At 68.2% G+C, this 56,897-nt stretch carries 56 protein-coding genes (1 of these 56 only partly in view); 47 read left to right on the top strand and 9 right to left on the bottom strand.

Translation table 11 applies throughout. The features are described from left to right. The first annotated feature begins 174 nt into the window (after window positions 1-174). From rplU to proB, 4 genes are all read left to right on the top strand, one after another. Complete coding sequence (gene rplU / locus H7K45_RS26645; protein ID WP_263999093.1) at window positions 175-486, top strand: 50S ribosomal protein L21; 312 nt, start codon at window positions 175-177, stop codon at window positions 484-486. Between the two features lie 16 nt (window positions 487-502). Further along, window positions 503-799 carry a 50S ribosomal protein L27 gene (gene rpmA, locus H7K45_RS26640; RefSeq protein WP_263999091.1) on the top strand — a complete coding sequence of 99 codons (297 nt, stop codon included), beginning with the start codon at window positions 503-505 and terminating at the stop codon, window positions 797-799. A gap of 83 nt (window positions 800-882) precedes the next feature. Continuing rightward, window positions 883-2,331, top strand: coding sequence for a GTPase ObgE (gene obgE, locus H7K45_RS26635; RefSeq protein ID WP_263999090.1), 1,449 nt, complete (start codon window positions 883-885; stop codon window positions 2,329-2,331). Then, entirely contained in the window at window positions 2,328-3,431 is a 1,104-nt protein-coding gene (gene proB / locus H7K45_RS26630; RefSeq protein ID WP_263999089.1) for a glutamate 5-kinase, read from the top strand. Before obgE ends, proB begins: the two co-directional genes overlap by 4 nt. Here the strand turns inward: proB and H7K45_RS26625 are convergent. Next, window positions 3,428-4,057 carry a TetR/AcrR family transcriptional regulator gene (locus H7K45_RS26625; RefSeq protein ID WP_263999088.1) on the bottom strand — a complete coding sequence of 210 codons (630 nt, stop codon included), beginning with the start codon at window positions 4,055-4,057 and terminating at the stop codon, window positions 3,428-3,430. The two genes, proB and H7K45_RS26625, sit on opposite strands and share 4 nt — an antisense overlap. 66 nt (window positions 4,058-4,123) lie before the next feature. On the opposite strand from H7K45_RS26625, the gene H7K45_RS26620 reads away from it, so the two are divergent. Continuing rightward, window positions 4,124-5,386 carry a cytochrome P450 gene (locus tag H7K45_RS26620; protein ID WP_263999086.1) on the top strand — a complete coding sequence of 421 codons (1,263 nt, stop codon included), beginning with the start codon at window positions 4,124-4,126 and terminating at the stop codon, window positions 5,384-5,386. On the opposite strand, the gene H7K45_RS26615 is transcribed toward H7K45_RS26620, so the two are convergent. Further along, window positions 5,383-6,225, bottom strand: coding sequence for an NAD-dependent protein deacetylase (locus tag H7K45_RS26615; protein WP_263999085.1), 843 nt, complete (start codon window positions 6,223-6,225; stop codon window positions 5,383-5,385). The genes H7K45_RS26620 and H7K45_RS26615 overlap by 4 nt on opposite strands. Before the next feature lie 47 nt (window positions 6,226-6,272). Here H7K45_RS26615 and H7K45_RS26610 point away from each other — a divergent pair, with 47 nt between their 5' ends. From H7K45_RS26610 to H7K45_RS26560, 11 genes are all read left to right on the top strand, one after another. Next, window positions 6,273-8,315 (top strand): NAD(+) synthase, encoded by a 2,043-nt coding sequence (locus tag H7K45_RS26610; protein WP_263999084.1) that lies wholly within the window; start codon window positions 6,273-6,275, stop codon window positions 8,313-8,315. Between the two features lie 28 nt (window positions 8,316-8,343). Further along, complete coding sequence (locus tag H7K45_RS26605) at window positions 8,344-9,138, top strand: GntR family transcriptional regulator (RefSeq protein ID WP_263999083.1); 795 nt, start codon at window positions 8,344-8,346, stop codon at window positions 9,136-9,138. A 68-nt stretch (window positions 9,139-9,206) separates the two neighbouring features. Beyond that, window positions 9,207-10,454: a glutamate-5-semialdehyde dehydrogenase gene (locus H7K45_RS26600; protein ID WP_263999082.1), complete on the top strand. Its 1,248-nt coding sequence runs from the start codon at window positions 9,207-9,209 to the stop codon at window positions 10,452-10,454. A gap of 17 nt (window positions 10,455-10,471) precedes the next feature. Beyond that, window positions 10,472-11,368: an AAA family ATPase gene (locus H7K45_RS26595; RefSeq protein WP_263999081.1), complete on the top strand. Its 897-nt coding sequence runs from the start codon at window positions 10,472-10,474 to the stop codon at window positions 11,366-11,368. Then, window positions 11,368-12,816: a vWA domain-containing protein gene (locus H7K45_RS26590; RefSeq protein ID WP_263999080.1), complete on the top strand. Its 1,449-nt coding sequence runs from the start codon at window positions 11,368-11,370 to the stop codon at window positions 12,814-12,816. The genes H7K45_RS26595 and H7K45_RS26590 overlap by 1 nt, the downstream gene beginning before the upstream one ends. A gap of 11 nt (window positions 12,817-12,827) precedes the next feature. Beyond that, window positions 12,828-13,466 carry a nicotinate-nucleotide adenylyltransferase gene (nadD, locus tag H7K45_RS26585; RefSeq protein ID WP_263999079.1) on the top strand — a complete coding sequence of 213 codons (639 nt, stop codon included), beginning with the start codon at window positions 12,828-12,830 and terminating at the stop codon, window positions 13,464-13,466. After that, window positions 13,463-13,831, top strand: a complete 369-nt coding sequence (gene rsfS / locus H7K45_RS26580) for a ribosome silencing factor (protein WP_263999078.1) — start codon at window positions 13,463-13,465, stop codon at window positions 13,829-13,831. Before nadD ends, rsfS begins: the two co-directional genes overlap by 4 nt. Continuing rightward, on the top strand, window positions 13,828-14,508 hold the full coding sequence (gene gpgP / locus H7K45_RS26575; RefSeq protein ID WP_263999077.1) for a glucosyl-3-phosphoglycerate phosphatase: 681 nt from the start codon (window positions 13,828-13,830) through the stop codon (window positions 14,506-14,508). Before rsfS ends, gpgP begins: the two co-directional genes overlap by 4 nt. After that, window positions 14,498-15,241, top strand: coding sequence for a diglucosylglycerate octanoyltransferase (gene octT / locus H7K45_RS26570; protein ID WP_263999076.1), 744 nt, complete (start codon window positions 14,498-14,500; stop codon window positions 15,239-15,241). The genes gpgP and octT overlap by 11 nt, the downstream gene beginning before the upstream one ends. Before the next feature lie 2 nt (window positions 15,242-15,243). After that, entirely contained in the window at window positions 15,244-16,080 is an 837-nt protein-coding gene (locus H7K45_RS26565; RefSeq protein ID WP_263999075.1) for a DegV family protein, read from the top strand. 9 nt (window positions 16,081-16,089) lie between these two features. After that, window positions 16,090-16,710: a maleylpyruvate isomerase family mycothiol-dependent enzyme gene (locus H7K45_RS26560; protein ID WP_263999074.1), complete on the top strand. Its 621-nt coding sequence runs from the start codon at window positions 16,090-16,092 to the stop codon at window positions 16,708-16,710. On the opposite strand, the gene H7K45_RS26555 is transcribed toward H7K45_RS26560, so the two are convergent. Then, window positions 16,685-17,734 (bottom strand): NAD(P)H-dependent amine dehydrogenase family protein, encoded by a 1,050-nt coding sequence (locus H7K45_RS26555; RefSeq protein WP_263999073.1) that lies wholly within the window; start codon window positions 17,732-17,734, stop codon window positions 16,685-16,687. The two genes, H7K45_RS26560 and H7K45_RS26555, sit on opposite strands and share 26 nt — an antisense overlap. Before the next feature lie 94 nt (window positions 17,735-17,828). Here H7K45_RS26555 and H7K45_RS26550 point away from each other — a divergent pair, with 94 nt between their 5' ends. From H7K45_RS26550 to holA, 5 genes are all read left to right on the top strand, one after another. Next, on the top strand, window positions 17,829-18,857 hold the full coding sequence (locus H7K45_RS26550; protein WP_263999072.1) for an acetamidase/formamidase family protein: 1,029 nt from the start codon (window positions 17,829-17,831) through the stop codon (window positions 18,855-18,857). After that, on the top strand, window positions 18,854-19,258 hold the full coding sequence (locus tag H7K45_RS26545) for a RidA family protein (protein ID WP_263999071.1): 405 nt from the start codon (window positions 18,854-18,856) through the stop codon (window positions 19,256-19,258). The genes H7K45_RS26550 and H7K45_RS26545 overlap by 4 nt, the downstream gene beginning before the upstream one ends. Window positions 19,259-19,344: 86 nt before the next feature. Further along, window positions 19,345-20,172 (top strand): ComEA family DNA-binding protein, encoded by an 828-nt coding sequence (locus H7K45_RS26540; RefSeq protein ID WP_263999070.1) that lies wholly within the window; start codon window positions 19,345-19,347, stop codon window positions 20,170-20,172. Further along, entirely contained in the window at window positions 20,169-21,662 is a 1,494-nt protein-coding gene (locus tag H7K45_RS26535) for a ComEC/Rec2 family competence protein (RefSeq protein ID WP_263999069.1), read from the top strand. The genes H7K45_RS26540 and H7K45_RS26535 overlap by 4 nt, the downstream gene beginning before the upstream one ends. A gap of 21 nt (window positions 21,663-21,683) precedes the next feature. After that, the gene (holA, locus tag H7K45_RS26530) at window positions 21,684-22,628 is read left to right on the top strand and encodes a DNA polymerase III subunit delta (protein ID WP_263999334.1); all 945 of its coding nucleotides are present in this window, start codon (window positions 21,684-21,686) and stop codon (window positions 22,626-22,628) included. A gap of 1 nt (window position 22,629) precedes the next feature. On the opposite strand, the gene rpsT is transcribed toward holA, so the two are convergent. Beyond that, window positions 22,630-22,890 (bottom strand): 30S ribosomal protein S20, encoded by a 261-nt coding sequence (gene rpsT / locus H7K45_RS26525; RefSeq protein ID WP_263999068.1) that lies wholly within the window; start codon window positions 22,888-22,890, stop codon window positions 22,630-22,632. A gap of 150 nt (window positions 22,891-23,040) precedes the next feature. On the opposite strand from rpsT, the gene H7K45_RS26520 reads away from it, so the two are divergent. From H7K45_RS26520 to H7K45_RS26510, 3 genes are read left to right on the top strand one after another with little or no spacing between them, the layout of a single operon-like run. Then, complete coding sequence (locus H7K45_RS26520; RefSeq protein WP_263999067.1) at window positions 23,041-24,759, top strand: circularly permuted type 2 ATP-grasp protein; 1,719 nt, start codon at window positions 23,041-23,043, stop codon at window positions 24,757-24,759. After that, the gene (locus H7K45_RS26515; RefSeq protein WP_263999066.1) at window positions 24,759-25,736 is read left to right on the top strand and encodes an alpha-E domain-containing protein; all 978 of its coding nucleotides are present in this window, start codon (window positions 24,759-24,761) and stop codon (window positions 25,734-25,736) included. The genes H7K45_RS26520 and H7K45_RS26515 overlap by 1 nt, the downstream gene beginning before the upstream one ends. Window positions 25,737-25,769: 33 nt before the next feature. Further along, on the top strand, window positions 25,770-26,609 hold the full coding sequence (locus H7K45_RS26510; RefSeq protein ID WP_263999065.1) for a transglutaminase family protein: 840 nt from the start codon (window positions 25,770-25,772) through the stop codon (window positions 26,607-26,609). Here the strand turns inward: H7K45_RS26510 and H7K45_RS26505 are convergent. After that, window positions 26,593-27,435 carry a ribonuclease Z gene (locus H7K45_RS26505; protein WP_263999064.1) on the bottom strand — a complete coding sequence of 281 codons (843 nt, stop codon included), beginning with the start codon at window positions 27,433-27,435 and terminating at the stop codon, window positions 26,593-26,595. The genes H7K45_RS26510 and H7K45_RS26505 overlap by 17 nt on opposite strands. 225 nt (window positions 27,436-27,660) lie before the next feature. Between H7K45_RS26505 and glnT the strand changes: the two genes are divergently transcribed. From glnT to H7K45_RS26490, 3 genes are read left to right on the top strand one after another with little or no spacing between them, the layout of a single operon-like run. After that, window positions 27,661-29,019: a type III glutamate--ammonia ligase gene (gene glnT / locus H7K45_RS26500; protein WP_263999333.1), complete on the top strand. Its 1,359-nt coding sequence runs from the start codon at window positions 27,661-27,663 to the stop codon at window positions 29,017-29,019. Between the two features lie 4 nt (window positions 29,020-29,023). Further along, window positions 29,024-29,767 carry a creatininase family protein gene (locus H7K45_RS26495; protein WP_263999063.1) on the top strand — a complete coding sequence of 248 codons (744 nt, stop codon included), beginning with the start codon at window positions 29,024-29,026 and terminating at the stop codon, window positions 29,765-29,767. Between the two features lie 2 nt (window positions 29,768-29,769). Next, window positions 29,770-30,453, top strand: a complete 684-nt coding sequence (locus H7K45_RS26490; protein ID WP_263999062.1) for a TetR/AcrR family transcriptional regulator — start codon at window positions 29,770-29,772, stop codon at window positions 30,451-30,453. 4 nt (window positions 30,454-30,457) lie between these two features. Here H7K45_RS26490 and H7K45_RS26485 read toward each other — a convergent pair whose 3' ends face one another. Then, entirely contained in the window at window positions 30,458-31,471 is a 1,014-nt protein-coding gene (locus H7K45_RS26485) for an aldo/keto reductase (RefSeq protein WP_263999061.1), read from the bottom strand. Window positions 31,472-31,588: 117 nt separating this feature from the next. Here H7K45_RS26485 and H7K45_RS26480 point away from each other — a divergent pair, with 117 nt between their 5' ends. Then, complete coding sequence (locus H7K45_RS26480) at window positions 31,589-32,017, top strand: CBS domain-containing protein (RefSeq protein WP_263999332.1); 429 nt, start codon at window positions 31,589-31,591, stop codon at window positions 32,015-32,017. A gap of 13 nt (window positions 32,018-32,030) precedes the next feature. Continuing rightward, window positions 32,031-32,630, top strand: coding sequence for a GNAT family N-acetyltransferase (locus tag H7K45_RS26475; RefSeq protein ID WP_263999060.1), 600 nt, complete (start codon window positions 32,031-32,033; stop codon window positions 32,628-32,630). Here H7K45_RS26475 and H7K45_RS26470 read toward each other — a convergent pair. Next, on the bottom strand, window positions 32,627-33,244 hold the full coding sequence (locus H7K45_RS26470) for a type II toxin-antitoxin system PemK/MazF family toxin (RefSeq protein ID WP_372512648.1): 618 nt from the start codon (window positions 33,242-33,244) through the stop codon (window positions 32,627-32,629). The genes H7K45_RS26475 and H7K45_RS26470 overlap by 4 nt on opposite strands. Before the next feature lie 105 nt (window positions 33,245-33,349). On the opposite strand from H7K45_RS26470, the gene lepA reads away from it, so the two are divergent. The 3 genes from lepA to H7K45_RS26455 are packed head-to-tail and all read left to right on the top strand — an operon-like array spanning window position 33,350 to window position 36,615. Beyond that, a complete protein-coding gene (gene lepA / locus H7K45_RS26465; protein ID WP_263999331.1) occupies window positions 33,350-35,209 on the top strand; it encodes a translation elongation factor 4 in 1,860 nt (619 codons plus the stop codon). A gap of 3 nt (window positions 35,210-35,212) precedes the next feature. Beyond that, window positions 35,213-35,911, top strand: coding sequence for a sensor domain-containing protein (locus H7K45_RS26460; protein ID WP_263999058.1), 699 nt, complete (start codon window positions 35,213-35,215; stop codon window positions 35,909-35,911). Beyond that, window positions 35,908-36,615, top strand: coding sequence for a sensor domain-containing protein (locus H7K45_RS26455; RefSeq protein WP_372512647.1), 708 nt, complete (start codon window positions 35,908-35,910; stop codon window positions 36,613-36,615). Before H7K45_RS26460 ends, H7K45_RS26455 begins: the two co-directional genes overlap by 4 nt. On the opposite strand, the gene H7K45_RS26450 is transcribed toward H7K45_RS26455, so the two are convergent. Then, window positions 36,612-38,006 carry an LLM class flavin-dependent oxidoreductase gene (locus tag H7K45_RS26450; RefSeq protein ID WP_263999056.1) on the bottom strand — a complete coding sequence of 465 codons (1,395 nt, stop codon included), beginning with the start codon at window positions 38,004-38,006 and terminating at the stop codon, window positions 36,612-36,614. The two genes, H7K45_RS26455 and H7K45_RS26450, sit on opposite strands and share 4 nt — an antisense overlap. Before the next feature lie 169 nt (window positions 38,007-38,175). Here H7K45_RS26450 and H7K45_RS26445 point away from each other — a divergent pair, with 169 nt between their 5' ends. The 9 genes from H7K45_RS26445 to H7K45_RS26405 all read left to right on the top strand — a co-directional run bounded on the left by H7K45_RS26445 (window position 38,176) and on the right by H7K45_RS26405 (window position 50,009). After that, window positions 38,176-39,528 carry a sugar ABC transporter substrate-binding protein gene (locus H7K45_RS26445; RefSeq protein WP_263999055.1) on the top strand — a complete coding sequence of 451 codons (1,353 nt, stop codon included), beginning with the start codon at window positions 38,176-38,178 and terminating at the stop codon, window positions 39,526-39,528. A gap of 1 nt (window position 39,529) precedes the next feature. Next, a complete protein-coding gene (locus H7K45_RS26440; protein WP_263999054.1) occupies window positions 39,530-41,128 on the top strand; it encodes a sugar ABC transporter ATP-binding protein in 1,599 nt (532 codons plus the stop codon). 4 nt (window positions 41,129-41,132) lie between these two features. After that, window positions 41,133-42,164: an ABC transporter permease gene (locus H7K45_RS26435; RefSeq protein ID WP_263999053.1), complete on the top strand. Its 1,032-nt coding sequence runs from the start codon at window positions 41,133-41,135 to the stop codon at window positions 42,162-42,164. Between the two features lie 161 nt (window positions 42,165-42,325). After that, window positions 42,326-43,987, top strand: coding sequence for an ABC transporter substrate-binding protein (locus H7K45_RS26430; protein ID WP_263999052.1), 1,662 nt, complete (start codon window positions 42,326-42,328; stop codon window positions 43,985-43,987). An 11-nt stretch (window positions 43,988-43,998) separates the two neighbouring features. Beyond that, window positions 43,999-44,919, top strand: coding sequence for an ABC transporter permease (locus H7K45_RS26425; RefSeq protein WP_263999051.1), 921 nt, complete (start codon window positions 43,999-44,001; stop codon window positions 44,917-44,919). After that, on the top strand, window positions 44,916-45,791 hold the full coding sequence (locus H7K45_RS26420) for an ABC transporter permease (RefSeq protein ID WP_263999050.1): 876 nt from the start codon (window positions 44,916-44,918) through the stop codon (window positions 45,789-45,791). The genes H7K45_RS26425 and H7K45_RS26420 overlap by 4 nt, the downstream gene beginning before the upstream one ends. Beyond that, window positions 45,788-47,428 carry a dipeptide ABC transporter ATP-binding protein gene (locus H7K45_RS26415; RefSeq protein ID WP_263999049.1) on the top strand — a complete coding sequence of 547 codons (1,641 nt, stop codon included), beginning with the start codon at window positions 45,788-45,790 and terminating at the stop codon, window positions 47,426-47,428. Before H7K45_RS26420 ends, H7K45_RS26415 begins: the two co-directional genes overlap by 4 nt. After that, window positions 47,425-48,795: an LLM class flavin-dependent oxidoreductase gene (locus H7K45_RS26410; protein ID WP_263999048.1), complete on the top strand. Its 1,371-nt coding sequence runs from the start codon at window positions 47,425-47,427 to the stop codon at window positions 48,793-48,795. Before H7K45_RS26415 ends, H7K45_RS26410 begins: the two co-directional genes overlap by 4 nt. Next, window positions 48,792-50,009 carry an acyl-CoA dehydrogenase family protein gene (locus H7K45_RS26405; protein WP_263999047.1) on the top strand — a complete coding sequence of 406 codons (1,218 nt, stop codon included), beginning with the start codon at window positions 48,792-48,794 and terminating at the stop codon, window positions 50,007-50,009. The genes H7K45_RS26410 and H7K45_RS26405 overlap by 4 nt, the downstream gene beginning before the upstream one ends. On the opposite strand, the gene H7K45_RS26400 is transcribed toward H7K45_RS26405, so the two are convergent. After that, a complete protein-coding gene (locus tag H7K45_RS26400) occupies window positions 50,000-51,016 on the bottom strand; it encodes an isopenicillin N synthase family dioxygenase (protein WP_263999046.1) in 1,017 nt (338 codons plus the stop codon). The two genes, H7K45_RS26405 and H7K45_RS26400, sit on opposite strands and share 10 nt — an antisense overlap. Window positions 51,017-51,309: 293 nt before the next feature. Between H7K45_RS26400 and H7K45_RS26395 the strand changes: the two genes are divergently transcribed. The 6 genes from H7K45_RS26395 to H7K45_RS26370 form a co-directional block, all read left to right on the top strand. Then, window positions 51,310-52,299, top strand: a complete 990-nt coding sequence (locus H7K45_RS26395; protein WP_263999045.1) for a methionine ABC transporter ATP-binding protein — start codon at window positions 51,310-51,312, stop codon at window positions 52,297-52,299. Continuing rightward, window positions 52,292-52,993 carry a methionine ABC transporter permease gene (locus H7K45_RS26390; protein ID WP_263999044.1) on the top strand — a complete coding sequence of 234 codons (702 nt, stop codon included), beginning with the start codon at window positions 52,292-52,294 and terminating at the stop codon, window positions 52,991-52,993. Before H7K45_RS26395 ends, H7K45_RS26390 begins: the two co-directional genes overlap by 8 nt. A 55-nt stretch (window positions 52,994-53,048) precedes the next feature. Then, complete coding sequence (locus tag H7K45_RS26385) at window positions 53,049-53,945, top strand: MetQ/NlpA family ABC transporter substrate-binding protein (RefSeq protein WP_263999043.1); 897 nt, start codon at window positions 53,049-53,051, stop codon at window positions 53,943-53,945. Between the two features lie 65 nt (window positions 53,946-54,010). Beyond that, entirely contained in the window at window positions 54,011-55,318 is a 1,308-nt protein-coding gene (locus H7K45_RS26380; RefSeq protein WP_263999042.1) for an NtaA/DmoA family FMN-dependent monooxygenase, read from the top strand. Continuing rightward, complete coding sequence (locus H7K45_RS26375) at window positions 55,315-56,715, top strand: LLM class flavin-dependent oxidoreductase (RefSeq protein WP_263999041.1); 1,401 nt, start codon at window positions 55,315-55,317, stop codon at window positions 56,713-56,715. Before H7K45_RS26380 ends, H7K45_RS26375 begins: the two co-directional genes overlap by 4 nt. Before the next feature lie 133 nt (window positions 56,716-56,848). Then, window positions 56,849-56,897, top strand: partial view of an APC family permease gene (locus H7K45_RS26370; RefSeq protein ID WP_263999040.1) — the beginning only. Its footprint extends 1,454 nt past the window's final position; the window shows 49 of its 1,503 coding nt (coding positions 1-49); the start codon lies at window positions 56,849-56,851; its stop codon lies off the right edge, out of view.

Here is a 56,897-nt window from a genome sequence, read left to right as displayed (position 1 = left end):
GAGGTCGCGGTTTGACCCCTTACCCGCTGGTCACGTACCCTTGCACAGTTGTCTGCAGGCTTGGTAGCGACCGAGCCGGTGACACGCGGGGCTCACGACCCCCGCACCCCAGACCCGCGCACGCAGCCCCCGGGTGGCGCGCGCCCGCAAGCGAAGTAGAGGATGACGCAAACGATGGCGACCTACGCAATCGTCAAGACCGGCGGCAAGCAGTACAAGGTCGCGGTCGGTGACATAGTCAAGGTGGAGAAGCTGGAGCTCGAAGCCGGCGATTCCGTGTCGCTGCCGGTGGCGCTCGTCGTCGACGGTGCGACCGTCACCACCGCGGCGACGGACCTGGAGAAGGTCGCCGTCACCGCCGAGGTGCTCGAGCACACCAAGGGTCCGAAGATTCGCATCCACAAGTTCAAGAACAAGACCGGTTACCACAAGCGCCAGGGCCACCGTCAGAAGCTGACGGTCGTCAAGGTCACCGGAATCGCATAGGTAGAGGAGCGAACTCATGGCACACAAGAAGGGCGCTTCCAGCTCTCGCAACGGTCGCGACTCCAATTCACAGCGCCTCGGCGTGAAGCGTTTTGGTGGCCAGGTCGTCAAGGCGGGCGAGATCATCGTGCGTCAGCGCGGCACTCACTTCCACCCCGGCGTGAACGTCGGCCGTGGCGGCGACGACACCCTGTTCGCGACCGCCCCCGGCGCCGTGCAATTCGGTGAGAAGCGCGGTCGCAAGACCGTCAACATCATTCGGACCGTTCGCGTTGGGTCCGAGGCTGCCGCCGGAGCGGCTCCGGAGGCTTAACTCCCGGTCGAGATCGACGTTTTGCAGCGCGGCTCTCGCACAAGCTCCGCAAAACGTAGCTTTCGACATGGAAAGGACCTCCCATGCCCCGTTTCGTCGACCGCGTGGTCATTCACGCGCGAGCTGGCAACGGCGGTAGAGGCTGCGCCTCGGTACACCGCGAGAAGTTCAAGCCCCTCGGCGGGCCCGACGGTGGCAACGGCGGAAACGGTGGCAGCATCGTGTTCGTCGTCGACCCGCAGGTTCACACGCTGCTGGACTTCCACTTCCATCCGCACGTCGACGCCCCGTCCGGCAAGCAGGGCATGGGGAACAACCGCGACGGCGCCAACGGCGACGATCTCGAGTTGCACGTTCCCGACGGCACCGTCGTCGTCGACGAGGACGGCAAGCTGCTCGCCGACCTGACCGGCGAGGGCACCCGCTTCGAGGCGGCGGCCGGCGGTCGCGGCGGACTCGGCAACGCCGCACTGGCGTCGCGGGCCCGCAAGGCCCCCGGGTTCGCGCTTCTCGGCGAGAAGGGCCAGGCCCGCGATCTGGTTCTCGAACTCAAGACGGTGGCCGACGTCGGCCTCGTCGGCTTCCCGTCGGCAGGCAAGTCCTCACTGGTGTCGGTGATCTCAGCGGCCAAGCCCAAGATCGCCGACTACCCCTTCACCACACTGGTGCCGAACCTCGGCGTCGTGTCGGCGGGGGAGAACACCTTTACCGTCGCCGACGTGCCCGGCCTCATTCCCGGCGCATCCGACGGCCGCGGCCTCGGCCTGGACTTCCTGCGGCACGTCGAGCGGTGTGCCGTGCTGGTCCACGTCGTCGACTGCGCGACGATGGAACCCGGCCGCGACCCGATTTCCGACATCGACGCGCTGGAAGCCGAACTCGCGGCCTACACCCCGACGCTGCAGGGCGACACGACTCTCGGCGACCTCGCCGAGCGCCCGCGGGCGGTGGTGCTCAACAAGATCGACGTCCCCGACGCGCGCGAACTGGCCGACTTCGTTCGCGACGAGGTGGCGCAGAAGTATGGCTGGCCCGTCTTCGAGGTGTCGACCTTGACGCGGGACGGGTTGCGTCCCTTGACGTTCGCGCTGTGGGACATGGTCAAGGCCTACCGCGACGCACAGCCGGTGGTCGCACCCAAGCGCCCCGTCATCCGGCCGATCCCGGTGGACGAGAGCGGTTTCACCGTCAGCTCCGACGGTCACGGCGGTTACGTGGTGCGCGGCACCCGGCCCGAGCGGTGGATCGCCCAAACCGACTTCACCAATGACGAAGCCGTTGGCTACCTGGGTGACCGGCTCGCCCGCCTTGGCGTCGAGGACGAACTGCTCAAGCAGGGCGCGACGCCAGGCTGCGCGGTCACCATCGGCGACATGACCTTCGACTGGGAGCCGCAGACTCCGGCCGGCGTCGACGTCACGATGTCCGGGCGTGGTACCGACCTCCGGCTCGAGCAGGACGACCGGGTGCGCGCCGACGAGCGCAAGCTCGCCCGCAAGCAGCGACGGGAAAGTCGCGAAGAGCAGTCGTGACGAGTTCTCACCGCGAGGCCGTCCGTACGGCCCGTAGCGTCGTCGTCAAGATCGGAACCACGGCGCTGACCAACGCCAAGGGCATGTTCGACGCGACCAGGGTGGCCTCGCTGGTCGACGCCATCGAGGCCCGGATGAGAGCGGGCTCCGACGTCGTCATCGTGTCCTCCGGTGCGATCGCGGCGGGAATCGAACCCCTCGGATTGAGCAAGCGGCCCACCGACCTCGCCACCAAGCAGGCCGCCGCCAGCGTCGGTCAGGTGGCGTTGGTGAACGCCTGGACCGCGGCGTTCGACAGGTATGATCGCACCGTCGGTCAGGTGCTGTTGACCGCCCACGACATCGCCATGCGGGTGCAACACACCAACGCTCAGCGCACGCTCGACCGGCTGCGCGCGTTGCACGCGGTGGCCATCGTCAACGAGAACGACACCGTCGCCACCAACGAGATTCGCTTCGGCGACAACGACCGGCTCTCGGCTTTGGTCGCCCACCTCGTCGGTGCCGACGCGCTGGTGCTGCTGTCCGACATCGACGGGTTGTACGACTCCGATCCTCGAAAGGGCAACGCGCGCTTCATCTCCGAGGTCAGCGGCGCCGAGGACCTCGACGGCGTCACCGCCGGTGGGGGCAGCCGATTGGGCACCGGCGGCATGGCCTCCAAGCTGTCCTCGGCGCTGCTGGCGGCCGACGCCGGAGTGCCCGTTCTGCTGGCTGCGGCCGCCGACGCCGCGTCGGCGTTGACCGACGCGTCGGTGGGGACGGTGTTCGCGCCACGCCCAGAGCGCATGACCTCGCGACGGTTCTGGGTGCGCTACGCCGCGGAGTCGACGGGTGCCCTGATACTCGACGACGGCGCGGTCCGCGCCGTCGTCGAACGGCGCCGGTCGCTGCTGCCGGCTGGCATCACCGAGGTCTCGGGTCGATTCCACGGTGGCGACGTCGTCGAACTTCGCGCGTTGGACGGGACCGTCGTCGCCCGTGGTGTCGTGGGTTACGACGCTGCCGAACTGGCCACGATGACCGGCCGGTCGACCTCGGACCTGCCTGCCGACATGCGCCGCCCCGCGGTGCACGCCGACGACCTCGTCGCGGTTTAGGGCGCCTCCAGATACAGTGCGCCCCAGACGATCTGGGTGAGGGTGGCGGCCAGTTCACCGTCGCCGGACTCCGGCGCCTCCGGAAGGTTCTGCTGGCAGGTCCGCTCGACCATCCAGGTCAGGCTGGTGGCTGCCATCGGTGCCGAGAGCTCCTGGCGGATCGAGCCGTCGCGCTGTCCCTCGGCGATCACCGCGGTCAGCCGTGTCGCGATCGTCGCGAGGATCTCCCGGTAGGTGGTGCCCACTGCCGCGTCGTAGCCGGCCATCTCGTTGAGCGCCACGAGCAACGGTTGATGGTGGCGGTAGGTGGACACCAGCGCCGTCATTGCGGCGAGCACGTCGGCGGGGTCGCGCCGTCCCGAGACGCTCCACCAGCGTTCCGCGGCGGTGGCGAGGTCGTCGAACACCTGCCCCGCAAGTCGGCGCAGCAGGTGACCCTTGTCCTCGAAGTAGACGTAGAAGCTGGCTCGGGAGATGCCCGCCTCGGTGGCCAGTCGGTCGACGCTGAGTTCGGTGAAGCTGGCCCCGTCGGCCATCAAGCGTTCGGTGGCGTCGAGCAGCTGGCGCTCGATCTGACCGCGCCGTTCCTGCCGGTTGGCCTGCGGTCTACGCGTCACGGACGGCACCCAAGCAGCGTAGACGCCGCGCACACATCTTGACTAGACATACTGTCTAGACATATCGTCACCGCCATGACTGTGTCGCCGCTCACACCCGTCCGCCCGTACGACCCAATCGACCTGTCGTCTCGGGCGTTCTGGTCGACCACCGCCGCCGACCGTGAGAAGGCCTTCGCCCAACTGCGGCGCGACCGGCCCGTCAGCTGGCACCCACCCGTCGAGGACGCGCTGATGCACGACCCCGAGGACCGCGGCTACTGGGCGGTGACCCGGCACGCCGACATCGTCGCCGTCAGCAAGGACAGCGAGACGTTCCTCTCGGGCAAGGGCGTGCTGTTCGAGAACGTGCCCGAGGAGCTGCTCGAGGCGTCACAGTCGTTCCTGGCCATGGATGCCCCGCGGCACACCAAGATTCGCAAGGTCGTGCACGCCGCCTTCACCCCGCGGCAGGTGCGTCGCATCGAGGACTCGATCAAGGCCAACGCCGCCGACATCGTCGCCGAGCTGCGCTCCGCGGGCAGCGGAGCGGACTTCGTCGACCTGTGCGCCAAGGAGCTGCCGATCCGGACCCTCTCGGACATGGTCGGCATCCCCGAATCCGAGCGGGCCCAAGTGGCCGACGCCGCCGACGCCATGGTGTCGTGGGGCGATCCGCACTATCTCGACGGGCGAAATCCCCTGGAGGTCCTCATCGGAAGCCAGATGTACCTGCACGGGGTGGCCGGTGCCCTGGCCGCCGACCGCCGCGAGAACCCGGGCGACGACCTGATCAGCGCGCTCGTCCACGCCGAGGTCGACGGCGACCGGCTGACCGACGCGGAGATCGCCGCCTTCTTCGTCCTGCTGGCGGTCGCGGGCAACGACACCACCCGCCAGACCGCCAGCCACGCCGTCAAGGCGCTCACCGACTTCGACGACCAGCGCGCCTGGCTGGCAGCCGACTTCGACGACCGCATTCCCGGCGCCGTCGAGGAATTCATTCGATGGGCGACCCCGGTGATGACCTTCCGCCGCACGGCCGCCGTCGACTGCCAGGTCGGCGGTCACGACGTCGCCGCGGGGGAGAAGGTCGTCATGTTCTACGCGTCGGGCAACTTCGACGAGACCGTCTTCGACGCGCCCGAGCGCTTCGACTTGTCGCGTAAGCCCAACCCGCACCTGGGCTTTGGTGGTGGGGGCCGCCACTTCTGCCTCGGTGCGCACGTGGCGAGGGCTCAGCTGCGCGCGCTCTTCGGGGAACTGCTCACCCAGCTGCCGGGCATCTCGGCGGGGGAGCCGTCCTACGTCCCTGGCAACTTCGTCCACGGCGTGCGTGCCCTGCCGGTCACCTTCTAGGGGGCCGGAATCGGGGCCAGTTCGTCGACGAGGAGGACCAGCAGCTCCGAACAGCCCGCGTCGAGCTTCACCGCAGCGAGCTCGTCGCCGCGGGTGGCGCCGCGGTTGATGATCGCGACCGGCTTGCCCGCCGCCGCGGCGTGCCTGACGAAGCGCAATCCGGAGAACACCGTCAGTGACGATCCGGCGACGAGCAGGGCGTCGGCGTCGTCGACCAACGAATATGCCTGCGCCACCCGGTCCTTCGGAACGCTCTCGCCGAAGTAGACGATGTCGGGTTTGAGCATCCCACCGCAGCGAACGCAGTCGACGTATCGGAACGAGGAGGTCTCCTCGATCATCGCGTCGGCGTCGGGGGCCACCGCGATGCCGCCCACCCGTTCGGCGCGTTCGGCGAAGCCCGGGTTGAGCGCTTCGAGTTCGTCGGCCAACTGGGCGCGCGTCATGGTCGACCCGCAGCCGAGGCAGACGACGTCGGCGTACGTGCCATGCAGGTTGACGACGTTCTCACTGCCCGCCTTGGTGTGCAACAGGTCCACGTTCTGGGTGATCAGGCCGGTGACCACGCCGGCGCGTTCCAACGCGGCGAGCGCCCGGTGCCCGGCGTTGGGGAGGGTGGCGTGCATGTGCCGCCACCCGACGTGGTTGCGCGCCCAGTAGCGCTGCCGGAACGCGGGGTCGGAGGTGAACTGCCGAATCGTCATCGGGTTGCTCGGCGGGGAGTCGGGGCCGCGGTAGTCCGGGATGCCAGAATCGGTCGACAGGCCTGCGCCGGTCAGGACTGCCAGGCGCCGACCTGCGAGCAGGCCGACCAGTTCGGGGGCGGTGGAGTCGTTCATCTCCGTCCAGGGTAGGCCGCTCGTGGGCGACCTGGGATGATCGGGTCGTGGACTTCTACTCCGCCTACCGACACGACTACGTGCGTGTCGCCGCCTGCACGCATCACACGGCGCTGGCCGACCCGGCCCTCAATGCCGCATCGGTGCTGGGGCTGGCGCGCGAATGCCACGACGACGGCGTCGGCCTGGCCGTCTTTCCCGAACTGACGTTGTCGGGGTACTCGATCGAGGACATCGTCTTGCAGGACACGCTGCTCGACGCCGTCGAGGCCGCCGTCGTCGACGTCGTGACGGCCTCGGCGGACCTGCTGCCCGTGCTGGCGATCGGTGCCCCGCTGCGCCACCGCAACCGCGTCTACAACACCGCCGTCGTGATCCACCGCGGCGTAGTGCTGGGCGTCGTGCCGAAGTCCTACCTGCCGACCTACCGCGAGTTCTACGAACGGCGACAGATCGCTCCCGGCGACGACCAGAACGGCGTCATCAGGCTCGGCGGCTCCGACGTGCCGTTCGGGCCCGACCTCCTGTTCACCGCGACCGACCTGCCGAACTTCGTGCTGCACGTCGAGATCTGCGAGGACATGTGGGTGCCGGTGCCGCCCAGTGCCGAGGCCGCGCTCGCGGGTGCGACCGTGCTCGCCAACCTGTCCGGCAGTCCCATCACCATCGGCCGCGCCGACGACCGAAAGTTGTTGGCACAGTCGGCGTCGTCGCGGTGTCTGGCGGCCTACGTCTACGCCGCGGCTGGCGAGGGCGAGTCGACGACCGACCTGGCCTGGGACGGGCAGACGATGATCTACGAGAACGGCGTGCTGCTCGCCGAGACCGAGCGCTTCCCCAAGGGCGAACGCAGGTCGGTGGCCGACGTCGACGTCGGTCTGTTGCGTGCCGAGCGGCTGCGGATGGGGACCTTCGACGACAACCGGCGCCACCACGCCGAACGCGTCGACGGGTTCCGGCGCGTCGAGTTCGTCCTCGACCCGCCCTCCGGTGACATCGGGTTGCGCCGCGCCGTCGAGCGCTTTCCCTTCGTCCCGTCGGATCCCGAACGGCTGCAACGGGATTGCTACGAGGCCTACAGCATTCAGGTGTCCGGCCTCGAGCAGCGGATGCGGGCGCTGAAGTACCCCAAGATCGTCATCGGCGTCTCGGGTGGTCTGGACTCCACCCATGCGCTGATCGTCGCGGCCCGGGCCATGGACCGTGAGCAGCGGCCGCGCAGTGACATCTTGGCGTTCACGATGCCCGGCTTCGCCACCGGGGAGCGCACCAAGGGCAACGCGATCGCCTTGTGCGCGGCACTGGGGGTGACGTTCGCGGAGATCGACATTCGCGACACGGCGATACGGATGCTGACCGAGATGGACCACCCCTTCGCCCGCGGCGAGAAGGTCTACGACGTCACCTTCGAGAACGTGCAGGCCGGTCTGCGCACCGACTACCTGTTCCGGCTGGCCAACCAGCGAGGCGGCATCGTGCTCGGCACCGGTGACCTCTCCGAACTCGCGCTCGGGTGGTCCACCTACGGTGTCGGCGACCAGATGTCGCACTACAACGTCAACGGCGGCGTGCCGAAGACGTTGATTCAGCATCTGATTCGCTGGGTCATCTCCTCTGGTCAGTTCGCCGAGGACGTCAACATGGTGCTGCAGTCGGTGGTGGAGACCGAGATCACCCCCGAGCTGGTGCCCGCCGGCGAGGACGAGGAGATTCAGAGCAGCGAGGCCAAGGTGGGACCGTATGTCCTGCAGGATTTCTCGCTGTTCCAGGTGCTGCGCTACGGGTTCGGGCCCGCCAAGGTCGCCTTCCTGGCCTGGCATGCGTGGCACGACGCCGAGGCAGGCCGGTGGCCTACGGGGTACCCCGCCGACGAGAGGCCGGAGTACTCCCTGGCCGAGATTCGGCACTGGCTGGAGGTTTTCGTTCAACGCTTCTACTCCTTCAGCCAGTTCAAGCGCTCGGCGCTGCCCAACGGTCCGAAGGTCTCCGCGGGCGGTGCGCTGTCTCCGCGCGGTGACTGGCGCGCCCCGTCGGACATGTCCGCTCGCATCTGGCTCGAAGAGATCGAGCGCGAGGTCCCGCAGGCCTGACGGCCGCCGATGTGAAAAACTCTCCGCTGTGGACGAACCCGGCAACGCCGCTCGTGTCAGCGTGGACGCCGGGGTTCCGCTGCACCGGCAGCTCTACTTGGTGCTTCACGACGAGATCAGCAGGGGCGCGCTGGCCTCGGGTGAGGCACTGCCGACCGAGCAGACGTTGTGCGACATGTTCGGCGTCTCACGCATCACGGTGCGACGGGCGCTGTCCGATCTGTCCGACGCCGGCCTCGTCGACCGCCGGCACGGCGTCGGATCGTTCGTCAGCGAACGGTCGGCGGAGGCTCACCAGGCCTCCAGCCTGGACAACATGCGGCAGGTCGAAGTCGAGACCGAGGTCGACGTCGTCGAATGGGGCGTGCGGGCCGTGCCCCCCGCCGTCGCCGCCCGATGGGATCACCGCGACACCGCACTGCACGTCCTGCGGGTGCGCCACGAGCGCCTCACCTCCGAACCGCTGATGATCACCGACGCGTGGTTGCCCGCCGAACTCGCCGACGTGGTGACCGAGTCGGCCCTGCGGCGGGTCACGCTCTACGGGCTGATGACCGCCGCCGGGGTGGTCTTGGAACGCCTCGACCACGAGATGACCGCCGAAATCGCCGGTCCCCGAACGGCGTCACTGCTGGCGACCGCCATCGGGTCGCCGCTGATCCGCGTCAACCGGGTGGCGTACGCCGGTGGCGCACCGCACCACGTGCTGTCGGTCGCCCTGTCCCCGGATCGAAGTCGGGTCCTGGTCTCCCAGCGCTCGGCGGACGCCGAGACGGGCACCGCGTTGTCCATCGCGCACGACGTGCTCAGGCCGTCGAACTGAGTCGGCGTGCGCAGCGATTCGCTCGACCCGGCGCGGCGAATCGCGGCCTACCTCGATAAGCTGCACTAATGAGCGTTGAAGCTCCCACGGATCTGCGCAGCCAGGTCCACGACGCGGCCCGGCGGGCGCGCGTCGCGGCCCGCGTCCTCGCGACGCTGACCACCGAGACCAAGAACCGGGCCCTGCACGCGGCGGCCGACGCGGTGCTGGCACACGTGCACGAGGTGCTCGCCGCCAACGCCGCCGACGTCGAGGCCGCCAGGGCCGCGGGAACGCCGGAGTCGATGCTGGATCGGCTGGCCCTGAACCCGCAGCGCGTCGAGGGCATCGCGTCGGGACTTCGACAGGTCGCCGGCCTGCCGGATCCGGTCGGCGAGGTGCTGCGCGGCAGCACCCTGCCCAACGGCCTGCTGATCCGTCAGCAGCGCGTGCCGCTCGGCGTGGTCGGCATGGTCTACGAGGGCAGGCCCAACGTCACCGTCGACGCCTTCGGTCTGACGCTCAAGTCGGGCAACGCGGCACTGCTGCGCGGCAGTTCATCGGCCGCCCAGTCCAACGCGGCGCTCGTCACGGCGCTGCGGATGGCTCTGCTCGGGGAGGGGTTGCCCGAGGATGCCGTCCAGCTGCTGCCCAGCGCCGACCGGGCCAGCGTCACGCACCTCATTCAGGCGCGTGGCTTGGTCGACGTCGTCATCCCCCGCGGGGGCGCCGGACTCATCGACGCCGTGGTGCGCGACGCGACCGTGCCGACCATCGAGACCGGGGTGGGCAACTGCCACGTGTTCGTCCACGAGGCGGCCGACCTCGAGGTCGCCGAGCGCATCGTGCTGAACGCCAAGACCCGACGCACCAGCGTCTGCAACGCCGCCGAGACCCTGCTGGTCGACGAGGCGATCGCGGCGACCGCGCTGCCGCGGCTGGTGGGCGCCCTCACCGACGCCGGCGTCACCGTGCACCTCGACCCCAGCGAGGAGGATCTGCGCGCGGAATTCCTCTCGATGGACATCGCGGTGGCCGTCGTCGACGGTGTGGATGGCGCGATCGCACACGTCAACGAGTACGGCACCGGGCACACCGAGGCCATCGTGACCACCAACTTGGCTGCGGCCCAACGCTTCACCGACCGCGTCGATGCCGCCGCGGTGATGGTCAACGCGTCGACTGCCTTCACCGACGGCGAGCAGTTCGGCTTCGGTGCCGAGATCGGAATCTCCACCCAGAAGCTCCACGCCAGAGGTCCGATGGGACTGCCGGAGTTGACCTCGACCAAGTGGATCGTGTGGGGTTCGCCCGACGGCCACATTCGCCCTGCCTAGCTAGGAGAACACCCAACGTGGCCGTGCCCACCCGTCCGACCCCGCTGTTCACCGACATCGACGACGTCGCCACGCGGCTCGCCGAAACCGGTTACCTGCCCGACACGGCCACGGCGACGGCGGTCTTCCTGGCCGACCGGCTCGGCAAGCCGCTACTGGTCGAGGGGCCGGCCGGCGTCGGCAAGACCGAACTGGCCCGCGCGATCGCGCAGTGCACCGGCTCGGGTCTGGTGCGGTTGCAATGTTACGAAGGCGTCGACGAGGCCCGCGCCCTCTACGAGTGGAACCACGCCAAGCAGATCCTGCGCATTCAATCTGGACAAGGCGGCGGCGCTGGATCCGAAGGCGATTGGGACCAGACCAAGACCGACGTCTTCAGCGAGGAATTCCTGCTGCAGCGACCGCTGCTGACCGCCATCCGACGCACCGACCCGACGGTGCTGCTGATCGACGAGACCGACAAGGCCGACATCGAGATCGAGGGTCTACTGCTGGAGGTGCTGTCCGACTTCGCCGTCACCGTGCCGGAATTGGGCACCATCACGGCCACGCGCACCCCGTTCGTCTTGCTGACCTCGAACGCCACGCGTGAGCTGTCCGAGGCGCTCAAGCGTCGATGCCTGTTCCTGCACATCGACTTTCCCTCACCGGACCTCGAGCGCCGGATCCTGCTGTCGCGCGTGCCGGAGCTTCCGGAAAAGATCGCCGAGGAACTGGTTCGGATCATCGGCGTGCTGCGTGACATGCAGCTCAAGAAGGTGCCGTCGGTCGCGGAGACCATAGACTGGGGCCGCACGGTGCTGGCGCTGGGCATGGACACCATCGACGACGAAATGATCGCCGCCACGCTCGGGGTGGTGCTCAAACATCAGTCCGATCAGATCAAGGCCAGCGGGGAGCTCAGGCTCAACTGATGGCCTACCGTCGCTCCAGCCCGCCGCAACCCCTTGCGCCGCACGGCTTTCCCGGTCATCTGGTCGAGTTCGTCGAGGCGCTGCGCGGAGTCGGCATCGCGGTCGGGCCCTCGGAGACGGTCGACGCGGGCCAGGTGATGACGGTGCTCGGCCTCGGCGACCGCGAGGTGTTGCGCGAGGGCCTGGCATGCGCGGTGCTGCGCCGACCGGAGCACCGCGCGACCTACGACGCGATGTTCAACCTGTGGTTCCCCGCCGCGCTCGGCGCGCGCACCGTGCTCTCCGACGACGACGAGGAAGACCCGAGCCCGCCCGACGGTGCGGCCAGTCCCGACGCCGAGGAACTGCGGGCCGCCCTGGTCGACATGCTGACCCGCAACGAGGATCTGGCCGCCATGGACGACCGGCTCGCGGCGATGGTCGCCCAGATCGTCGAGGCGTTCGGCAAATACAGCTCCAGCCGTGGTCCGTCGTACTCGTCGTATCAGGCGCTCAAGGCGATGGCGCTGGACGAGTTGGAGGGCAAGCTGCTCGCCGGGCTGCTGGCGCCCTACGGTGAGGAACCCACCCCCACCCAGGAGCAGATCGCCAAGGCGATGGCCGCCAAGCGCATCGGGCAGCTTCGCCGCATGGTCGAGGCAGAGACCAAGCGCCGCACCGCCGAGCAACTGGGACGCCAGCACGTCCAGACCTACGGCATCCCCCAGCTGTCGGAGAACGTCGAATTCCTGCGTGCCTCCGGCGAGCAACTCCGCGAGATGCGCCGCGTGGTCGCCCCACTGGCCAGGACGCTGGCGTCGCGGCTGGCTGCGCGCCACCGACGATCCCGCGCGGGTCAGATCGACCTGCGCAAGACGTTGCGCAAGTCCATGTCCACCGGCGGCGTGCCGATCGAGGTGGTCCTCAAGAAGCCGCGGCCCGCACGTCCGGAACTGGTCGTGCTGTGCGACGTGTCCGGGTCGGTGGCCGGTTTCAGCCACTTCACCCTGTTGTTGGTCAACGCGTTGCGTCAGCAGTTCTCCCGGGTCCGCGTCTTCGCCTTCATCGACACCACCGACGAGGTCACCGAGATGTTCGGGCCGGACTCCGACCTCGCCGTCGCCGTGCAGCGCATCACCCGGGAGGCCGGGGTGTTCACCCGCGACGGGCACTCCGACTACGGGCACGCCTTCGTCTCGTTCCTGGACGAATATCCCAGCGTGTTGTCCCCGCGGAGCTCGCTGCTGGTGCTTGGCGACGCGCGCAACAACTACCGCAATCCCGAGGTGGACCTACTGAAGCACATGGTGGCCGCCAGCCGCCACGCCCACTGGCTCAACCCGGAGCCCAGGCACCTGTGGGGCAGCGGCGATTCGGCGGTGCCGCGGTACGAGGGCGTCATCCCCATGCACGAGTGCCGCTCGGCCAAGCAGCTCGCCGCGGTGATCGACCAGCTGCTACCCGTCTAAGCTGCCTAGTCGTGACTCGACGCAGACTTGGGGTGATGGGCGGGACGTTCGATCCCATCCACCACGGTCACCTCGTCGCGGCGAGTGAGGTGGCCGACCTCTTCGACCTCGACGAGGTCCTCTTCGTCCCCACCGGTCAACCGTGGCAGAAGCGCGACCGCTCGGTCACCGCCGCCGAGGACCGCTACCTCATGACCGTCATCGCCACGGCGGCCAATCCGCGGTTCTCGGTCAGTCGGGTCGACATCGACCGCGGTGGCCCGACCTACACCAAGGACACGCTGCGCGACCTGGCGGCGCTCAATCCCGACGCCGACCTGTACTTCATCACCGGGGCCGACGCCCTCGGCTCGATCCTGTCGTGGCGCAACTGGGAGCAGCTGTTCGCCCTCGCACGCTTCGTGGGCGTCAGCCGGCCCGGGTACGAACTCGACGGCGAACACATCGAGGCCGCGATGAAGGAACTACCCGCCGAAGCGCTCAACCTGGTCGAGGTTCCTGCCCTGGCGATCTCGTCGAGCGACTGCCGCAGGAGAGCCGAACTCGGCAGACCCATCTGGTACCTGGTGCCCGACGGCGTCGTCCAATACGTCACCAAGCGCGGTCTCTATCCCGCGACGTCTCATGAATTAGGGGAACAGCACGCATGACGGCCAACGCAGAAGCCATCCAGATGGCCACGATCGCCGCTCGGGCCGCCTCGGCGAAGCTCGCCGACGACGTCGTCGTCATCGACGTCTCCGATCAACTGGTCATCACCGATTGCTTCGTCGTCGCCTCGGCGTCCAACGACCGGCAGGTCAACGCGATCGTCGACGAGGTCGAAGAGAAGATGCGGCAGGCCGGATACAAGCCCGCCCGCCGGGAGGGCACCCGCGAAGGGCGCTGGGTGCTGCTCGACTACATCGACATCGTGGCGCACATCCAGCATCAGGACGAGCGCAACTTCTACGCCCTGGACCGGCTGTGGCGTGACTGCCCGGTGATCCCCGTCGACCTGGACGCCGAGCAATGAGAGTTCGTCGTCTGGTGTTGCTGCGCCACGGGCAGACCGAGTACAACGCGGGCAACCGCATGCAGGGACAGCTCGACACCGACCTGACCGACCTCGGGCGCGAGCAGGCCGCCGCGGCCGCCGAGGTGCTGGCCAAGCGTCAGCCCCTGGCCATCGTGACCTCGGATCTGCGCCGGGCCGCCGACACCGCGGCCGCACTCGCCGAGCGTGCCGGAATGGAGATGTCGCTCGACACCCGGCTTCGCGAGACCCACCTCGGCGACTGGCAGGGTCTGACCCACCTCGAGGTCGACGACGTCGCGCCGGGCGCCCGATTCGCGTGGCGCGACGACGCCAGGTGGGCCCCGCACGGCGGGGAGAGCAGGGTCGACGTCGCCGCGCGCAGCGTGCCGGTGGTCGACGAACTGCTGACCCAGTTGCAGGACTGGGGTTCGGCGGGCGCCGGGGGCGCGTCTGACCGCCCGGTGGTGCTGGTGGCCCACGGCGGGTTGATCGCCGCGCTGACGGCCGCGTTGTTGAACCTGCCGGTCGAGAACTGGCCGGTGCTCGGTGGCATGGGCAATGCCAGCTGGGTGCAGCTGTCGGGGCATTCCGAGGACGACGCGGCGCCACGGGACGTCCGGTGGCGCCTCGACGTGTGGAACGCCTCGGCCCAGGTCGCCAACGATGTCCTCTGACGAGCCGCCCAGGAGGACGTTGCTCGTCTTCTGCGATTCCCTGTCCTACTACGGGCCTGCCGGCGGCCTGCCTGCCGACGATCCGAGGATCTGGCCCAACATCGTTGCGGCTCAACTCGACTGGGATCTCGAGCTGATCGGCCGCATCGGCTGGACGTGCCGCGACGTCTGGTGGGCGGCGATTCAGGACCCGCGCTCGTGGGCGGCTCTGCCGCGTGCCGGCGCGGTGATCTTCGCGACCAGCGGCATGGATTCCCTGCCGTCGCCGTTGCCGACGGCGCTGCGCGAGTCCATCCGCTACGTGCGACCGCCGGTGCTGCGCCGGTGGGTCCGTGACGGTTACGGGTGGCTGCAGCCCCGACTCTCACCCGTGGCCAGGCCGGCGCTGCCGGCGCATCTGAGCGCGGACTACCTCGAGCAGACCCGTGCGGCCATCGACTTCAACCGACCGGGCATCCCCTTCGTGGCGTGCGTCCCGTCGGTCCACGTCGCGCCGACCTACGGCAAGTCCCACCGCTGGCGTCACGCCACCGCCGCCGCCATCACCGCCTGGGGCCGACGGCACGACGTGCCCATCGTCGACCTGAAGGCGGCGGTCGGCGACGAGGTGACGAGCGGGCGGGGTAACCCCGATGGCATCCACTGGAACTTCGAGGCGCATCGCGCGGTAGCCGGCCTGATGCTCGAGGGACTCGCCGAGGCGGGCGTGAGCACCGTGGCCTCGAGGGGCTGAGCGTGCCAGTCGTGGTGGTCACCGACTCGTCGGCCCGGATGGATCGAAACGTGTTGCAGCGTCGGGGGATTCGACAGGTCCCGTTGCACGTGCTGGTCGACGGCGCGGACTTGCTCGACGAGGTCGACGACGTGCCCCACGACGTGCACGACCGGCCGCACGCCACCACCGCAGGCGCCACACCGGCCGATTTGACCGAGGTCTATCGCCAGGCGCTGGCCGACAGCGACGGCGACGGGGTGGTCGCGGTGCACCTGTCCGCCGCCTTGTCGAGCACCTACAGTTCGGCCGTTGGGGCGGCGCGCGAGTTCGGTTCTGGTGTGCGCGTGGTGAATTCGCGATCGGCGGCCGCCGGGGTCGGCTTCGTCGCACTGGCCGCGGCCCGCGCGGCGTGCGACGGCGGGGATCTCGACGCCGTGGAGGCCGCGGCGCGCGCCGCGGTACCGCGGGGTCACGCCTTCATCGTGGTGCACCGGCTCGACAATCTGCGGCGCAGCGGCCGGATCGGCACCGCTGCGTCGTGGCTGGGCACGGCGCTCTCGCTCAAGCCGCTGCTGCGCCTCGACGTCGACGGCCGACTGGTGCTCTCGCAGCGCATCCGCACGGTGTCCAAGGCGCATGCCGCGCTCGTCGACGCCGTCGCCGAAGCGGTGGGCGATCACTCGGCAACCCTGGCCGTGCATCACGTCGACAACCACGACGGCGCCGCGGAGGTGGGGGCGGCACTGACGGCCCGCCTGCCGCAGGTGAATTCGATGTCCGTCACCGACATGGGCCCGGTGCTCTCGGTGCACGTCGGCGGTGGGGCCGTCGGCGTCTGCGTGACGCTGGACGAGTGAGGAGGCCTGATGGCGTATCTGGAACTGACGCGCGCAGAGCGCGAGGACTTCGCGGACCTCCTCGACGGGCTGACTGCGGCCCAATGGGCTGCGGCGTCGCTGTGCGCGGGCTGGACCGTCCGCGACGTCGCGGCGCACTGTGTCAGCTTCGAGGGTGTTCCGCCTGCGGGTCTGGTCGCTCGGTTCGTGAAGGGGCGGCTCCAGACCGACCGCATCAACGCGCTCGCCGTCGAGGCCCTGGCGGATCGCTCGAACGAACGAATCGTGGACGTCTTCCGTGACAACGCCGAGCCCTCCGGGCTGACCGCTGGCTTTGGCGGCCGAATCGCCCTCACCGACAACATGATTCACCAGCAGGACATTCGACGGCCGTTGGGGTTGCCCCGCACGATCCCCGCCGATCGGCTGCGCGTGGCACTGGACTTCGTTCGCTACGCGCCCACGATCCGAGGGGCGTGGCGCGCCCGCGGCGTTCGGCTCGAGGCCACCGATCTCGACTGGTCGCACGGTCGCGGCGACCGGGTGCGCGGTTCCGGCGAGGCGCTGCTGATGGTCATGGCGGGCCGCCCCGACGCGCTCGCCGACCTCGACGGCCCAGGACTGGTCAGGCTCGCCGCACGCGTCCGGTGACCGGGGGCAGATCCTTGAGGGTGACCATTCCCGGGGCAGCGGCGACGACCGCGGGTACCGCATTGGTCACCGGCATGGCGGTGTAGATCATCCCTAGCCCCATGAAACCCGGTTCGTTCCAATCCTTCGGCGGCAGGCAGTGCAGCACCGTGCGCATGTTGGGCGTCCCGAAGACCTGGATGACGTGGCCGTGCTCGAGCGGTTTGGGTGGGGTGACGTGGCTGCCCATCGTCCAGTTGAAGCCGACGCTGACGACGTTGCGCTCGCCGACCCAGCCTCGGTGATAGCCGAAGACCCCGCCGACGGTGCCCGCCGGGATCTGCATGAACCCGAGGTCGGAATCACCGGTGGCGGCGGTGAATTCGACGTCGAAGGTCATCCGGTCGAGCGTGGCGCCGATGGCGTCGGCCATCATCGCCGCCGACTCGGCGAACACCTCGCTCTCCACTCGGACGCTCTCGGCCAGACCCGGGGTCTGCGGGTCCCGGCCGAATCCCATGGCCGACTGCGTGCCCGCCGACTCGTAGGTCGAGCAGTCCACCGATTCGGTGATCCTGATCTGGTCGACGTCCTCGCACGCCCCCGAGAGCACCATGCCGACCATGTTGGTCATGCCGGGGTGCGCCCCGCTGCCGAAGATGGTCGAACTACCCGTGGCGCAGGCCTTCTCGATGCGCTGGCGGTCCTCGGGCGTCTGCTTGCCGCCGGTGATCCACGCCGCGCTGGAGCAGACGTTGACCCCCGCCTCCAGCAGGCGGACGAGATCGTCGACGCTGGGCCACAACGGGTTGTAGCAACAGGCGTCGGGTTTCAGGGCGATCAAGGCGTCCACGTCGTCGGTGGCGGTGACGCCCGTCGGCTCGGTCAGCCCGGCGAGTTCGGCGGCGTCGACGCCCACCTTGTCGGCGCCGTGGGCGTACACCCCGACCAGTTCCATGTCGTCGCGCCCGATGACGGCATGCAGCGAACGCCGCCCGATGTTGCCGGTGGTCCACTGAATCACCCGAAGCGGTGTCGTCGTCATGGGGTGGACACTATTCGCGAAGTGTGCACCGGCGGGGGCGAATCCTCGACATCGTCGCCGCGCCGAGGTGCCGCTGCGCTGGCATGATCGCCGAATGCACCACTTCCTGCCCGCCACGCCGTCGACGGTGCACTGGGGATTCTTCGACCCGCGGCTGCCGCCGACGATCGTCGTCGCGTCCGGTGACCTGATCCAGATCGAGACGCTGACCCATCACGCCGGCGATGCTCCGGACCTGCTGATGGACGACGGCATCGCGGCGGTGTTCGACGCGGTCACCGACCGCGGGCCGGGGCCGCACCTGCTCACCGGGCCGATCGCGGTCGAAGGCGCTCGACCAGGGGACGTCCTGCAAGTGGACATCCTGGAGGCCATTCCCCGGCTGCCGCACGGTTCGAACCTCGCCGCGCACTGGGGCCACCTCTACGACGTGCTCGAGCGCGAGCGGGTCACGATCTACGAATTGGACTGCGACGCCATGCTCGGACGCGCGGTCTTCGGCTACGACTGGACCACGACTCCGCTGGCCGATCAGCCGGGCACGATCGTCACCCCGGACGCCGCGGCCCGTGAACCCGCGCTGCCCGGTGTGGTCGTCCCGCTGCGGCCACACTTCGGCACCATGGGCGTCGCGCCCGCCGAGCCGGTGCGGGTGTCGTCGGTGCCGCCCGGTGATCACGGCGGCAACGTCGACGACTGGCGCATCGGTGCCGGCGGCCGCATGTACTTCCCGGTCCAGGTGGCCGGTGCGCTGCTCTCCGTCGGCGACCCGCACGTCTCCCAAGGCGACGGAGAGGTCAGCGGGACGGCACTCGAGGCCTCGTTGAACGGACTGCTGCGGGTGACCATTCGTCGTGATCTACCCTTCACCGTGCCGGTGCTGGAGACCGCGACCGATCTGCTGGTGCACGGTTTCGGCGACACCCTCGACGACGCGATGAAGGCGGCCGCGATGAGAACACTCGACGTCTTGCAGAAGCACTTCGGCCTGACGGCAGCGGACGCGTATTCGTTCATGTCGGTCGCGGTCGACTTCACGGTGACCCAGGTCGTGGACCAACGCCAGGGCGTGCACGGCCGCATCGACAAACGGTGCTTCCCGAGCTGGCGGACCGCCGGATGACCGGCATCCGTGCGTTCACCTTCAGCCCCGCCGACGGCGTGCCCCCCGGCGTCGCCCCGTTCGCGCACGCCACCGCGGCCGGGCAGACCCTCTACGTCACGGGTCAGATGCCGACCGGTGTGGACGGTGCCGTCGTGGGCTCCGACGTCGCCACCCAGACCGATCAGGTGATCCGAAACCTGGTGCGCGTCACCGAGCTGTGCGGCGGCGGCCTGGCCGACGTCGTCTCGGTCCGTGCCTTCCTGACCGACTGGGACGACTACGACGCGTTCAACGCCGCCTACGCCCCCTGGTTTCCGGACCGGTTGCCGTCACGGACGTGCGTCGGAGTGAGCGGCCTCGCAGTCGGCGCACTGGTCGAGATCGACTGGGTGTGCTGGCGCCAAGACGGGTGGCAGTAGTACACAGACCCCACTTCGTCCACAGCCGTCGGCTGCCGGGGGCTCGACGACATCGGGGCGTCCGGGGGCGCGCATACCGTCGCGGCATGCGCACCGAACGACCGGTCCTGGACGTGGAACGTCGCCTCGCCGGACCACGCACGCCCGACGAGGAGCCCGAGACCGCCTCAGGCGGTGAGGAGTCCGACACGACCCTGTCACGATGGCTGCCCGAGGTCACTGCAGGCACCGCCACCGGCTGGCTGGCGTCGGTGCGGGCCGACCCAGGGCGCGCAGGGGTCGTGGGCTTGAGCATCCTCGGCGCCGTCGCCGTGCTGGTGACGGTGTTCACGCTGACCCGTGACGACGGTCCGGCCGTCACGTCCGCGAAATTGCCTCCGGTGCAGATGGTGTCGTCCACGGCGCCGACCGCACCGCCCGGCGGACCGACTGACGCCAAGGTCACCGTCAGCGTGGTCGGGCTGGTACACCAGCCCGGGCTGGTGACCCTCGGCGCGGGATCCCGCGTCGCCGACGCGCTTGCCGCAGCAGGCGGTGCGGTCGACGGGGCGGACCTGGTAGGGCTCAACATGGCGCGCCGCGTCGGCGACGGGGAGCAGATCGTCGTGGGTCTGTCCTCACCGCCGGGCGCTCCGCCGTCGATGGGCAGCTCGATCACCTCGCCACCCGATGCGGCACCCGACTCTCCGTCGGTGGCTGGCGAGAAGGGCCCGGCGGCAGGTGAACTCGTCGACTTGAATACGGCGACGGTCGAGCAGCTCGACGCCCTTCCCGGCGTCGGCCCCGTCACGGCGGCGGCGATCGTCGCCTGGCGCGACGCCAACGGCTCGTTCGCCGGAGTCGATCAACTCGGGGAGGTCGACGGCATCGGCCCGGCCCGATTGGAGAAGCTGCGGGCGCTGGTTCGGGTGTGACGTTCCCGTCGGTCGCGGACGGGCCCGACGTCCGGTTGGTGCCCGGTGCGCTGACCAGTTGGGCCGTCACCGCGGCCGGCATCGTGTGGGGCACCACGGCGGGGGTGGTGGCCGTGGTGGCCGCCGTCTTGGTCGCGGCGGCGACGCGGTGGCGGTGGCGGATGCCATGGCCCACGGTGGTCGCAGTGGCGGCGGTCGGGGTGGCCTTCGCGGTGGCGGTGGGGCTGCGGGTACAGGACGCCGACGAGCATCCGATCGTGTCGGAGTACGGCACGACCGTGGCGGTGGTCCTCACCCCGACCGAGTCGCCTCGCATGCTGCGGGGCGCGCGAATCATGTTCCGCGCCAAGCTGATCTCACTCGACGGACGACAGATCGGCGGGCGCGTCGTGGTCTTCGCATCGGGTGCTGACTACCGAGAGGTGTCCGCGGGGCGGCCCGCCGCGTTTCGCGCCCACGTCTCGCGACCGATGCGGCGGGACTTGTCGGTGGCGGTGCTGACCGCCACGGGCAGTCCGCGCTGGGGCACCGCCAGCCTGGTGCAGCGGTCGGCCGCCGAGGTGCGGGCCCGGTTCGCCGATGCCGCCCGGTCGGTGCTGCCGGGGGATCAAGCGGCCATGCTGCCCGCGCTGGTGCTGGGGGACACCTCGGCGGTCGACGAGGACGTCGAGGACGACTTCCGCGCCGCCGGACTGACTCATCTGACGGCGGTGTCGGGGGCCAACGTCACCATCGTGTGCGGCGCGGTGTTGCTGTCCGCGGTGGTGGTCGGTCCGCGGATCGCGGTCGGCCTGGCCGCGGTTGCGCTGATCGCGTTCGTCGTGGTGGTGCAGCCGTCAGCCAGTGTGCTGCGGGCCTCGGTGATGGGGTCCATCGCGCTCTTCGCGGTGCTGTCGAGGCGCCGCCGACGGGCCATCCCGTCGTTGTCGGCCTGCGTGCTGGTGCTGTTGGTGGTCTCACCCGAATTGGCAGTCGACCTCGGCTTCGCGCTGTCGGTGTCGGCGACGGCCGCGCTGGTGGTCGTCGCGCCGGTGTGGACCCGCCGTCTGGTCGACCGCGGCTGGCCGACTCCGGTGGCGGCGGCGGTGAGCGTCGCCGTCGCCGCCCAGCTCGTCACCACTCCGCTGGTCGCCGGGATGTCCGGAACCGTCAGCATGGTCTCGGTGCTGGCGAATCTCGTCGTCGCACCGGTCATCGCGCCGATCACGGTGATCGGCACCGCGGCGGCGGTGCTGACGGTGCCGTGGCCCGCGGCGGCGGAGCTGATGATCCGGTTCACCGGTCCGGAGCTGTGGTGGCTGACCCACGTCGGCACCTGGGCGGCGGCGGTTCCCGGTGCGGTGATGACCACGCCGTCGGGCTGGCCGGGGGTGCTGATCACCGCGACCGCCTCAGTGGCCGCGGTGGTGCTCTGGCGGTGGCGACGTGGGCGTGTCGCGGTCGTCGCCGCCGCGGTGTGCCTGGTGGCGTGGAGCGTCGGTGCGGCGTGACACCATCGTGGCGTGAGTTCACTGCACCTGGTCCTGGGGGATGAAGATCTGCTCGTCGACCGTGCGATCGGCGCGGTGCTGCGGGCCGCCCGCAAGCAGGCCGGCACCCAGGACGTCCCCGTCGACCGGATGCGCGCCGGTGAGGTCAGCGTCAACGAGCTCGCCGAGCTCCTCAGCCCCTCCCTGTTCGCCGACGAACGCATCCTGGTGCTCGAGGCGGCGGCCGAGGCCGGCAAGGACGCGGCGGCCCTCATCGCCGACGCCGCGGCGGACCTTCAGCCGGGCACCGTGCTGGTGGTCGTGCACTCCGGTGCGGGCCGCGCCAAGGCGCTGGCCGATCAACTGAAGAAGCTGGGGGCGGAGGTCCATCCCTGCGCCAAGATCACCAAGGCCGGCGAACGCGCGGACTTCGTCCGTCGGGAATTCCGCGGGCTCAAGGTCAAGGTCGCCGACGACGTCGTCACCGCAGTGCTCGACGCGGTCGGATCCGACGTGCGCGAGCTGGCCGCGGCCTGCTCACAGCTGGTCGCCGACACCGGTGGCGAGGTGACCGCGGCCGCCGTCCGCCGCTATCACAGCGGAAAGGCCGAGGTGAAGGGGTTCGACATCGCCGACAAGGCCGTCGCCGGGGACGTCTCCGGCGCCGCCGAGGCGCTGCGCTGGGCGATGATCGGCGGCGAACCGCACGTCGTGCTCGCCGACGCGTTGGCAGAGGCCGTGCACGCGATCGCGCGGGTAGGTCCGCTCACGGGGGATCCCTACCGGCTGGCAGGCGAACTGGGCATGCCGCCGTGGCGCGTGCAGAAGGCGCAGAAGCAGTCCAGGCGATGGACGCGCGATTCGGTGGCCGAGGCGATGCGCCTTGTGGCCGCCCTGAATGCCGACGTCAAGGGTGCCGCCGCCGACTCGGACTATGCGCTCGAGTCGGCGGTGCGACGGGTGGCCGAATTGGCCGGGGGGAACTAGCTCAAAGCTTGTGCAGGGCCTGGGCGAGGGCCGACTTCTTGTTGGCCGCCTGGTTCTTGTGGATGACGCCCTTGCTGGCGGCCTTGTCGAGCTTGCGGCTCGTGGTGGCCAGCAACTCGGTGGCCTTGTCCTTCTCGCCGGCGTCGACGGCCTCGCGGAAGCCACGGACGGCCGTGCGCAGAGCGGACTTCACCGACTGGTTGCGCAGGCGCGCGGTCTCGTTGGTGAGGATGCGCTTCTTCTGCGACTTGATGTTGGCCACGCGAAAGTTCCTTTGCGAATGTCTGCTTGGGTTTACCAAAGTGTGCACGGGCGCCCTGGTGAGGGCAGCGAGGGTTCAGGTTACCAGCGAAGCAATGAATTTCCCAAAGCGGCGTGGCCTGGCCTGCCGAAACGAGGACGTTGGGGCAGCATGTCTGTCGTGAGCCTTCGAACCCTGCCTGCGGACGGCGCCCGAACGGGGCGAAAGACCGCGTCCTCGCCCACACGTCACCACGGGATCTTCGGCGGCTACAACGACGTCGGCGACTACTCCAAGGCCTTCGACGAGATGTTCGACGCGCAGGGCAACGTCCGCGGGCCGTACAAGGGCATCTTCAACGAACTCGCACCGTCGGACGCCTCCGAGCTCGCCGCCCGGTCCGAGGCGCTGGGCCGCGCGTTCGTCGACCAGGGCATCACCTTCTCGCTGTCGGGTCAGGAGCGGCCGTTCCCGCTGGATCTGGTGCCGCGCGTCATCTCCGCGGCCGAATGGTCGCGACTCGAGCGCGGCATCAAGCAGCGGGTCAAGGCCCTCGAGATGTTCCTCGACGACATCTACGGCGAACAGGAGATCCTGCGCGACGGCGTCATCCCGCGCCGGCTGATCACCTCGTGTGAGCACTTTCACCGGGAGGCGGCAGGCATCGTGCCGCCCAACGGCGTGCGCATCCACGTCGCCGGCATCGACCTGGTGCGCGACGGTCAGGGCACGTTCCGGGTACTCGAGGACAACCTGCGGTCGCCGTCGGGCGTCTCGTACGTGATGGAGAACCGCCGCACGATGGCGCGGGTGTTCCCGAACCTGTTCGCCACCCACCGTGTGCGCTCGGTCGGTGACTACTCCTCGCACCTGCTGCGCGCGCTGCGCAACGCCGCCGCCTCCAACGAGGCCGACCCCACTGTCGTGGTGCTCACCCCGGGTGTCTACAACTCCGCCTACTTCGAGCACTCGCTGCTGGCGCGTCAGATGGGCGTCGAGCTCGTCGAGGGTCGCGACCTGTTCTGCCGCGACAACACCGTCTACATGCGCACCACCGAGGGCGATCGTCAGGTCGACGTCATCTACCGCCGCATCGACGACGAGTTCTTGGACCCCATGCACTTCAAGCCCGACTCGGTGCTCGGCGTCGCCGGGATCCTCAACGCCGCGCGCGCAGGCAACGTGGTGATCTCCAGCGCCGTCGGCAACGGCGTCGGTGACGACAAGCTGGTCTACTGCTACGTCCCGACGATCGTCGAGTACTACCTGGGTGAGAAGTTGTCGCTGGCCAACGTGGACACCTTCCGGTGCTGGCTGGACGACGAGCGCGAAGAGGTACTCGACCGCATCGACGAACTCGTCATCAAACCCGTCGAGGGCTCGGGCGGGTACGGCATCGTCTTCGGCCCCAGTGCCACCGAGAAGGAGCTCGCGGCCATCACCAAGAAGGTCCGCTCCGACCCGCGCGGCTGGATCGCCCAGCCCGTGGTGCAGCTCTCCACCGTGCCGACGCAGATCGAGGACAGCCTGGCCCCGCGGCACGTCGACCTGCGACCGTTCGCCGTCAACGACGGCGACGACGTGTGGGTGCTCCCAGGCGGTTTGACCCGTGTCGCGCTGCCCGAGGGGTCCCTGGTGGTGAACTCCAGCCAGGGCGGCGGCTCGAAGGACACCTGGGTGCTGGCGTCGCGGACGTCGGTGGCCGACCGCGAACTGGCCGCCGCGGAAGTCGTTCGCGCCCTTCCCAAGCCGAAGCCGACGAAGGAGCGCAACGGTGACGGGCCCGCGCAGTCGCAGAAGCAGTCGCAGACCGGCGGGAACGTCGAGAGCCAACACGAGCAGCAACAGCAGCAGCAACAACAGCAGCAGCAGCAGGCGGTGAACGGCTGATGCTGGCACGCAACGCGGAATCGCTGTACTGGATCGGCCGCTACGTCGAGCGGGCCGACGACACGGCGCGCATCCTCGACGTCACCGTCCACCAGCTCCTCGAGGATTCCAGCGTCGACCCCGACTTGGCGTCTCGCACGCTGCTGAAGGTGCTGGGAATCACCCCGCCCAAGACCGAACTCGACCTCTGGTCGTTGACCGACCTGGTCGCCTTCAGCCGCGACACCCCGGGTGGCTGTTCGATCGTCGACTCGATTTCGGCGGCCCGCGAAAACGCCCGCGGCGCACGGGAAGTCACCTCGACCGAGATCTGGGAGTGCCTCAACACGACCTACAACGCCCTGCCGGAGCGCGAACGCGCGGCCCGGCGCCTCGGGCCGCACGAGTTCCTGTCCTACATCGAGGGCCGGGCCGCGCAGTTCGCCGGACTGGCCGACTCCACGCTGTCTCGCGACGACGGTTACCGGTTCATGGTGCTGGGGCGGGCCATCGAACGCGTCGACATGATCGTTCGGCTTCTGCTCTCACGGGTCGGGGACAGTGCGTCCTCACCGGCGTGGGTCACGGTGCTGCGTTCCGCCGGTGCGCACGACACCTACCTACGGACCTACCGCGGCGTTCTCGACGCAGGCCGGGTGGTCGAGTTCATGATGCTCGATCGCCTGTTTCCGCGGTCGATCATGTACTCGCTGCGACTTGCCGAGCACAGCCTCGACGAACTGCACCACCGCCGGCTCAACCGCGTCGGGGCGACTGCCGAGGCACAGCGACTGCTGGGCCGCGCCCGCAGCGAACTGGAGTTCCTGAGGTCCGGAGTGCTGCTGGAATCCCTCGACGAACGACTCGGCGCCTTGCAGATCACCTGCGCCGAGGTCGGAGAAGCGTTGGCGCAGGAGTACTTCTACTCGGCACCGTGGGTCGCCTGGACCGACGCCGGCCGCAACGGATCGCTGGTCATCGAAGAGGGCGAGGTCTGAGTCCATGAGCGCTCGCGCGAAGAGGAGAAAATAATGTGGCGCATGCGAGTGATTCACGCAACCGGTTACGCCTACAAGTCTCCGGTCACCGCGTCGTTCAACGAGGCCCGCCTGACCCCGCGGTCGGACTCGCGGCAGAACGTCGTCCTCAACCGCATCGAGACGGTGCCCGCGACCCGGTCCTATCGCTACGTCGACTACTGGGGTACCGCCGTGACGGCGTTCGACTTGCACGCCCCGCACGCCGAACTCGAGGTGACGGCGTCGTCGGTCGTCGAGACAGACAAGGGCGAGGTGCCCGAAGAACAACTCACGTGGGAGGACCTGGAGTCACCGGCGGTCAAGGACCAGTTCGACGAGTACCTGTCCGCCTCGGAGTACACCCCGGTCAGCCGGCGCCTGACCCGGGTCGGCGAGCGCATCGCGAAGTATCACGATCCGCAGCAGGCGGTGATCGAGGCTGCACAGTGGGTGCACACCGAGTTGGACTACGTGCCTGGCACCACGGGCGTGCACTCCTCGGGGCTCGACGCACTGCGCGAGGGTAAGGGCGTCTGCCAGGACTTCGCGCACCTGACTCTGATCCTGTTGCGCAGCATGGGAATTCCCGCACGCTACGTCTCGGGGTATCTGCATCCCAACGCCAAGGCGAAGGTGGGCGACACCATCGACGGTCAGAGCCACGCCTGGATCCAGGCGTGGACGGGCGGTTGGTGGCATTACGACCCCACCAACGACAAGGAAATCAACGAGCAGTACATCAGCGTCGGGGTAGGCCGTGACTATCACGACGTGTCCCCGCTCAAGGGCATCTACTCCGGCGAGGGGTCGACCGATCTCGACGTCATCGTCGAGATCACCCGGCTGGCGTAGGGCGCACCTCGACGCGCAGCAGATCGTCACCGAGTTCGACCCGGCCGGCGAAGGCGGTGGCCGCCAGCGCGCGCCAGTCGTCCTCCTGGCCGGCGATGAGCGCCGGCACGTAGTGGGTGAGGATCAGGGTGCCGACCCCGGCCCGCGCCGCGGTGTCGGCCGCCTGCTCCACCGAGGAGTGGTAGTCGAGGATGTCCTGCAGGCGCTGGTTGGGCACCCGTGCGATGAGATCCTTGCGGATCACCGTGTGCACCAACGCATCCGCGTCGGCGCTGAGAATGTCCACGCCGGCGCAGGGCACCGTGTCACCGGCCACCACCACCGAGGCGCCCGAGTACTCGACCCGAAATCCGATCGTCGGCTCGACCGGCCGGTGATCGGTCGGCCCCACCGCCACGGTGACGCCGTCGACGTCCCAGACGGTGCCGTCGGTCACCTCGTGGACCTCCACCACGGGCGGCTCGGTGATGTCTGCGTGGTGACCGACGCGGTAACCGACGTCCGGCGCGAGTGAGGCCAAGACCGCCTCGACGACGGCGGCCGTACCCGGGGGGCCGAACACCGGCAGGGGAGTGCGGGCGAACGTGGAGATCCACCGCGTCGTGATGACGTCGGACAGATCGGTGATGTGGTCGCTGTGCAGATGCGTCAGCAGCAGCGCGGACACGTTCGCCGCGCCGACCCCGATCGCCGCGGCGCGCATCAGGACTCCTCGTCCACAATCCACCAGAATGGTCTGACCGCCCGCCTGCACCAACGTCGCCGGGCCCGCCCGGTGGGGGTCGACCATCGGGCTGCCCGTGCCCAACAGGGTGACGTCGATCATGACGTCATGTCTACCCGGTCAAGATCGGTTACGCGGGACTATCGCCTTCGCCCAGCCCAACCCCAGAATTCGATGACCCATTGAAAATAAGCGCCTAAAACGGTGTGAGCTGCAGGTTGACGCAGACAAGCCAAGCGCGAATCTCCATACGTCATTTACGACCGCGAAACAGGTCGGCAACAGAGACTGCCTAGCGTCGGCGGCACATCCAATCGAGGAGGAATCATCGTCACCACGCTCACCGGACGGACCGCCGAGGTCGCCGAGCGGCTGGCCGCTTCAGGCGTCAAGTACGCGGCCATCAGCTTCGTCGACGTTCACGGCAAGCCCAAGGCGAAGATGGTTCCGCTCGGCCACCTCGAGCAGGCGTCGCGAGGGTCCGAGATGTTCACCGGCGCCGCCCTCGACGGAGTTCCGCAGGACGTCAACGACGACGAGGTCGCCCCGCACCCCGATCTCGACGCCGCCATCATCGCGCCGTTCAACCGCGAGATCGCCTGGTTCCCGGGCGATCTCTGGATCGGCGACACCCCGTTCGAGGCGTGCAGCCGTCAGATCCTCAAGCGCGTCACCGCCGACGCCGCCGGCCTGGGGTACACCTTCAATTTGGGCATCGAGACGGAATTCTTCTTGCTCACCGACGACCGCGAGGGTGTCCCGCAGCCGGCCAGCCCTGACGACGACCTGGCCAAGCCGTGCTACGACCTGCGGTCGATGCTGCACAACTACGGCGTGGTCGACGAGATCGTCTCAGCCATGAACGAACTCGGGTGGGACGTCTACTCCTTCGACCACGAGGACGGCAACGGCCAGTTCGAGACCGACTTCACCTACACCGACGCCGTCGCCATGGCCGACCGGCTGGTGTTCTTCCGCATGATGGTCGGCGAGATCGCCCGCAAGCACGGGCTGTTCGCCTCCTGGATGCCCAAGCCGTTCGCCGACCGCACGGGCAGCGGTGCACACTACAACATGTCACTCGCGGACTCCTCGGGGGTGAACCTGTTCGCCGCCGACGACGACCCTCGCGGCTGCGGCCTGTCGACCCTGGGCTACCAGTTCACCGCCGGCGTGCTGCGGCACGCGTCGGCGATCTGTGCGGTCATCGCGCCGACGGTGAACAGCTACAAGCGACTGGTCAAGCAGGGCAGCATGTCCGGGCTCACGTGGGCGCCCATCTTCGCCTGCTACGGCGACAACAACCGGACCAACATGATGCGCATCCCCAGGGGTGGTGGGCGGGTCGAATGCCGCGCCGCCGACAGCGCGAGCAACCCGTACCTCGGGGCCGCGCTGGTGCTCGCCGCCGGACTGGAGGGCATCCGCGAAGGTCTCGATCCCGGTGACCCCAACCGGGACAACCTCTATGACGCGTCCGAACGTGACCTCGCCGAGCGTGGCATCGGCTGGCTGCCGCGATCCCTCGGTGAGGCCGTCGATGCCCTGGAGGCGGACCCGTTGGTGCGCAAGGTGTTCGGCGACGCCATGTTCACCTCGTTCGTGACCGAGAAGCGGGCCGAATGGGACTCCTACACCGCGCACGTGTCGTCGTGGGAGACCGATCGCTACCTGAGGTTCTGGTGATCCGATGAGCCCCCGCTGGGAGGAGATGACCTCGACCGAGCTCGCGCGGCGGGTGGCCGCCGACCCCGACTGCGTCGGGCTGATCCCCGTCGGAGCCACCGAGCAACACGGCCCGCACCTGCCCGTCGGCACCGACACGATCATCGCGACCGCGCTTGCCGATGCCGCGGCGGGGGACGCCGCCGTCGTCCTGCCTCCGATACCGTTCGGCGCCAGCTTCTTTCACGGTACGACGGTGGCGGGCACCGTCGCCGCGAGTGGCGTGGAGACTGCGGCCGCGGCGCTACGCGTCGCACGGGCGTGCGTGGCATCGGGGGTCACGCGGCTGCTGTTCGTCAACGGGCACGTCGGCAACGCGGCGCCGTTGTGGATCGCCTGCGACGAATTTCGGCGCGAGTTCCCCGACGCACGCGTCGGCGTCATGCAGTGGTGGGAGCTGACACCCGAGATCGCCGAGCAGGCGACCGCCGACGCCGTGGACTGGCACGCCAACGCAGCGGAGACCTCACTGATGCTCGCGGTGCGTCCCGACCTGGTCGACGTCGACGCACTGGCCGGGGCCGACGACCCGGATCGCACCGCGGGCACCGTCTTTCGCTACGCCCTCGACCAGGTGTCCTCCAACGGCGTGACCGGGTTCCCGTCGCGCGCCTCCGCTGAGCAAGGAGAGCGGCTGTGGCATGACGTGGTCGCCGCCGCCTCGGAGACCGTCCTGCGCGCGCACCGCGAACGCGCACCGCTGAGCTAGCCGTGTCGACGCCACGACGCCGCGCGCCGCGTGCCGGCATCGTCGACGCGGCCACGAAGCTCTTCTCCGAGAAGGGGTACGCGCAGACCACGATGAGTGACGTGGCCCGTGCCTCCGGCCTGCAGCAGTCCTCGCTGTACTACTGGTTCCGCAGCAAGGAGCAGCTGCTGCAGGAGACCCTCGCCGTCAACCGGGCGTCGCTGGACTTCATCGCCGAGGTGGGCCCGGGGTCCGGCTCGCCTGCTCTGAAGCTCTACCGACTGTTGCGATTCGACGCCATGCAACTCGCGCTCTCGCCCATGGACTTCAACGAGATCGAGCGCATCGCCCATCAGCAGCGCGCCGACTTCCACCAGTTCTGGCGGGACTACGAACGGCTCACCCAGTGGGTCGTCGACCTCATCGGGGCCGGTGTCGGCGAGGGCAAGTTCGTCGACTGCGACAAGGCGCAGACCGCCGAGCTGCTGTTGTCCTTCGGCGAGGGCGCCCAGAAACGCGCGCGGCTCACCGCGGAAGCCGGCGACAGGGTGGCGGCGGCCGTCCGCATCGGTGAGCAGGTCGCCACCCTCAGTCTTCGCGGTCTGCTCAAGCGACCCGGCGACGTGGAGCGCCTCCGCACCCAGGCCGCGGCCTTCGACGACGTCGCCGTCGCGATGCGGGGGGCGGGACCGGCGGACGACGACTGACGGGTCATTCCCGCCCGGCCGACACCCACCCGAGATCGGCGTTTCGATGGCCCGAGACTGCCGCCCCCGCCGCGTCGAGGCGGGCGAGTTGGTCGTCGCTGAGTGCCACGTCGAGGGAGTCGAAGTTCTCCTTCACGCGGGCGGCCCTGCGGGTGCCGGGGATCGGAACCGACGCCACGCCGAGCTCGTCGGCTCGGTAGCGCAACCACGCCAGCGCGATCTGTGCAGGCGTCGCCTCGCGTTCGTCGGCCACGGCGCGGATCACCTCGACTACGGCGAGGTTCTCCTGCAGCGCGTCGTCGGCGAACCGCGGGAGATTGCGCCGGAAGTCCGAGGATTCGGTTAGATCGGCCGACGAGGTGAGCGTGCCGGTCAGGAAGCCCCGGCCCAGCGGGGAGTAGGGGACGAAGCCCACCCCGAGCTCGGCGGCGGCGGGCACCACGCGGGCCTCGACGTCCCGGCTCCAGATGGACCATTCGCTCTGGACGGCGGCGATGGGGTGCACCGCGACGGCGGCCCGCAGTTCGTCGGCGGTCACCTCGGACAGGCCGAGGTGGCGAACCTTGCCCGCGGCGACCAGTTCGGCCATCGCGCCGACGGTTTCCTCGATGGGCACCGACACGTTGCGCCGGTGCATGTAGTACAGGTCGACGACGTCGGTCCGCAGGCGGCCAAGGCTCTCGTCGATGCACTGCTTGACGTAGGCGGCGTCACCCCGCGCGCCCGGTTTGCCGGAGGCGCGGTCGGCCGGGTTGCCCACGATGCCGAACTTGGTGGCCAGGGTGACCTCGTCGCGCCTGCTGGCGAGGAGGTCGGCGATGAGCCGTTCGTTGGCCCCGCCGCCGTAGACGTTCGCGGTGTCGATGAACGTCACGCCCAAGTCGAGGGCCTGGTGCAGCGTCGCCAGCGACTCGGCGTCGTCGACCTCGCCGTACACCGGGGTCAGCGCCATCGCGCCGAAGCCGATGGCGCTGGTGGTCAGGTCGTCTCCGAGTGTCACGGTGTCGGTCACGGGCATCCTCTTTGGTCGGGTGTGGCGCAGGTCTCCGGTGGAGGCAACCGGTGTCGAGGGCATTGTGTTCCGTCGGGAATCGGTTCTACTCTGATGTGAGCCACGTCACAGGAAGGGATGTCCGTGCGTATCGCCGACGTGTTGCGGAACAAGGGTGCGGGCGTGCTCACCACGTCACCCGACACCGTGGTCAGGGACCTGGTCAGCGGGTTGGTGAAGCGCAACGTGGGCGCGATGGTCGTCGTCGGCCCCGATTCGGTGGTCGGCATCGTGTCCGAGCGCGACGTCGTGCGGATGCTGCACGAGCACGGAGTCGAGGCCCTGGAATGCCGTGTCGCCGACGTCATGACCACCGACGTCGTCACCTGCACGTCCGAGGACACGGTCGACGGCCTGAGCGCGCTGATGACCACCCACCGGGTGCGGCACGTACCCGTCGTCGACGACGGGCGCCTGGCCGGCATCGTCAGCATCGGAGACGTGGTGAAGACCCGCATGGAAGAGCTTCAGGCCGAACGCGAGCAGTTGGCGGCCTACATCACCCAGGGGTGAGAGCATCGGTGGCATGCAAGCCAGGCCTGCGAACCGTGCCGACGTCTCAGCGCTCTCTGCGACCCTGGGGCGGGCGTTCTTCGAGGATCCCGTGATGGCGTGGATGCTGCCCGACGCCGACGTCCGGCGCCGCAGGCTGCACAAGCTGTTCGAGGCGATGACCCGGCACCACCACCTCTCGCGCGGCGGCGTGGAGGTGGTCCTCGACGACGACGGAGGCATCGGTGCGGCCGCGCTGTGGGATCCACCTGGGCAGTGGCGGCACACGTCCGCCGAGGAACTTCGGGCCCTGCCGGCAATGCTGCTGACCTTCGGCCGCTCGGTGCGGCGGGGGATGGTCGCCGACGACGCCATGAAGGCGGCCCACCCCGAGGAACCGCATTGGTACCTGGCGGTCATCGGCAGCGATCCGTCGGTTCGTGGCAAGGGCCTCGGCAACGCGCTCATGAGGTCGCGTCTGGACCGTTGCGACGCCGAGCACGCGCCGGCCTACCTGGAGTCGAGCAATCCGGACAACATCCCGTACTACCAACGCTTCGGGTTCGAGGTCACCGGCGAGATTAGGCTGCCAGGCGGCCCGGCGTTGTGGCCGATGTGGCGGGCCGCCCGCTAGCGCCAGGAGTAGTCCGCCCGCAGCCGCGCCGCGACGATCTCGAACGTCCCGCGTTCGAGGATGGCGCCTTCGCGCCGGATGCTCTCCTCCGGCACGTCGAGCACCCGGTCGAGCCTTACCCAGCTCGGGCGGCCCTCGTGGTCCCAGCTGCCGCTGCCGATGTGCACCCAGGACCGGTCGCCGGCGTGCCGTTCCTGGCTGGACAGCATGAGCCCGAGCAGGGTCGTGCTGTCGCGGCCCACGACCAGGACGGGGCGGTCCTTGCCGCGGGAGGGGTCCTCTTCGTAGACGACCCACGTCCACACGATCTCGCCCGGGTCGGCCTGGCCGTCCAGGTCGGGGGCGTAGGCGATTCGACGGGCCCGGCGGTGGGTCGGCGCGCTGTTCTTGGTGACCGGTCGGCCGGCGGTGATCGCCTGCTGGGGATGCTGTTGCTGCTGAGAGGCCGCGATCACGCTGAGGCCGACGTCGATGCCCATCCGGATGCCCTGGCCGAGGGTGCGCGGCACCGTCTCGGGGTTCTGCAACTGCCGGATGATCTTCGGAGCCTCGCTGAACACCAATTTCTCGGTGGTCTTCACAATCCGCTGCCACGGACTCAACTGAGGAGCCATGGCGTCGAGCATAGGACGTCTGGCGCGGCGGCGATTGTGTCGATGGGGCGGCGGCTCGATATCCTGGACGGGCGCAGCGCCGCTGCCATGTAGCCCCACCAGGAGATTCCCATCAGCAGCTTTGCCGACAAGACGTTCACCGCGCCGGCTCGGATTCGGAACTTCTGCATCATCGCGCACATCGACCACGGAAAGTCGACGCTGGCCGACCGGATGCTCGGCATCACCGGCGTGGTCGCCGACCGTGACATGCGCGCGCAGTACCTCGACCGGATGGACATCGAGCGCGAGCGCGGCATCACCATCAAGGCCCAGAACGTGCGCTTGCCGTGGACGGTCTCCACCGACGGCGTCGACGAGCAGTTCGTGCTGCATCTGATCGACACGCCCGGTCACGTCGACTTCACCTACGAGGTGTCGCGCGCGCTGGAGGCCTGCGAGGGTGCGGTGCTTCTGGTCGACGCCGCCCAGGGCATCGAGGCGCAGACGCTGGCCAACCTGTACCTGGCGCTGGATCGCGGTCTGACGATCATCCCCGTGCTCAACAAGATCGACCTGCCGGCCGCCGACCCCGACCGCTACGCCGGTGAGATCGCCCACATCATCGGTTGCGAGCCCGAGGAAGTGCTGCGCGTCTCGGGCAAGACGGGCGAAGGGGTCCGAGAACTGCTCGACGCGGTCGTCCGGCTGGTGCCGGCGCCCGTCGGTGACCCGGACGCGCCCGCCCGCGCGATGATCTTCGACTCCGTCTACGACATCTACCGCGGCGTGGTGACCTACGTCCGCGTCGTCGACGGCAAGCTCAGCCCGCGCGAGAAGATCAAGATGATGTCCACGGGCACCACCCACGAGCTGCTCGAGGTGGGCATCGTCTCACCCGAGCCCAAGGCCACCGAGGGGCTCGGCGTCGGCGAGGTCGGCTACCTGATCACCGGCGTCAAGGACGTCCGGCAATCCAAGGTCGGCGACACCGTCACCGTGGCGCGCAACGGCGCGACCGAGGCGCTGACGGGGTACCGGGAGCCGCGGCCGATGGTCTACTCGGGTCTCTACCCGGTGGACGGCTCGGACTACCCCAACCTGCGCGACGCCCTGGAACGGCTGCAGCTCAACGACGCCGCACTGACCTGGGAGCCGGAGACGTCGGTGGCGCTGGGGTTTGGTTTCCGCTGCGGCTTCCTCGGGTTGCTTCACATGGAGATCACCCGCGAGCGTCTCGAGCGCGAGTTCGACCTCGACCTCATCTCCACCGCACCGAACGTCGTCTACCGGGTGGTGATGGACGACGGCACCGAGCTGGTCGTCACCAACCCGTCGGATTGGCAGGAGGGCAAGGTGCGGTCGGTCTTCGAGCCGATCGTCAAGACCACCGTCATCGCGCCAAGCGAATTCATCGGGACCATCATGGAGCTGTGCCAGTCCCGCCGCGGCGAGCTCGGCGGCATGGACTACCTCTCACCCGAGCGCGTCGAGCTCCGCTACACGATGCCGTTGGGCGAGATCATCTTCGACTTCTTCGACTCGTTGAAGTCCCGCACGCGCGGGTACGCCAGCCTGGACTACGAGGAGGCCGGCGAGCAGGAAGCCGACCTGGTCAAGGTCGACATCCTCCTGCAGGGTGAGGCGGTGGACGCGTTCAGCGCCATCGTGCACAAGGACGGCGCGTCGGCCTACGGCAACAAGATGACCACCAAGCTCAAGGAGCTGATCCCGCGTCAGCAGTTCGAGGTCCCGGTGCAGGCTGCCGTGGGATCGAGAATCATTGCGCGCGAGAACATTCGAGCCATCCGCAAGGACGTCTTGAGCAAGTGCTACGGCGGTGACATCACCCGTAAGCGCAAGCTGCTCGAGAAGCAGAAGGAAGGCAAGAAGCGGATGAAGACCATCGGCCGGGTCGAGGTGCCGCAAGAGGCCTTCGTCGCGGCGTTGTCCGCGGACGCCGCCAGCGACAAGCCGAAGAAGTAGCCCGTGCGGTGGCCGACGGGCACCGTGGTGGCGGCCGTGCTGTTGGCCGGCTGCGCCCACACGGTGCCGGGGGTGGCCACGCCCGCCGCGTCGGCGGTGAAGATCCTGCCCACCGAGGGTGAGATCGCCTCCGATCTACCGAACACGTTGAGCACCTTCGGGTTTCGGCCCTTCATCGGTGGGGTGGAGATCCTGCCCGACGGATACCGTACCGAGGCGGACGCCTCGCCGATCGGCTGCGCCGCGGTCACCGACACCGCTCCGCGCATCGTCTACGAACCGCTGCCCGTCGTCGAGGCCGCGCGGCAGAGCTACTTCAACTGGGACGAGGGCGTCGACGCCTCGGGTGCGGACGCCGCGGTGGTGCGGCTGTCCTCCGCGGCCGCCGCGCGCGACGCGTTCTCCACGTTCACCCGGCAGTGGCGGCAGTGCGCCGGCACCACGGTGGTCAAGCACGTGGGTGCGGCGGTGATCGACGCCGCCGTCTCCGACGTCACCGACCAGGGCGCGGTCGTCTCCGCGACGGTGCGCACCCGCCAGCGGCCGGGCAGCGCGCAGACGCGTTACGAGCGGGCGCTCGGCGTGCGGGACGCGACCCTCGTCGAGGTCTCGCTGGCGGTGACGCCCGACGGTGACCGCCAGCCGGATCCGCGGGCCTGGGCCGTGGGCATCGCCAAGACGATGCTCGGCAAGTCACAATGACGATCGTGAAGCGGTGTGTCCGGCTGTGTGCGGTGCTCGCCGTGGCGGCGGCGGTCGCCTCGGGGTGCGCGAACACGGTCGAGGGCGTGGCGGTGCGGGACGCCGACGCCAACCCGACCGACGTCCGTCCGCTGCGGGAATCGCAACTCGAGGACGTCATGCTGAGCATCGCCCAGCTCAACGGGATCGCCGGGGCGACGCAGATGGAGGTGATCCTCACCGGCGAGGAGATGTCGGACAATTCCGACGCGGTGTCCGATCCCGACTGCCTCGCCTCGATCTTCGGCGCCGAGGACCTGGTGTACCGCTCCAGCAGCTGGACGGCGGTGCGTGACCAGGTGGCGCGCGAACCCGGCGACGACAATCGGCATTGGATGGAGCAGACCGCGGTGCTCTACCCGACCGAACGGTCCGCCAGGGACTTCGTCGACGCGTCCACGGCGGCCTGGCGGGGCTGCAGCGGGTTCTCGGTGGCCGTCGACGACGAGGCGACCAGTTCGATCTGGTTGATCGGCGAGGTGCGCGTCGACGGTGACGTCGTCACCCAGAAGGTCGCGCAGGAGGACTCCGACGGGTGGGAGTGCCAGCACGCGCTCTCGACGGTGGCGAACCTGTCGGTGGAGACCATCGCGTGCGCGTTCGGCGTGAACGACGAAGCGGTGTCCATGGTCCAGGCGATGATCGCGAACGCGGCCAGGCTCTAAGCCGCGCCGGTGGTGCCGCGGCCCGGGGTGAAGGCACCCCGGTAGCGAGCCGCCGGATGCCTCTCGGGCAACAGATCACCGCCGCCGAAGACCTTGGCCCTGGTCGTGCCGCGGGCGTAGTCACGCTGGGCCAATCCGCGGTCCTGCAACACCGGTATCACGTGGTCGACGAAGTCGGCGTAGCTTCCCGGGATGGTGGCGTTGACCACGTTGATGCCGTCCACTCCTGCGTCGCGCCAGCGTTCGAGTTGATCGGCGATGGTCTCCGGCGTGCCGACGACGCGGGAGTTGCGTCCTTGCAGCAGACCGAGATCGCGCACGGTGGCGTCGCGGCCGGAGACCGATTCGCGAACCCAGGCCACGATGCTGCGCGTCCCGTCGGTGTCTCCGATGTCGCCGAGCGGGGTGTCGAGCGGATGGCCGCCGAAGTCGACGCCGACGGCACCGGAGAGGTGCGCCACCATCGCTTCGAGGTCGATGGACTCGTCGAGTTCGTCGGCCTTGCGACGGGCCTCGGCCTCGGTGCCGCCGATCACGAAGTGCAAGCCCTGGAAGAACTTCAGATCGCCCGGGCGGCGACCGGCGGCCATGACGCGACGGCGGGTGTCGTCGACGAGCGCCTTGGCCTGCTCGGGGCCCGGGGTGATGATGAATTGCGCCTCGGCGTTGCGGGCGGCGAAATCCTCTCCTGCGGAAGACGATCCGGCCTGGAAGAGCACGGGTGTGCGTTGCGGTGACGGAGCCACCAGGTGGGGACCCTCGACGCGATACCTCTTTCCGACGTGGTTGATCTTGTGAATCTTGGCGTAGTCGCCGTGCAGTCCGCGCTGGCGGTCCTGCAGCAGTGCACCGTCGTCCCAGGACCCTTCCCACAGCTTGTAGACCACGTCGACGTATTCCTCGGCCCAGCGGTATCTCTCGTCGTGCTCTTCGAGGTCGTCGAAGCCAAAGTTGCGCGCGGCGTTGGCGAGTCCACTGGTGACGATGTTCCACGCGATTCGGCCGTTCGACGCGTGGTCGAGGGTCGAGATCTTGCGGGCGAAGTTGAAGGGGTGCTCCTGGATCACCGAGCTGGTGATCGCGATCCCGAGATCGTCGGTGGCGTAGGCGATCGCCGAGGCGATGACGCCGGGGTCGTTGCTCGGAATCTGCAAACCGGATTCGACGTATTTCTCGTAGGATCCACCGAAGTCGCCGTAGAGGCCGACGACGTCGGCGAAGAAGATGAAGTCGAACTTGCCGCGTTCGAGGATCTTCGCCAACTCCACCCAGTGGTCGAGTGAGTTGAAGTTCGTCTGGCCCGCGTCGGGCTGGCGCCACGTGCCCTGCAGGATGTGGGAGGTCGTGTTCATCACGAACGCCGAGAAGTGCAGCGGTGGTGGGGTCGGCATCGGCCGAGGATCGCCTGAGGTGCCGTCGTGGACAACGGTTTCGATCACGGTGGTGTCGATCTCCGGCTGACCACGATCCGGGTATTCATCACCACGAGCGAGATGCTCGGCGCTGCGTGGAGATCGAATTACGGTCATGCCGCATGCACGCCATGAAGACGGGTCGGCCATGACCGCGGACGGCACCGGCGACGAGCGCCCGGTGGTCGACTCCCTGCTCGAACGACTCGACACCTACGGACTTGGGCGGCGGCAGTTCGTCAAGCTGCTGGCGGGCGCGGGCGTCGCGGTGGCCGCCGGTGGCACCCTCGCCGCGGTCGGACGTCGCAACGTGGACAAGACGGGTGCGGTCGCCTACACCGACGGTCAGTTCGCCCTGCTGAACTGGTCGTCCACCGGCGACTACCAGGTGCAGTGGGCGAAGGCCTACCAGGAGGCGGCCAGCCAGCTCGGTTACAAGAGCGTGGTGCTGGACGGAAAGTCCGATGCCGCAGTCCAATCCAATCAGTTCAACCAGTTGCTGACGCAGCGGACCACGGCGATCTTCGTCGGGTTGAACGATCCCGGCGCGTTGCCCACCCTGGCCCACGACTCCAACGACAACGGGGTGTTGTTCCAGGCGGCCTGGAATTCACCGGCCTGGTACACCCCGTGGCATGGCGATGCCGACGGGGACAAGTACAACGCCTTCCTGATGCCCGACGAATACGCCGCGGTCGGCAAGGCGGTGGACGTACTCGCCAAGCAAATCGGAGAGCAGGGCACGATCGTTCGGGTCGGTGGCTACTACCCGTCCATCGACGGGTGCGAGGTGCAGCGCCGCTTGGCGGTCCATCACACGCTGAAGAAGTACCCGAAGATCACATTCGCCGGTGAGTTGCACGCCAAGTACGACGCAGATCTCTCGCAGCGCGCCGCATCCTCGCTGTTGGCCCGCTACCCGGACACCGTCGGGATCGTCGCGGTGAACGACGACGCCGCCACCGGAGTCGTGGCGGGGATCGAAGCGGCAGGCAAGGTTCCTGGCAAGGACGTCTTCGTCGTCGGTGCCAACGGATCCACCGCGGGAATCGAGCGGGTGCTCTCGGGCAAGCAATTGGCCACCACCGGGAACGTGCCCGCCTACCCGTCGTTCGTGACGCTGGCGCAGTTCCACGACCGGCTTCGGGGCTGGAAGCCCGAACCCGCCGAACGCTTCTACGGCTGGCACGCCGAGATCATCACCCGCGACAACGTCGAGGTGTTCAAGAAGCGATACGTCGACGGGCCGATCGGCCAGTCCTTCGACGTCAAACTCCTGTCGCGCACCGAGCACCCAGATGACTTCGACCTGCAATTCGACGGCTATCCCGTCGAGGACCTCGACCTGATCTGGCCGGATGTCCCCAAGCCGAAGGGCTTTCAGTACCCGGAGGCCTATCTCACCGCCAAGCGCAACGGTGACTTCGAGCGGATCCGCGCGCTCTACAAGGAGCACTACCGAACTCCGGTCCTCGGTCCGTCCCCGGTGAAGGGAGTGTGAGATGAGCACCCCCACGGCCGAACCCCGGCTGCAAGCCACGAAGATCGTCAAGTCCTTCGGTGCGAACCGCGCTCTCAAGGGGGTCGACCTGACCGTCGGCGACGGCGAGGTCGTCGGTCTCATCGGCGAGAACGGCGCCGGTAAGAGCACGATCCTCAACATCCTCTCCGGGGTGTTGCCTCACGATTCCGGGTCACTGGTCCTCGACGGCCGCGAGATCTCGCCGAAGACCTACCAGGAGGCCAATCGCCTTGGCATCTTTCGGGTCTTCCAGGAATCCGCGCTCGTCGACTCGCTGGCGGTCTACGAGAACGCGTTCTTCGGTTGGGAGCACCTCTTCCGGTCCCGCACCGGTGGACTGGACCGCCGCAAGTTGAAGCGGACTGCGGAAGAGGCTCTGAACGACGCCGGAGTCGACGATCTCGACGTCACGTCACAGACTGGCTCGCTGACCCCGGGACAGAAGCAGAGCGTCGACGTAGCCCGGGTCACGGCGCTGGCCAAGCTGCTCGAGGTCGAGCGACCCGTGGTGCTCTTCGACGAGCCGACCACCGCGCTCGACCATCGGCACGAGGACAACTTCCTGCGCCTGCTGGAGCGTTTGCGCGGGGTGGCAGCGGTCGTGTTCGTGTCGCATCGTCTGCCCGAAATCCTTCAGACCACCGATCGCATCACGGTCTTCAAGGACGGCGAGTCGGTCGGACACCGGCCGACGGCGGGCACCGACGAAGGCGAGCTGCACCGGCTGATGGTGGGTCGCGTGCGGACCGAGAACTATTACCGTGAACATTCCCAGCTCGACGTCGCCACCGACGGGCCACCGCGACTGGTCGTCGAATCCGTCAGCGGGGCAGGGGTTCTCCGTGATGCTTCACTGCAGGTGTCACCCGGGGAGATCGTCGGCCTTGCGGGTACCGAGGGCTCGGGCAAGCGCGTGCTCGGAGAGATCGTGGCGGGGGTGGTGCGCCCGACGTCCGGGCGGGTGCTGGTCGACGGCGAGGAGGTGACGGGGTCCATCGGTGACCACGTCGCCGCAGGCATTGCCTACGTGCCCCCGGATCGCGCGGAGAAGGGTTTGATCACCACCGCGTCGATCGTCGACAACGTCCAATTGGCCTCGTTGCACGACAGATTCGCCACCAAGCGGGTCGGTCTGTGGGCCGTCGGGCGCGCGCGCAAGGTCACCGACCGATACGTCGGGGAGCTCGGGATCGTGACCGAGAGCATCGACGCGCCCGTGTCGTCGCTGTCGGGTGGCAACGCGCAGAAGGTGCTGATCGCGAAGTGGCTGTTGCGTCAGCCCGACGTGCTCGTGCTCGACGAGCCGACCCAGGGCGTCGACACCGGTGCCCGCGAGGGCATCTACGACCTGCTGCGGCAGGTCGCCGCCGCGGGTACCTCGGTGATCCTCGTCAGCGACGACCTCCCGGAACTGATCGGGCTGTCCAACCGGATCGTCGTCGTCACCAACGGCCGGATCTCGGCGGTCGTCGACGCCCCGGCCGGCGCGAAACCGGACGAACACGACCTCGTCGCCCTGATGATCCCGGGCGCCGAACCCGCCGCACGCCCAGTCCCCACCCCTACCACCGTCGGATGATGCCATGACCACTGAACTGACCCCTTCGATCACCACAGTCGACGAGCCGGTGACCGCCGGCGCAGTCGACGAAGGCCGCACCGCGATCCGCGGACGGCTCAACGTGGTTCGCGACGTCCTGCCGCTGGCAGCTCTGCTGGCGCTCGTCGTGTTCTTCTCGGTGCGCGCCGAGGCATTCCTGAGCGCGGCCAACCTCACCCTCATCAGCGGGCAGGCCGGCATCCTCTTACTCGCCTCGCTGGGCGCGACCCTGGTCATCGTCGCGGGCAGCGTCGACCTGTCGGTGGGGTCCATTGCGTTGCTCACCGGTGCGATCGTGGCGTTGCTGATCAACGCAGGGGTGGCGAATCCCGTTCTGGCAGTGCTCATCGCCGTTGCGGTGGGAGCGGCCATCGGGCTGCTCAACGGGGTGGTGTTCGCCTACGGCCGGGTGCCGTCCTTCATCGCGACGCTGGGCACGCTGTCGTTGTTCGCCGGCATCGGCTTGACGATCCTGCAGGGCAGCACCATCAACTTCACCGATCAGGGCATTCGCGATCTCGCCATCGGGCAGTTCATCCCGAACATCCAGAACGCCGCCTTGATAGCCATCGTCGCGTTCCTGGTGGTGTGGTTCTTCGCCCGCCGCACCAGGTTCGGGCTCTACGTGTATGCGGTCGGCGGCAACGAGCGCGTCGTCGAACTCGCCGGCGTCAGCACCAGACGGGTGAAGGTGCTGATCCTGACCGTCTCGGGTATCACCGCGGGACTGGCGGGATTGCTGCTGACGGCTCAACTCGGTGCGGCGGGTCCTACGACGGGCTCGACGATCCTGCTGGACTCGGTGGCGGCGATCGTGATCGGCGGCACCGCCCTCTCGGGTGGCGTCGGCGGTGTGGGCAGGACGGTGCTCGGCGTGCTGATCCTGACGGTTCTGTCCAACGGCCTCAACCAGATTGGCGCGGCCGACTACACGCAGACGGTCATCAAGGGTCTGGTCATCATCGTCGCCGCGGTGTTCACCATGGCATCGCAGCGGAAGCTGATCGTCAAGTAGCGAGCGGTCGCGAATGTGTCCGGTCGTGACGCCAAAGAATCGCATTGATTCGATCGCTACCGTGTTCGAACCCAATCGGGCACGGTGGCGGAGGAACCATCGCGGGGCGGGCGTTCGCCCGGGGAGGCGCGACCCGACACTTCACGAAAGATCAACCGACGATGTCTGCTTCACGTATGTCCGGTGCCCTCGGCGTATCCGCCCTTGCTCTCGTCGTGCTGCTTGCCGGCTGTGGTTCGGGATCCGACCACGCGACGTCGTCCACCGCCGCCGGCCCGCCGGTCAGTGGCGGCTCCATCGTCTACGGCACCGACCGTGAGCCCACATGCCTCGACCCGCACAACAACGGCGACATGCCGCAGACCTATGTCGCGCGGCAGTTCCTCGACTCCCTGGTCTCCGAGAAGCGCGACGGCACCGTGGTGCCCTGGTTGGCGGAGTCGTGGACGACCTCCCCTGACGGACTGACCTACACCTTCAAGATCAAACAGGGGGTGAAGTTTCACGACGGCACCCCGCTCGACGCGGCCGCCGTCAAGGCCAACTTCGACCAGATCCTCGACCCGGCCACCGAGTCGCTGACCGACACCGGATATCTGCGGCCCTATTACGAGACGTCTCGCGCTGTCGACCCCGCAACGTTCGAGCTGAAGTTGAAGTCCCCGTACTCGGCACTGCTGCCTGTGCTGTCGCAGGCGTTCTTCGGCATCGAGTCGCCCAAGGCCATGGCTCGCGGACTCGACGCCAACTGCCAATCTCCCGTCGGCACGGGCCCGTTCGTCATCAAGGAATGGATTCACGGTCAGAGCGTCGAGCTCGACCGCAACGCCGATTACGACTCAGCCCCCGCCGACGCCAAGCATCAGGGCCCGGCGTACCTCGACCACGTCACCTGGAAGTTCCTCGAAGACGGGTCCGTTCGCTTCGCTGCCGTCCAGGGCGAAGGTGCTGACGTCATCTTCAACCCACCGCCGCAGCAGGACGCGGCGCTGAAGGCCGACCCGAACCTCGCACTGCAGGAATTCACCCACACCGGCCTGCCGAACGGGATTGCGCTGAACACCACCCGCTTCCCGTTCACCGACACCTCCGTCCGACAGGCGTTCATCCACGGTGCGAATGCCGAGGCGTCGGTCAAGAGTGCCTACCTCGGGGTATTCGACTACCAACCCGGGCCACTGACGTCCACGACTCCGTTCCTGGACAAGGATTTGCGGGACGCCTACTCCCACGATCCCGCCAAGGCGAATCAGCTCCTCGACGCCGCGGGCTGGACCCAGCGTGACGCGGACGGGTTCCGCACCAAGGACGGCAAGCAGTTGGCGGCCACGGTGATCTACTCGTCGGACCCGGGCGACACCCCGCCCGCGGACGTGACGCTGTACCAGGACATCCAGGCGGCAGAGAAGGAGATCGGCTTCAACGTCGTGCTCAAGCCGATCCCGCAGGACCAGTACTACGCGGCGTTCACCGATCGCAACGCCACCGACGGTTTGGCAGGTGCGTACTGGAACAGCCCGACGCCGTTGGTGCTCACCCTGCTCTACTCCACCGACTCGATGAATCTGGCACCTGGCAACAACATGTCCTGGGTGTCGAATCCGGCCGTCGATGCGCCCTTGAAGGCCGTCGCCGCAGCCTCGAACGTCGAGGACCAGAAGCACCTCTACGACCAAGTGCAGCAGCTCGTCGCGCAGAACGCCTATCACCTCGGGTTGTACGCTCCGACGACCCGGCTGGTCACGAAGAAGAATCTGCAAGACGTGTGGATCGAACCGTCGGAAGGTGAGCCGGTCCTCCACGACGCGTGGCTCGCCAAGTGACGGCGAGGCGGGTGGCGATCCGCCTCGCGGGCGTGATCGGTGTGCTGTGGGGCGCCGCCACGCTGACGTTCGTGATCGAGCAGCTGATGCCGACGGACCCTGCCCAGACCATCCTCGGCGGCGCCGGGTCGAAGCCCACCCCGGAGCAATTGGCAGCGGTGCGGGCACAGTACGGGTTCGACCAGCCGGTCGTCGTGCAGTATCTGCACTACCTCGGAGGACTGTTGCGCGGCGATCTCGGCACGTCGTACATCCGCAAGCAGCCGGTGTCGGACATCATCGGTCAGCATCTCAGTTCGACGCTGACGCTGACGGCCACCGCACTCGTCGCTGCCTGGCTCGTCGCGGTCGTCGTGACGCTGCTGACGGCCCACCGAAGCCGCCCCGTCGCGGCACTTGGATCGGGTTTCGAGACCCTGCTAGCGGCGTTGCCGCAATATTGGTTGGGCATCGTCTTGCTGGTGGTGTTCGCCTTCACGTTGCATTGGTTGCCGGTGGTCGGTGACGGTGGACCCGAGAGCCTGGTACTGCCCGCGTTGACGCTCGCCCTGCCGTTGGCAGGATTCCTCGGGCAGGTGACGCGCGACGAATTTTCCTCGGCGATGGAGCAGCCGTTCGCGGTCTCGGCCCGGGCACGCGGCATGAGTGACTTCGGGGTGCGGTGGCGGCATGCGCTGCGGCACGCGGTCCTGCCCGGCCTCGTGTTGTCGGGATGGGCCCTTGGCTCGTTGTTCTCGACGGCGGTGATCGTGGAGGCGGTGTTCGTGCGGCCCGGTCTGGGTCGGGTGCTCGTCGACGCCGTCACGTCGCAGGACATGCCGGTCGTGGTGGGCGTGACCTTGTTCGTCGCGGCGGTGTACGTCGTGGCCAACCTGCTGGTGAACCTCGCCTTCGGCCGCGTCGACCCCCGACTGCGGAGCACCGCACGATGACCGTCGACGTCGCCAAGGGCTTGGTCGCGCCGACCGCATACGCCACGCCGAAGGCCAAGGGCCGACGCAGGTTTCGACCGGCGGTGTGGCTCGCCGCGATATTCCTGCTGCTGGTGCTGGCCTGGGCCGTGGCTCCGACCGCGTTCACGAGCGAGTCGCCGTTCGACACCGACGTCGAGGCAGCCATCCAGGCGCCGTCCCTGCAGCATTGGTTCGGGACGGATGCCTCCGGTCGCGACATCTACACCCGTGTCGTGTTCGGCGCCCGCAGTTCGCTGCTCATCGGCACCGGGGCGACGGCGTTCGCCCTCGTGGCGGCGATCGCGTTCGGCTTCGCGGCCGGCCTGGGCGGCCGTTTCACCGACGGGGCGATCAGTCGTTTCCTGGAGGTCGTCCTCGCGTTGCCCGGTCTGCTGTTGGCGCTGATCTTCATCGCGATGCTCGGGCCTGGGGTGGCTACCGAGATCGTGGCCGTCGCCCTCGGTTCGGCAGCAGGCTACGCGTGGATGGTGCGGGGGCAGGTCATCGCGGTACGCAACTCGGGTTACGTTCATGCGGCAACGGCGTTGGGCCACAGCCGGACCCGCATCATCGCCAAGCACGTCTTCCCGAACGCCATGCGGCCGCTGGTGGTGCTCGCCACGATGGGTGTCGGGCAATCGATCGTATGGGCGTCGTCGCTGAGCTTCCTCGGTCTGGGTGTCGCGCCACCCGCACCGGAATGGGGCGCGATGCTCGACGCCGGACGTGACTTCGTGTCGACGGCCTGGTGGCTCGAGTTGTTCCCCGGCCTCGCGATCGTCGGCTGCACGCTGGCCGTCACCGTCCTCGGCCGTCATCTTCAGCAGAGAATCGAAGGACGGCTGGCATGAGTACACCCGTGTTGCGGGTCGACGATCTCACCGTCGCCTTCGGCGGCGAACCGGTGGTTGGCGGGGTGTCGTTCGAGGTGGCTCCAGGCGAATGCTTCGCCATCGTCGGCGAATCGGGATCCGGGAAGAGCGTCACCGCCCGCACTCTGCTCGGTCTGGCCGGAGACGGTGCCGACGTTGCGGCCACGACCCTCGAGCTGCAGGGGAAGTCGGTGCTCGGCAACCGGGACCGAGACTGGCGGCGGGTACGGGGCCGCCAGGTCGGCTTCGTGCTGCAGGACGCGTTGGTGTCTCTGGACCCGCTGCGAACCGTGGGTCGCGAGATCGGTGAGACGCTGAGGCTGCACCGGGTCGGCAGCCGGGCCCGCCGTCGCGAGCGAGTGCTCGAACTGCTCGCCACCGTCGGTGTGCCCGAGCCCGAACTGCGGGCCCGCCAGCTGCCGCACGAGCTCTCCGGCGGGCAGCGCCAGCGGGCGCTGATTGCGTCTGCCATCGCGCTCGACCCGCCGCTGCTCATCGCCGACGAACCGACGACGGCTCTCGACGTCACCGTCCAGGCGCAGATCCTCGAGCTGTTGGCCGCGATGAAGGATCGCGGCACCGGTCTCGTCCTGATCAGCCACGACCTCTCCGTGGTCAGCAGGCTCGCCGACCGGGTCGCGGTGATGCGCCACGGCAGATTCGTCGAGCAAGGCTCGGTGGCCGACGTGCTCACGGCGCCAAGCCATCCCTACACGCGAACGCTGTTGGATGCGGTACCGGCAACACACCGCAAGGGCAGCCGACTCTCGGGTGCGCCGTCCGCCGATATGGACCCGACCCCGGTGGATCAGCCACGGGACGAGGTGCTGGTGGCGGCCGAGCACCTCGTCAAACGGTTCCGCGGTCCCGACGGCGTGGAGCGCACCGCGGTCGACGACGTGTCGTTCACCATCGGAGTCGGTGAAACCCTCGGCATCGTCGGCGAATCGGGTTCGGGCAAGACGACCACCGCCCAACTGGTGCTGGCGCTGCTGGCGCCCGACGAAGGCACCGTACGACTGCGCAGTGCCCCGTGGTCGGAGGCGACCGAGGCGCAACGACGACCGCGACGCAGACAGATCTCGGTGATCTACCAGGATCCGCTCGGGTCGTTCGACCCTCGGTGGACGGTCCGACGCATCGTCGAGGATGCCGTACCGCCCGAAACTCACCGGGGGGATGTGGCGAGGCGCCAGCGCGCCGCGGCCCTGCTCGCCGACGTCGGCCTTGCCGAGGAGCATCTCGACCGGCGGCCGCTGCTGCTGTCCGGTGGGCAGCGTCAACGCGTCGCGATCGCCCGAGCGTTGGCCCCGGGTCCGGCGCTGATCGTCTGTGACGAACCAGTTTCGGCGCTCGACGTCACCATTCAGGCCCAGGTGCTGGATCTGCTGGCCGACCTGCAGCGGCGACTCGGATTGTCCTACCTCTTCATTTCCCACGACCTCGGCGTCGTCCATCACGTCGCCGACCGGGTACTGGTGATGCGTGACGGGCGGATCGTCGAATCGGGCAGCGCCGCAGACATCTTCGCCAACCCTCGTGACCCGTACACCCGCGCGCTCGTCGCCAGCGTGCCACGGCCCGCACCCCAACCCATTCTCGGAGGCCCGTCGTGACCCGCCAGATCACGCTGAACGCGTTCGACATGAACTGTGTGTCCCACATCGTGGCGGGCACCTGGCGGCATCCGGAGTCGCAGGCCGCGCGGTACAAGGACGTCGACTACTGGCTGGACCTGGCCAGACTGCTCGAACGCGGGCTGTTCGACGGACTGTTCATCGCCGACGTCCTTGGCGTATACGACGTCTACGGCGGTAGTCCGGAAGCGGCCCTGCGCTCGGGTGCTCAAGTGCCCGTGAATGATCCGCTGCTCGTCGTACCCGCGATGGCGACCGTTACCGAACACCTGGGCTTTGGGATCACCGCCGCCACCTCGTTCGAACATCCGTACTCGTTCGCGCGCCGGATGTCGACGTTGGATCATCTGACGAAGGGGCGCGTCGGTTGGAACATCGTCACCGGCTACCTGGAGAGTGCGGCGCGCAACCACGGGTTGGACGCCATCACTCCACATGCCGACCGTTACGACATCGCCGATGAATACACCGAGGTGCTCTACAAGCTGTGGGAGGGCTCGTGGGACGACGACGCGGTGGGCACCGACCCACGTCGTGCCGAATACGCAGACCCCACCAAGGTGCATCCGATCAGTCATGAAGGCAAGCACTTTCGGGTGCCGGGCATTCACCTGTCGGAACCGTCCTCGCAACGCACCCCGGTGCTCTATCAGGCGGGCGCCTCCCACCGCGGTCGGCAGTTCGGCGCCGAGAACGCCGAGGTGATCTTCATCGGCGCGCCGACCAAGGCAGTGCTCAAGGAAGCGGTTGCCGACATTCGCACCCGGGCCTCCGACGCCGGTCGTGACCCCTACGACGTGAAGATCGTCAACGGCCACGTCGTGGTGACCGGCGCGGACGACGCGGCCGCCCAAGCCAGGTACGCGGACTTCCGGCAGTACGTCGACCCCATTGGGGCGCTTGCCTTGTGGTCCGGTTGGCTGGGTACCGACCTGTCCCAGTTCGACCTGGACGATCCCGTAGCGGTCACCGACAACGAATTCCTGAAGTCTTCGGTGCAGATGTTCGGTCAGGGCCAGTGGACCCTGCGTGACTTCGTCGACGCGCATGCAATCGACGCCGAGGGCGGTTTCACCGTCGGAGGGCCTGCCCAGGTGGCCGACGACATGCAGGCCTGGGTGGAGGAGACCGACGTCGACGGGTTCAACCTCACCAATGTCATCACCCCTGGCTCGTTCGTCGACTTCGTCGACCACGTCGTACCCGAGCTGCAGCGCCGTGGTGCATACAAGACCTCCTATGCCGAGGGCACGTTGCGGCACAAGCTATTCGGCCGAGGGGCTCGCCTGCCCGAAACACACAGAGCGGCGGGATACCGTCGCGTCAACCAGGAGGTCACCCGATGACTACCACCGAACCCCACACCGTCACCGTGGGCTCTGAACGCCTCGCCCAGTTGCTCGCGGCCATCGGCGAGGGCGCCCTCGAGCGTGAGCGCACCGGCGAGCGCCCCTTCGCGGCCGTCGACCTCGTGCGTGAGTACGGACTTGGCGCACTGCGAATCCCCACCGCGGACGGCGGCGGGGGAGCGAGCCTGCGCGAATTGTTCGCCGTCGTGATCGCTCTGGCCACCGCCGACGTCAACGTCGCCCACATCCTTCGTGGTCACTTCGCCCACGTCGAGGAGCGACTCCGTCTGGGTTCCCCCGAGCGTGAGCGAGCCGTCGAGCTGGCACTCAGTGGGAAGATCGTCGGCAACGCGTCGACCGAACTGGGCTCGACACCCGCAGGCAGTTTCACCTGGCAGACCACTCTCACCCCCGACGGTGACGGATACCGGCTCAACGGCCGCAAGTACTTCACCACCGGAACTCTCTACGCCGATTACGCCGAGGTGCTCGCGAGCAATCCCGAAGGTGCGACGGTCATCGTGCTGATACCCACTGACCGTGACGGCGTCACCGTTCTCGACGATTGGGACGGGTTCGGTCAGCGCGCCACCGGCACCGGAACCGCGACGTTCGACGACGTGGCCGTCACGGCCGACGAGACGCTGCAATTTGCGCCGCCGGACGCCGACACCGAGCCACCTGCGTTGTATCACTCGGGCGCGTTCTTCCAGCTCTACGTGACCGCCCTCGAGGTGGGCGTGCTGCACGCGCTGCGTGCCGACGCGGTCGCCCACGTCCACCAGAGGTCGCGCAGCTTCGCGTGGGCGCCCAACCCGTCGGCACCCGATGACCCACTGCTGCAACGTGACATCGGTGAGATCGCGAGCGCCGCGTTCGCCGGCGAGGCAACGGTGCTGGCTGCCGCCGATGCGTTGGCGGCCGCATACGACGCCGACGTGGCGGGCACCGATCCCAACCTGGAGCTTGCCCACGAGGCGTCCCTGCAGGCGGCGACGGCCAAGGTGGTGGTGGACGCACTCGCCCAGAAGTCGGCCTCACAGATCTTCGACGTCGGCGGCGCTTCGGTGGTGCGGCAGGCACATCTCCTCGACCGGCACTGGCGCAACATTAGGACGCTGGCGTCGCACAATCCCACCAGTTACAAGGCTCAGGCGATCGGCGCGTACTACACCCGCGGGACGAAACTGCCCGGCAGCGGCTACTTCTGAGACGGCCCGATCAGGTCGGGATGGTGGATGGCGGCGACGTCCGGGTGCGCTCGCAGGCGGCTCTTGAGGGCGTTGGCGCCGTAGGTGTCGTGAATCGCGTTGCCCACGTCCTCGGTGACACCCGCCGCGCGAGCTGCGAGCTCGGCGGGCAGCTCCAGTCGCGGAATCCGGGCCGACAGCGCCGGATTGAAGAAGAAGGGAATGGAGATTCGGTCGCGGCCGTCGTGCGGTGAGACCACCCGGTGCACCGTCGCCTTGAGATAGCCGGAGGTGGCGAATTCCAGCAGCTCGCCGATGTTGACGATCAACGCACCGTCGACCGGATCAGCGTCGACCCATTGGCCGTCGTGTTCGACTTGCAGCCCGCCTCGACCGGGTTCGACGAACAGGAGGGTCAGCACACCGGAGTCCTTGTGGCCGCCGACGCCCTGACTCGCGGACTCATCGTGGCGTGCGGGATAGCGCACCACCTTGATCAGCGTCGACGGGTTCTCGGCGAATGCCGCGTCGAAGACGTCGGGTTCCTGACCTAGGGCAAGCGCCCATTGACGAAGCAGACGCATGGCCACGTCGGTGAGCTTCGTGTTCCACTCCGTCATGACGCTCTTCAGTTCCGGAAGGGACGCCGGCCACAGGTTTGGGCCCTCGAGAATCTCCCACGGCGCCGCGTCGTCGAACGGCGTGACGGGGTCACGATCGGGTCCGATGTCGATGACCTCCCGCCAATCTGGCGTACCCCCGGTCAGTTCTCCGCCCAGTCGGGTGTAGCCGCGGAAGTGCGGGCTGTGCACGTTCTCGACGGCAAGCTTCTCCTCGTCTGGCAGTGCGAAGAAGTCACGCGCGACGTCGGTGACCCGAGCGCACGAGGTCGGGTCGACGCCGTGGCCGATCAGGTAGAAGAAACCGACGTCGTGGGTGGCGTCGCGCAGGGTGGCGCGGAACTGCTCTGCGGTGCTGGGATCCTCCGCCAGAGACAGGTCGACGATCGGCAGCGATGAGATTGACATTCGGTATGGGGTCCTTCGTGTGTTGCAGCGGTCCGATTCGTCGGTCGATCAGGACAAGCTACCGCGGGGGGCGTCACGGGTGAGTCGGGGGTGTACGCGGGGTGCCGTTGAAATCAGCTTGAGCGCAATGCGTTTCATCGACATGGTCCGGTGGCAGTGTCCACCCCCGGGTATTGCCGTGCGCTAGCGAAACACCACGGCTGACTGCCTCCGGCCGGTGAGCATTCCACTGTCCTCCCCGCGCCCCGCACGTTCCACCACTGACTTCCGACGGAGAGTTCCTCGAGTGACCCATGCTTGAACTGATCGACGTCACCAAGACGTACCGCACGAAGGGCAGGGCCATCACGGCCCTGGATGGGCTGACCCTGCGGGTGCCCGACAAGGCCATCTTCGGGATCGCCGGTCGCAGCGGTGCGGGCAAGAGCACGCTGATCCGCGTCGTCAACGCGTTGGAGAGGCCCGACGGTGGCAAGGTGCTGCTCGACGGCGAAGACCTTCTCCGTCTCCCGTTCAAGCAGTTGCGCGACCGTCGGCGCAAGATCGGCATGATCTTCCAGCACTTCAACCTGCTGCACAGTCAGACCGTCCGCGAGAACATCGAGTTCCCCTTGACGATCGCCGGCATCCCCAAGGCGCAGCGCAAGAGTCGGGTCGACGAGCTCGTCGAGCTGGTCGGACTTGGTGATCGGGTGAAGAACTACCCGTCCCAACTCTCGGGGGGACAGAAGCAACGGGTCGGCATCGCGCGCGCCTTGGCGGCCAAGCCCAGTGTCCTGCTGTCGGACGAGGCGACGAGCGCGCTGGACTCGGAGACCACCAACCAGATCCTCGCGCTGCTGACGAGCATCAACCACGAGCTCGGCCTCACGATCGTCTTGATCACCCACGAACTCGAATTGCTGCGCCGCAGCGCCACCCACGTCGCGGTGCTGAGGAACGGCCGGCTGGTGGAGCAAGGGCAAGTCCTCGACCTCGTCGCCGATCCGGAGTCACGGCTGGGGCGAGACCTGCTGCCGGGCCTCACGGATGCCCCGGTGGCGCCGGGCAAGGTCAAGGTCCTGATCACCGCGGTGGGTCCCGACCGAGACGACGCCATGCTGGCCGACATCGCGCTCGACACGGGATCGCGCTTCGACGTGGTCTCCGGAGGCGTCTACGAGGTCTCCAACCACGCCGTGGCACGCTTCGAACTGGCCGTCGACGACACCAGCCAGGTAAGGCGAACCCTCGGCGCGCTCGCCGAACGGAAGTCGATTCGCGTGGACTTCGCCCATGAGTGAGGCACCCTGGTATTCCTACGGTGATCAGCTGTGGCAGGCCACCCAGCAGACGATCTACATGGTGTTCTGGACGTTTGCGATCGGTGGTGTCCTCGGCGTCGCGCTAGGGATATTCCTCTACCTGACCAGCCCTGGTTCCACCTTCGTCAACCGTCTCCTGGATCGACGGCTCCGGCACGCCGTCATCGTGGTCAACCAGGTGGTCGGGTTCGTCGTCAACGTCCTGCGGTCCCTCCCGTTCATCGTGCTGCTGATCGCGATCATCCCGCTGACCCGACTCGTCACCGGTACGACGCTCGGCCCCACGGCGGCGCTGGTTCCGTTGACGCTGAGCATCTTTCCGTTCTTCGGGCGCGTGGTGGCCAACGCCCTGGACGAGATCGACCGCGGTCGCATCGACGCGGTCGAAGCGATGGGGGTGAGCATCCCGCAACTCATCTTCCGAGTGCTGCTGCCCGAGGCCAGGTCGGGACTCATCGCCGGATCCACGCTGACACTGATCAGCATCATCGGCAACACCGCGGTGGCCAGCATCATCGGCTCGGGTGGGCTTGGCGACTTCGCCATCAAGTACGGCTATCAGCGGTACAACGACGCGTTGATGTACGCCACCGTGGCGGTGCTCATCGTCATGGTTCAGTTCGTCCAGGTCGGCGGAGACCTCTGGCTGCGCAAGCGGGCACACCGGCGGTAGCGGCGCAATGACGTCAAAGATCTACGGACACAATCAGAGAACAAGGGAAAAGAAATTGAAGAGATCCACCAAGACCGCGAAGATCGTGGCGGGACTGTTGCTCTTGGCGACGACGACACTAGGTGCGTGCTCATCCGGGTCGAATGACGCCGCCGGCAAGTGGACCGATGACTCCAAGCCACTGCGGGTGTGGGCCGAGAACAGGCCGCACTCGGAGATCCTGCAACACATCGTCGACGCCGGGCAGCTACCCGACGGGGTGACGTTGGACATCAAGATCGCCGAAGAGGGCGTCGACGAGAACGACGTGGTGCATCACGGTGACGTCGACGCGACCTACATCGACCACATCCCGTTCTTCGAGGCGGACACCAAGCAACGCGGCATCACCGATCTACAGGTCGGGGCCAAGGTCCACATCGAGCCCCAGGGGTTGTACTCCAAGCGATTCCGCTCGATCGCCGACATCCCGCAGGACGCCAAGATCGGCATTCCCGACAACGTCACGAACTTCGCGCGCGGGCTCTTCCTGCTCCAAAGTGCCGGACTGATCACCCTCGACCGCAGTTACGACGGCGGGGCATTGGCCGGTGACGACCTGCTCATCAACGAGAAGAACGTCACGGCCGATCCCAAGAACCTGATCCCGAACCTGGTGAAGATATCGGACAACGTCCAGATGGCTCGCCAGCTTCAGGACGTCGACGCGGCCGTCCTTCAGGGGAACTCGGCCTTGGCGGTCGGCCTCACGCCGAAGACCGACGCCTTGAAGCTCGAAGACTCCAAGAACGGCAACCCATACGTCAACGTCCTGGTGCTGCCGAACGCCTTGGCCAACGACAAGCGGATCGTCGCGCTGAACAAGGCCCTGGAGAGCGAGGACGTGGCCAAGTTCATCAACGACAAGTACAAGGGATCGGTGCTGCCGGTCCACTTCCCCGACGCGACGTGATGAATTACGTTCTGGGCTAGTTAAATTGGCCGTTCCGTCTCGGTGGCGGAGTAGATTCTGGCGACGTGCCCAGAGAACTGCATCTATTGGCCTTCGGCAACACTCGCTCAGCCGGGCCGTGGCGCCACCCCGGGCTCGACAACAGCACGGCGGGGGTGCGGCGCCGGTTGTTCGACAGAGCGAGGGTTGCCGAGGCCGGTGGGCTCGACGCCTTGTTCTTCGCCGACGGACTGAACTTCGGTCCACCTGCCACGTGGCCGTACAAGACCACCGAGGACTTCGAGCCGCTGACGACCACTGCCGCCCTGTCGTCGGTGACCGAGCGCCTCGGCCTCGTCGTCACGGGTTCGGCGACCCTTGCTCATCCGTACCACCTGGCTCGGCAGTTGCTCTCGCTCGATCATCTCAGCGGCGGCCGCGCCGGCTGGAACCTGGTCACCAGTTTCGCCGAGGCGGCCGCCCACAACTTCAGTGCTCGGGGAGTAGTCGACCACGACGACCGGTACCTCGTGGCCGAGGAGGCACTCGACGTGGTCCGCGCATTGTGGGACGGCTGGGGCACCGGCACCATCCTGGAGGACCGCGAGTCGGGGATCTTCAACGACGTCGCCGACATCCACGTCGCCGATCATCACGGGCCACACTTCGACGTGCGGGGTCCGATCGGTGCGGCCAGGTCGGCCCAGGGGCGACCTGTCCTCTTTCAGGCTGGGTCGTCGTCGACCGGTCGCGTATTCGCCGCGCGGCACGCCGAGGTGATCTTCACCGGCCAGGGCACCAGGGAGCAGGCGCAGGACTTCTACCGTCGGATCCACGACGAGGCCCGTCGTCGAGGGCGCGCCACCGCCCCCCTGATCACTCCGTCGCTGAGGTTCATCGTCGGGTCCACCGACGACGAGGTGAACAGGATCGAGCGCAGCGCGTACGAATACTTCAGCCCCGAGTATCAAGCGGGCTGGCTGCTCGAGGTCGACGTCGACGTCACCGGTGCCGACCTGGACGGGCCCGTTCCGGCGTCGGCCTTCCCCGACACCACCGAGACACACCAGACGGCGTTGGCCGGTTATCGCGCGCTGGCCGCCGACGCTCCGACCGTGCGAGAGTTCCTCTACCGCACGGTCAACGGGTGGGGCGCCAGCGTCGTCGGCACACCCGAGCACGTGGCCGACCAGATCGAGAACTGGTTCACCTCACGGGCCTGCGACGGCTTCGTCCTGCAGGATTCCGGATTGCCCGGCCAGTTCGAGGACTTCGTCGAGCAGGTGGTTCCCCTGCTGCGCAAGCGTGGTCTGTTCCGCCACGAGTACGTCGGCACGACACTGCGCGACCATCTCGGCCTGGCGGTGCCGCAGCGGTTCGAGCGCTCCGCGTGACCCACTCGCCCTTCATCCTGTCGGCGTTCACGATGTCGACCGTCTCGCACGGCAACTACGGGCTGTGGCGGCATCCCGACGACCGCACGGCCGAGTACACCGACGTCCGTTATTGGGTCGACCTCGCCACGACGTTGGAGGCGGGCGGTTTCGACATGCTCTTCATCGCCGACGCGGTCGGCCAACTCGACGTCTACGGCGGGGACGCCTCGGCGGCACTGGCCCACGCCGTGCAAACGCCCGTCACCGACCCCCTTCTGGCCATCTCGGCGATGGCCGCCGCCACCTCGCACCTCGGCTTCGGCGTCACCGTGTCCACCACCTACGAGACGCCGTACCTGTTGGCGCGCAAGTTCAGCACCCTCGACCATCTGACCGGTGGGCGCGTCGGGTGGAACGTCGTGACCTCCCTGCTGGACAGTGCGGCGCGCAACATCATCGGTCGTGACCGGCAGATCGCCCACGACGAACGCTATGCCATCGCCCAGGAGTTCCTCGAAGTCACCTACAAGCTCTGGGAGGGGTCGTGGGAACCGGACGCGGTGGTCCGCGACCGGGAGTCGGGGGTGTACACCGATCCGTCCAAGGTGCACGGGATCGGGCACGAGGGAACGTACTTCAGCGTGCCGGGCGCCCATCTGGTGGAACCGTCGCCGCAGCGCACACCCGTCCTGCTGCAGGCGGGTACGTCGCCCGCGGGACGTGAGTTCGCCGCACGCAACGCCGAGGTGGTGTTCGCCAGCGACCCCCGTCCGGAGGTGTTGCGCGCCAACGTCGACGCCGTACGCCGCCGCGCCGCCGAGCTCGGACGCAGCCCGGATTCCGTCAAGTTCATCACGTCGGTCGAAATCGTCACCGACAGCACGGATTCGGCGGCCCACGCAAAGGCCCGCGATCTGGCTGCCCATCACGATCTTCAAGGCGGACTGGTGCTTCTGTCCGCGTTGAGCGGCGTGGACTGGTCGCAGTACGGAGTGGACGAGCCGATCAGGGCGTTCGACACCGATGCCAGCCGCTCCATCCTGTCCGTCGTCGACGGTGCCGGAGATCAGCGCGCGATCACGTTGCGTGACTACGTCGGCGGGCTCGGTGGCTTTGGTGGTCGTCTCTTCGTCGGGTCGGGTCGCACCGTCGCCGACGAGTTGGAGGAGTACGCACAGCGCACGGGCGTCGACGGGTTCAACGTCGCCTATCACGTGACACCGGGCAGTTTCGTCGACGTCGCCGAACACCTCGTGCCGGTCCTACGACGACGGGGGCGCCTGCCGGAGGCAGCCGAACCGGGGACCCTGCGGCAGCGACTCTTTCCCGGCGGCGCAGCACAGCTGCCGGCGGACCACCCTGGAGCACGGTTTCGCTCGAGTGCTGCGCGAGAAAGAATCTCGCCGAGCGTATGACTGCACGAACGGGCGCTTCCCAGGCAATGTGACGGTCACGTCAACAGAACGTTAACTACCCGCGCGCCAACGAATTACAGGTGCACGGGACGGTCCCTGCTGTCTTGAGGGCCGGTTCAGAGAGGCAGGCATCATGTCCACTACGTCGACCCCCGAAGCCGCTGGCTTGGAACGGGACGCCC

The sequence above is a fragment of the Mycobacterium yunnanensis genome (assembly GCF_025823185.1).
Classification (GTDB): Bacteria; Actinomycetota; Actinomycetes; order Mycobacteriales; family Mycobacteriaceae; genus Mycobacterium; species Mycobacterium yunnanensis.
The sequence above is the reverse complement of the archived record's forward strand: the minus strand, read 5'-3'. Positions and strand labels throughout refer to the sequence as shown.

Excerpts from the sequence above, each read along its gene's own strand:
- rplU (WP_263999093.1), top strand. The coding sequence starts at position 175 with ATGGCGACCTACGCAATCGTCAAGACCGGCGGCAAGCAGTACAAGGTC.
- rpmA (WP_263999091.1), top strand. The coding sequence starts at position 503 with ATGGCACACAAGAAGGGCGCTTCCAGCTCTCGCAACGGTCGCGACTCC.
- obgE (WP_263999090.1), top strand. The coding sequence starts at position 883 with ATGCCCCGTTTCGTCGACCGCGTGGTCATTCACGCGCGAGCTGGCAAC.
- H7K45_RS26620 (WP_263999086.1), top strand. The coding sequence starts at position 4,124 with ATGACTGTGTCGCCGCTCACACCCGTCCGCCCGTACGACCCAATCGAC.
- H7K45_RS26615 (WP_263999085.1), bottom strand. The coding sequence starts at position 6,225 with ATGAACGACTCCACCGCCCCCGAACTGGTCGGCCTGCTCGCAGGTCGG.
- H7K45_RS26600 (WP_263999082.1), top strand. The coding sequence starts at position 9,207 with ATGAGCGTTGAAGCTCCCACGGATCTGCGCAGCCAGGTCCACGACGCG.
- H7K45_RS26590 (WP_263999080.1), top strand. The coding sequence starts at position 11,368 with ATGGCCTACCGTCGCTCCAGCCCGCCGCAACCCCTTGCGCCGCACGGC.
- rsfS (WP_263999078.1), top strand. The coding sequence starts at position 13,463 with ATGACGGCCAACGCAGAAGCCATCCAGATGGCCACGATCGCCGCTCGG.
- gpgP (WP_263999077.1), top strand. The coding sequence starts at position 13,828 with ATGAGAGTTCGTCGTCTGGTGTTGCTGCGCCACGGGCAGACCGAGTAC.
- octT (WP_263999076.1), top strand. The coding sequence starts at position 14,498 with ATGTCCTCTGACGAGCCGCCCAGGAGGACGTTGCTCGTCTTCTGCGAT.
- H7K45_RS26560 (WP_263999074.1), top strand. The coding sequence starts at position 16,090 with ATGGCGTATCTGGAACTGACGCGCGCAGAGCGCGAGGACTTCGCGGAC.
- H7K45_RS26555 (WP_263999073.1), bottom strand. The coding sequence starts at position 17,734 with ATGACGACGACACCGCTTCGGGTGATTCAGTGGACCACCGGCAACATC.
- H7K45_RS26550 (WP_263999072.1), top strand. The coding sequence starts at position 17,829 with ATGCACCACTTCCTGCCCGCCACGCCGTCGACGGTGCACTGGGGATTC.
- H7K45_RS26545 (WP_263999071.1), top strand. The coding sequence starts at position 18,854 with ATGACCGGCATCCGTGCGTTCACCTTCAGCCCCGCCGACGGCGTGCCC.
- H7K45_RS26540 (WP_263999070.1), top strand. The coding sequence starts at position 19,345 with ATGCGCACCGAACGACCGGTCCTGGACGTGGAACGTCGCCTCGCCGGA.
- H7K45_RS26520 (WP_263999067.1), top strand. The coding sequence starts at position 23,041 with ATGTCTGTCGTGAGCCTTCGAACCCTGCCTGCGGACGGCGCCCGAACG.
- H7K45_RS26515 (WP_263999066.1), top strand. The coding sequence starts at position 24,759 with ATGCTGGCACGCAACGCGGAATCGCTGTACTGGATCGGCCGCTACGTC.
- H7K45_RS26510 (WP_263999065.1), top strand. The coding sequence starts at position 25,770 with ATGTGGCGCATGCGAGTGATTCACGCAACCGGTTACGCCTACAAGTCT.
- H7K45_RS26505 (WP_263999064.1), bottom strand. The coding sequence starts at position 27,435 with ATGATCGACGTCACCCTGTTGGGCACGGGCAGCCCGATGGTCGACCCC.
- H7K45_RS26495 (WP_263999063.1), top strand. The coding sequence starts at position 29,024 with ATGAGCCCCCGCTGGGAGGAGATGACCTCGACCGAGCTCGCGCGGCGG.
- H7K45_RS26485 (WP_263999061.1), bottom strand. The coding sequence starts at position 31,471 with ATGCCCGTGACCGACACCGTGACACTCGGAGACGACCTGACCACCAGC.
- H7K45_RS26475 (WP_263999060.1), top strand. The coding sequence starts at position 32,031 with ATGCAAGCCAGGCCTGCGAACCGTGCCGACGTCTCAGCGCTCTCTGCG.
- H7K45_RS26470 (WP_372512648.1), bottom strand. The coding sequence starts at position 33,244 with ATGGCTCCTCAGTTGAGTCCGTGGCAGCGGATTGTGAAGACCACCGAG.
- H7K45_RS26455 (WP_372512647.1), top strand. The coding sequence starts at position 35,908 with ATGACGATCGTGAAGCGGTGTGTCCGGCTGTGTGCGGTGCTCGCCGTG.
- H7K45_RS26450 (WP_263999056.1), bottom strand. The coding sequence starts at position 38,006 with ATGCCGACCCCACCACCGCTGCACTTCTCGGCGTTCGTGATGAACACG.
- H7K45_RS26445 (WP_263999055.1), top strand. The coding sequence starts at position 38,176 with ATGACCGCGGACGGCACCGGCGACGAGCGCCCGGTGGTCGACTCCCTG.
- H7K45_RS26440 (WP_263999054.1), top strand. The coding sequence starts at position 39,530 with ATGAGCACCCCCACGGCCGAACCCCGGCTGCAAGCCACGAAGATCGTC.
- H7K45_RS26435 (WP_263999053.1), top strand. The coding sequence starts at position 41,133 with ATGACCACTGAACTGACCCCTTCGATCACCACAGTCGACGAGCCGGTG.
- H7K45_RS26430 (WP_263999052.1), top strand. The coding sequence starts at position 42,326 with ATGTCTGCTTCACGTATGTCCGGTGCCCTCGGCGTATCCGCCCTTGCT.
- H7K45_RS26420 (WP_263999050.1), top strand. The coding sequence starts at position 44,916 with ATGACCGTCGACGTCGCCAAGGGCTTGGTCGCGCCGACCGCATACGCC.
- H7K45_RS26415 (WP_263999049.1), top strand. The coding sequence starts at position 45,788 with ATGAGTACACCCGTGTTGCGGGTCGACGATCTCACCGTCGCCTTCGGC.
- H7K45_RS26405 (WP_263999047.1), top strand. The coding sequence starts at position 48,792 with ATGACTACCACCGAACCCCACACCGTCACCGTGGGCTCTGAACGCCTC.
- H7K45_RS26400 (WP_263999046.1), bottom strand. The coding sequence starts at position 51,016 with ATGTCAATCTCATCGCTGCCGATCGTCGACCTGTCTCTGGCGGAGGAT.
- H7K45_RS26395 (WP_263999045.1), top strand. The coding sequence starts at position 51,310 with ATGCTTGAACTGATCGACGTCACCAAGACGTACCGCACGAAGGGCAGG.
- H7K45_RS26390 (WP_263999044.1), top strand. The coding sequence starts at position 52,292 with ATGAGTGAGGCACCCTGGTATTCCTACGGTGATCAGCTGTGGCAGGCC.